This window comes from Paractinoplanes atraurantiacus, from assembly GCF_900215205.1.
Lineage (GTDB): Bacteria > Actinomycetota > Actinomycetes > Mycobacteriales > Micromonosporaceae > Actinoplanes > Actinoplanes atraurantiacus.
Genome location: NZ_OBDY01000017.1, coordinates 1 through 56,296 on the forward strand (window position 1 = coordinate 1; position 56,296 = coordinate 56,296).

Below are 56,296 nucleotides of genomic sequence, written 5' to 3' on the forward strand. Positions count from 1 at the left end.
CGATCTTCACCACCGAGAACACGCTCGGGATCGACCGTGAGGAGGTCATGTACTCGGAGCCTGGGCGCCTGATCTTCGCGTACGCCATGGGCGGGCCGGCCCGAGTCGGAATGATCTTCGCGTCAGAAACGGGCGAAGGCGGTAAAAAGGCGGTCGCCGAGGCGTTCCGGGGCGGCGGCTGGCGGACCGCGGAGCTCGTCGCCGCCATGCAGAAAGCGGACGACCTCTACTTCGACTCGCTGAGCCAGGTCGAGGCGCCGCGCTGGTCCTCCGGGCGCGTCGTGCTGCTCGGCGACGCCGCGCACTGCCCGTCACCCGCCTCCGGGCAGGGCACCAGCCTGGCCCTGGTCGGCGCGCACGTGCTCGCCGAGTCCCTGGCCGGCGGCGGCGACCACGCGGCCGCCTTCGCCGCGTACGAGAGCCGGATGCGCCCGTACGTCGCCAAGAACATGGAGTTCGGCCGCCGGATGATCAAAGACATGGTTCCCGGCGGCCGCTTCACCATCGCGTTCCGCAACTACGGCATGCGCACCCTCAAGTTCCACCCGCGCAAGGAGCAGGTGATCGAGAAGGTGCTCGCGCCCCTGCACGAGGCGGCGAATGCGATTGCTATTTAGAGCTGTGGTCTTTCCGTACGCCCTCGGCCAGGTGGGCGGGCATCGGCTCGTGGCGGACGTACGTGCGGGTGAAGGTGCCCGAGCCGGACGACAGCGCGCGCAGCTCGACCGCGTAGCGGACCAGCTCGGTGGCCGGCACCTCGGCCCGGACCAAGCTGTGGTCGCCGTCGTTGTCGGTGCCGAGCGGGCGGCCGCGGCGGCCGGAGAGGTCGCTCATCACCGAGCCGACGTAGGTGTCGGGCACCCGCACGACGATCTCGTCGATCGGCTCGAGCAAGGTCACCTGTCCGGCGCCGGCCGCCTCGCGCAGGGCCAGCGCGCCCGCCGTCTGGAACGCGGCGTCGGACGAGTCGACGCTGTGCGCCTTGCCGTCGTGCAGCGTGACCCGCAGGTCGACCACCGGATAGCCGGCGACCAGCCCGCGTTCGAGCTGGGCCCGCACGCCCTTCTCGACCGAGGGGATGTAGTTGTGCGGCACCGCGCCGCCCACCACCTTGTCGACGAACTCGAAACCGGAGCCGCGCGGCAGCGGCTCGACCGTGATGTCGCAGACCGCGTACTGCCCGTGACCGCCGGACTGCTTCACGTGCCGGCCGTGTCCCTTGGCCTGGCAGCCGAAGGTCTCGCGCAGCGGCACCTTCACCGGCTCGGTGTCGAGCTCGACGCCGCCGGAGCGCAGCCGGTCGAGCACCACGTCGGCGTGTGACTCGCCCATCGTCCACAGCACCAGCTGGTGGGTGTCGGCGTTGCGCTCGAGGCGCATGGTCGGGTCGCCCGCGACCAGCCGGGCCAGGTTTTTGGCCAGGGCGTCCTCGTCGGAGCGGGACTTAGCGACCACGGCGATCGGCAGCAGCGGCTCGGGCATCGACCACGGCTCCATGAGCAGGGGCTGCTCCTTGCCGCTGAGCGTGTCACCGGTCTCGGCGCTGCCCGATTTCGTGATCGCGCAGATGTCGCCGGCGATGGCGTACGGGACCTCGCGCAGCTGGGCGCCGAGCGGCGAGTAGACGTGGGCGACCCGCTCGTCGGCGTCGTGGTCGGGGTGGCCGCGCTCGGACAGGCCGTGCCCGGAGACGTGCAGGACCTGCTCGGGGCGCAGCGTGCCGGAGAAGACCCGGACCAGTGAGACGCGGCCCACGTGGCGGTCGATCGTGGTCTTGACCACCTCGGCCACCAGCGGGCCGCCGGGGTCGCAGGTGAGCGGCGGCCGGGGGGAGCCGTCGACCCCGGTGATCACCGGCAGCTCGTGCTCCAGCGGCGACGGGGCGCCGGTGACCAGGCCGTCGAGCAGCGCGTCGAGCCCGACGCCGGTGCCCGCGCAGACCGGGATGACCGGGTAGAAGTTGCCCCGGGCGACCGCCTTCTCCAGGTCCGGCACGAGGGTGGCGGTGCTGATCAGCTCGCCGCCGAGGTAGCGGTCCATGAGGGTCTCGTCCTCGCTCTCGGCGATGATGCCCTCGATCAGCGCGTTCCGGTCGTCGGAGATCGGGTTGAGGTGCTCGCGCTCGGCCTCGCGCTCGCGCGGCGGATAGCCCTCGGAGTAGTCGAGCACCCGGAGCGTGACCAGCCCGATCAGGCCCACGACGGACTGGCCGTCGTCACCGAGCATGGGCTGGTAGATCGGCATCACGTTCTCGCCGAACTTGTCCTGGCAGTCCTCGAGCGTCTGCTCGTAGTCGGCCCGCGGGTGGTCGAGCCGGGTGATCGCCACGGCGCGGGGCATGCCGACGGCGGCGCACTCCTCCCACAGGGCGGCGGTGGCCTCGTCGACGCCGTCGACGGCCGAGACGACGAAGAGCGCGGCGTCCGCGGCCCGCAGGCCGGCGCGCAGCTCCCCGACGAAGTCGGCGTAGCCGGGCGTGTCCAGGAGGTTGATCTTGGTGTCGTGGTAGCTGAGCGGCGCGCAGGACAGCGACACCGAGCGCTGCTGGCGGATCGCGGCCGGATCGTGGTCGGACACCGTGGTGCCCTCGGTCACCGAGCCGGCCCGCGAGATCGTGCCGGTGGCCGCGAGCAGGGCCTCGACCAGGGTCGTCTTCCCCGAGCCGGAGTGTCCCACCAGCACCACGTTGCGTACTCTGCCGGGCTCGGTCACCACCGGCGCCGTGGCGCCGTTGAGCCCCTTCTCCGAGGAGGTCTTCTGCGCCATTGCGGCCGCTCCCGTCGTTTCTTGACTGTTACGAGCGTGTTGGTAAATCCCACACCCAGCGGTATGGGGCTGGCAACCCTTTGTAATTGGCAAACGGCGCAGATAGAACGATACGGCCACGGTCGCTTGCCGAGGCGCCAGGACCCCTGGCTCGCCGATAAGGTGGTCAGGCCATGGCAAAGATCGTCCAAGTCTCCGCGCGCGCCGTAGTCGCCTACGGCGTCAACCCCACCGCACGCTTCCTGCTGCGCGTCGGGGTCACGCCCAACGCCGTCACCATCGCCGGCACCGTCGGTGTGCTGATCGGCTCCTACTTCGGCGCGATGGGTCACCTGTTCTGGGCGACCTGGATCGTCACCGCCTGCGCGCTGACCGACGTGCTCGACGGCACGATGGCCCGCATGCGCGGCGGCGGCGGCAAGTTCGGCGCCCTGCTCGACTCGTCGATGGACCGGATCGCCGACGCCGCCGTCTTCGGCGCTGTCGCGTTCTATCTGGCCGGCGAGGGCAACCCGTACGGCGGCATGGTCGCGGCCCTGGTGAGCCTGGCCGCGGGCCAGGTCGTGTCGTACGTGAAGGCGCGCGCCCAGAGCCTCGGGCTGAACGCCGACGTCGGCATCGCCGAGCGCCTCGAGCGGCTGGTCATCGTCGGCATCGGCGGCCTGCTCGGCAGCGCCGGGCTCGAGTGGGGCCTGCCGGCCGCGCTCTGGGTGCTGGCCGCCCTGTCGATCGTCACGATCTTCCAGCGGATGATCGCGGCGAGCCGCTCCGACCTGCCCGCCGGCGCGCACACCGAGCCGACCGTGGCCGACTCGCCGGTCGCGGTCCCGCCGAAGGATCCGACTGCGTGAAGGACGGTCTGATCGAGTTCGGCTACATGGCCGGGTGGCGGCTGGTGCGCGCCCTGCCGCTGCCGGTCGCCCGCCGCTTGTTCCGGGCCGCGGCCGACCAGGCGTACAAGAAGAACGGTCCTGGCACTCAGCGGCTGCGGCGCAACCTTCAGCAGGTTGTGCCCGACCTGCCGGACACGCTGGTCCGGGACGGCCTGCGCTCGTACGCGCGGTACTGGATGGAGGCCTTCCGGCTACCGACGCTGAGCAGGCAGCAGGTCGTCGACGGCTTCCACATCTCGCCCGAGCACTACGACTGGCTGAAGACGGCCATGGCCGACGGCAAGGGCGTGGTCCTGGCCCTGCCGCACACCGGCAACTGGGACGCGGCCGCGGCCTGGGTCGTCTCCAACGGCTGGCCCATGGTCACCGTGGCCGAGCGGCTCAAGCCCGAGGGCGTCTACCGCCAGTTCATGGCGTACCGCGAGAAGCTCGGCATGGAGGTGGTCCCGCTCACCGGCGGTCGGCGGGCGCCGCTCGACGTGCTGGCGGAACGACTCCAGCAGGGCTACGCGGTCTGCCTGCTCAGCGACCGCGACCTGTCCCGCAGCGGCGTCGAGGTCGAATTCTTCGGCGGCCGTACGAAGATGCCGGCCGGCCCGGCCATCCTGGCCATCCGCACCGGCGCGCCCCTCTACGGCGTCAACCTGTCATTCACCGACACCCAGACGGTCGCCGTGCTGCGGCGGGTCATTCCGCCGGCCGAGGGACCTTTGGACGTACGGGTCAAGCAGACCACCCAAATGCTGGCCGATGCTTACGCCGAGGGCATCGCCGAGCACCCGCAGGACTGGCACATGCTGCAGAAACTGTGGCTGTAGGGGGAGTGCCATGCGGATCGGGATCGTCTCGCCCTACTCGTTCGACGTGCCCGGCGGCGTGCAGAACCACATCATGGACCTCTCCGAGGCCCTGATCGGTCTCGGGCACGAGGTGTCGGTGCTGGCGCCCGCCGACGAAGACGCGGACCTCCCGCCGTACGTGGTGCCGGCCGGCCGCGCGCTGCCGCTGCCCTACAACGGCTCGGTGGCCCGGATCGCCTTCGGCCCGGTATCCACGGCCCGGGTGCGGCGCTGGCTCAACCGGGGCCGGTTCGACGTGCTGCACGTGCACGAGCCGATGACGCTCAGCCTGTCGCTGCTGGCCGTGCTGTCGGCCCGCGGCCCGGTGGTGGCGACGTTCCACACGGCGATGACCCGCTCCCGCGCCCTGTCGGCCGCGCAGGGCCTGCTCCAGCTGGTCGTCGAGAAGATCACGGCCCGGATCGCGGTCAGCGAGCTCGCCCGCAAGGTGCAGGTCGAGCACCTGGGCGGGGGAGCGGTGGAGATCCCGAACGGGGTCGCGGTGGCCAAGTTCGCCGACGCCAAGCCGATGGACGGCTGGCCCGGCGAGGGCGGCACGCTGGGCTTCCTGGGCCGCTTCACCGAGCCCCGCAAGGGCTTCGGCCTGCTGCGCTCGGCCTACGTGACGCTCGCCCGGCAACGTCCGGGCCTGCGCCTGCTGGTCGCGGGGCCCGGGGACCGGGACGACCTGTACGGCGAGATCCCGGCCGACCTGCACGACCGCGTGACCTTCCTCGGCCTGGTGTCGGAGGCCGACAAGGCGCGCATGCTGCGCAGCGTCGACGTCTACGTGGCCCCGAACACCGGCGGCGAGAGCTTCGGCATGATCCTCACCGAGGCGATGGCGGCCGGCACCGCGATCGCGGCCAGCGACCTGGACGCCTTCCGCCGGGTGCTGGACGGCGGCCGGGCCGGCGCGCTGTTCCCGACCGGCGACTCGTCGGCCCTGTGCGTCCTGCTCGACACGCTGCTGGACGACCCGAAGCGCCGGGCGGACCTGTCGGCGGCGGCTCGCTCCGCCGTCGCCGTCTTCGACTGGCCGAGCGTGGCCCAGCGGGTGCTGGAGGTGTACGCGACGGCCATCGAGGCCACCGACGGCCGTGTGATGGACGACGAGCCGTTCACATCCTGAGTTCCGGCTGTGACGGGCCGGACATGCCCTAACATGCGCGAGCGCCGGGGCACTACCATTCCCGCCATGTGGTGGGTCCTGGCTGTCGTCGCGGTGGCGGCACTGCTGACGGCATATCTGGGCTGGACCGCCCACCGCGTCGAGCGGGTCCACGTCCGCGCCCAGTCGGCCGAGCGCGCCCTCGACGCTCACCTGATGCGCCGCGCGGCCGCGGCCGCGGTGGTGGCCGAGCACGGCGACCACGTGGAGCTGTACGCGGCCGCCCGCCTGGCCCTCGACGCGGCTCCCGGCGACCGCGAGTCGGCCGAGAACGACCTGACCCGCCAGCTGAACGCGGTGACCCTGACCGAGACCGACCCGGCCGGCCGCACCCTGACCGCCACAAGCCGCCGCGTGATCCTGGCCCGCCAGGTCCACACAGACACGGTCCGCGACGCTTTGACGGCCCGCCGCCGCCCCCTGGTCCGAGCCTTGCGCCTGGCCCGCCGCTACCCACGCCCGCAGTACTTCGACATCGAAGACCCGGCCCTCCCGACCACGGTGGTCCCCGCTCCCACGGCCCCACCAGTCCCCCTCGAAACGGTCTGACCCTCCACCCCGCCACGCCCTTCCGGCGCGCGGCCCACGTTCCGCCGCGCCAGGCCCGTCCGGTGCGCGGGCGCTTTCCGCCGCGCCGGGCCCTTCCGGCGGGGAGATGCGGTTGGCTCTCCTGCGGGAACGCGCGCTGGCCCGTCCGGCGCGGCCCACTCTCCGCCGCGCCACGCCCTTCCCTCACCGGCCACACCCTTCTTGCACGGTGGCGCGGTTCGCTCTCCCATAGGGACGCGAGCCGGCCCTTCCAGCGCGGCCCGGGTCACGTCCGCTGGCGTGGTGTAAGAGTCGGCCATCGCTGATCCGTGTGAGTTGATGTTATGCGGCGATCTCGGCGGGTTGGTCGGCTTCGTCGTCTTGGCTGGTGGTGACTGGGATGAGGCGGGCTTTGCGGAGCAGGTCCAGGCCCATGTAGCGGCGTCCTTCGACCCATTCATCGGTCTGCTCGGCCAGCACGGCGCCGACCAGGCGGATGATCGCGGCCCGGTTCGGGAAGATCCCGACGACGTCGGTGCGCCGCCGGATTTCCTTGTTCAAGCGTTCCTGCGGGTTGTTCGACCAGATCTGGCGCCAGAGCTCGCGCGGGAACGCGGTGAACGCGAGGAGGTCAGCTTGGGCGTCATCGAGGTGTTCGGCCGCGTCGGGAAACTTCTCGGCGATGGTGTCCAGCACGCGAGCGAACTGGGCTTTGACCTCGTCGGTGTCGGGCTGGTCGAAGACGGTGCGGACCATGGTGGCCACCCATGGCTGCGCCGATTTGGGAACTTTGGCCAGCAGGTTGCGCAGGTAGTGGGTGCGGCAGCGCTGCCAGCCGGCGCCGGGCAGCGCGGCGCCGATCGCGGACACCAGGCCGCGGTGGGCGTCGGAGACCACGAGGCGGACACCGGCCAGGCCGCGGGCGGTCAAACTGCGCAAGAAGGCCAGCCAGCCGGCCCCGTCCTCGTCTGAGCTGATGTCCAGGCCGAGGACTTCGCGGCCGCCGTCGGCGTTGACCCCGACCGCGATCAGCGCGTGCACGTTGATCGTGCGGCCGTGCTCGCGGACCTTGATGACCAGGGCGTCGACCCAGACGAAGGTGTAAGGGCCGGCGTCCAAGGGCCGGTTGCGGAACGCTTCGACCTGGGCGTCCAGATGGCGGGCCATCTCGCTGACCTGGCTCTTGGACAGCTGCTTGATCCCGAGTTGCTCGACCAGCTTTTCGACGCGCCGGGTGGAGACACCCAGCAGATAGCTGGTTGCCACGACGCAGACAAGGGCTTGTTCGGCGCGGCGGCGATGTTGCAGCAGCCAGTCCGGAAAGTACGAACCTTGCCGCAGCTTCGAGATGGCCAGCTCGACGGTGCCGGCCCGGGTGTCCCAGTCACGATGCCGGTAGCCGTTACGCGAGTTGGTCCGTTCCTCGCTGCGTTCGCCGTACTCGGCCCCGCACACGGCGTCGGCCTCGGCGGACATCAGCACGTCGGCGAAGGTTTTCACCATCGCGCGCAGTAGATCAGGGCTCGCCGATTGAAGATGCTCGCGCAACAGCTGCGCGACGTTCAGACTCGGTTCTGCGGCCATCGCAGGCTTTCTCCTTCGTGATCTTCAAGCAATCCGAAGGATCTGCGATGGCCGCCTGTGTTCACCGGAAAAGACCAGTTCATACACCACTTCGGTGGACGCGACCGCGGCCCGCTCTCCGCCCCGGCACCCTTCTCGCATGGGTGGCGCGGCTCGCTCGCCCACAGAAAGGCGCGCCGGTCCTTTCCGCGCGGCGCGCTTTCCGCTGGAGCGCCCAGCCTGTTCTCTCTACGGAGCCGGCGCGGCCTGCTCTTCTCTGTGAGGCGTGCGGCCTGCTCTTCTCGGTGAGGCGCCGGCTGCTCTTCTCTGAGGGCGCGCGGCCCGCCCTTCCGTGTGGCCTGCGCCTCGATCCTCTCCCTCAAGCACGACCGCGGGAGGAATCCGATTTATCCGTATCTGGGGATTTTTCGGGGGCGAGTCTGGCAAGGCTGTTTGGCCATGGTCGGTCGGGCATGCCCGTTTGAGGGAGGCCGCTCGAGGCAAGCCGGTTGGGCGGGGTGGGCAGGACCAGTCGGAGGTGATGAAGTCGGGGGCCTGAGGCCGATGGCGGCAGGGCCAGTCGGGGTTGAGGCCGGTTGGGGCGCGGCCAGTCGGGGATGGGGCCGGTTGCGGGCAGGGCGAGTCGGGGGTGGCGCTGGTTGTGGTGGGGCCAGCCGTGAGAGGGGCTAGTTGTGCTGTCCAGGGAAGTTGGGGTGGGGCCGGTTGGGGGCGGGCTGGTCGGGTTGCCTGCCGAACCGGCCGTAGGTCGGTGAGGAGGGTGAGTTGCAGCTAGCCGGTCGCTGCGGCGGGGGCGGGGAGGGTTTGGCGGTGCGGTGTCGTTCCCGTACCGCTGAAAGAGCCTGAAAGCCCCGGTTTCCTCGGCGAGAGGGGAAAACCGGGGCTGACGGACGTACGGTTACCAGCCGCGCTCGGCCAGGCGGTGTGCTACGGGGACGTCGTCGACGTTGATGCCTACCATGGCCTCGCCCAGGCCTCGGGAGACCTTGGCCAGCACGTCCGGGTCGTCGTGGAATGTGGTCGCCTTGACGATGGCGGCGGCGCGCTGGGCGGGGTTGCCCGACTTGAAGATGCCGGAGCCGACGAAGACGCCCTCGGCGCCCAGCTGCATCATCATGGCGGCGTCGGCGGGGGTGGCGATGCCGCCGGCGGTGAACAGGACGACGGGGAGCTTGCCCAGCTCGGCGACCTCCTTGACCAGGTCGTACGGGGCCTGGAGCTCCTTCGCCGCGACGAACAGCTCGTCCTCGGGGAGGGTCTGCAGGCGGCGGATCTCCTGGCGGATCTTGCGCATGTGGGTGGTGGCGTTCGAGACGTCGCCGGTGCCGGCCTCGCCCTTCGAGCGGATCATGGCCGCGCCCTCGGTGATGCGGCGCAGGGCCTCGCCCAGGTTGGTGGCGCCGCAGACGAACGGGGCCGTGAAGTTCCACTTGTCGATGTGGTTGGCGTAGTCGGCGGGAGTCAGCACCTCGGACTCGTCGATGTAGTCGACGCCGAGCGACTGGAGGATCTGCGCCTCGACGAAGTGGCCGATGCGGGCCTTGGCCATCACCGGGATGGAGACGGCGTTGATGATGCCGTCGACCATGTCGGGGTCGGACATGCGGGACACGCCGCCCTGGGCGCGGATGTCGGCCGGCACGCGCTCGAGGGCCATGACCGCTACCGCGCCGGCGTCCTCGGCGATCTTCGCCTGCTCCGGGGTGACGACGTCCATGATCACGCCGCCCTTGAGCATCTCGGCCATGCCGCGCTTGACGCGGGCGGTCCCGATGGCGGGCTTGTTGTCGGACATGGGAATCGGCTCCTCACGCAGGGATGTCGGTGCCGAGAAGCGTAGGCAGCGGCGGGGCACCAGACGATGGCCAATCGACCCCCAGGTGGCCCTTAAGCGAGCAGCTGCGGGATCCGGGCGAAGAGCTGCTCGGTGTACGTGATCATCTCGTGCAGCATCCAGTTGCCCGAGAACAGCAGGGCGGCGCCCACGGCGGCCGCCTTCGGGACGAAGGAGAGCGTCGCCTCCTGGATCTGGGTCACCGACTGGAACAGCGAGATGGCGAAGCCGACGACCAGCGCGGTGATCAGCGTCGGCGCGCACATCTTGGCCGCGATGGTCATCGCCTGCAGGCCCAGCTCCACGATCATCGTGTCGGTCATACCCTGCTGTTCGGGCCTTTCGGGAGCCTGTCGAGTGCGAGACGGTTGCGAAACGGTTAGAACCCTCAGGTCCGCGGCTCGACGAGCACCAGCCAGTTGCCGCTGTTGTCGCGCATGACGGCCTCGACGCCGTACGGCCGCTCGGAAGGCTCTTGAAGAAAGACCACGCCTGCGGCGCTGAGTTCGGCGTACGTCTTCTGGCAGTCGTCCACACGCAGGCCGAAGCCACCGATCTGGCCCGACTCGAGCTGCTTGCGCACGAGATCGGCGGCCTCGGGGGACAGGGGTGGGCCGGGAACCATGAGGGTGACCTCGAGCTCGGGCTGGTTCGGATGCGCGATGGTCACCCAGCGGAACTCGCCCAGCCGGGTGTCGACGCGCGGCTCGAAGCCGAGGTGCTCGACGTAGAAGTCGCGGGTGGCGTCCTGGTCGAGGCAGTAGACGGTGGTCAGCGAGATGTTGAGAATCATGGGCCGACGCTATGCCCGTCTCGGCCGGCCGCGCTTCTCCCCGATTGCGGTATGACGCCGCGCATGAACAGGTAGCAGCCGGGGATGTGGGGCTGGCCGTCGGCGAAGCGGCGCTGATAGGCGGCCGGGCTCTCGCCGACCAGCTCGCTGAAGCGCGACGAGAAGGAGCCCAGCGACGAGAAGCCGACGGCCATGCAGACCTCGGTGACCGTCAGGTTGGCGTGCCGGAGCAGGTCCTGGGCGTGCGCTATGCGGCGGCGGGACAGGTAGTGGATGGGCGTGTCGCCGTACGCCGCCCGAAACGCCCGTACCAAATGAAACCGCGACATGCCCGCTAAGAGCGACAAATCGCTCAGCGTGATCGGACCGGCGGAATGCCGGTCGATGTGGTCGCGCACCCGGCGCAGGGCGAACACACAACGAGCCTAAGCTGGCCCGGTGAACATCGGAGTGCTGGCCCTGCAGGGCGACGTGCGCGAACACCTGGCCGCGCTGGCCGAGAGCGACGTCCTGGCCCGTCCGGTCCGGCGGCCCGAGGAGCTGGCCGACGTCGAAGCCCTGGTCATCCCGGGCGGCGAGTCGACAGCGATCAGCAACCTGGCCGTGTCGTTCGGCCTGCTCGACCCGATCCGCAAGCGCATCGCCGACGGCATGCCCGTCTACGGCTCCTGCGCGGGCATGATCATGCTGGCCTCCACGGTGCTCGACGGACGGCCCGACCAGGAGTCCTTCCAGGGCATCGACATGACCGTGCGGCGCAACGCATTCGGCCGGCAGGTCGACTCGTTCGAGGCCCCGGTGCACATCGACGACATCGCCGGCGACGATTTTCACGCCGTTTTCATCCGCGCGCCATGGGTCGAGGAGGTCGGCGGCGACGTGCGGGTGTTGGGCCGCGTGAGCGACGGACCCGCCGCCGGTAGGATTGTCGCCGTTCGGCAGGGCAACCTGCTCGCCACGGCTTTCCACCCGGAGCTCACCGGCGATCTTCGCGTCCACCGGTACTTCGTCGAGATGGTCCGCCAGGCCGCCTGACACCACGGAGGTTTTGCATGTCCGGCCACTCCAAGTGGGCGACGACCAAGCACAAGAAGGCCGTCATCGACGCCAAGCGCGGCAAGATGTTCGCCAAGCTCATCAAGAACATCGAGGTCGCGGCCCGCACCGGCGGTGGGGACCCGGCGGGCAACCCGACGCTCTACGACGCCATCCAGAAGGCGAAGAAGAGCTCGGTCCCCAACAACAACATCGACAACGCGGTCAAGCGGGGCTCCGGCCTCGAGGCCGGCGGCGCCGACTGGCAGACGATCATGTACGAGGGCTACGGCCCCAACGGCGTGGCGCTGCTCATCGAGTGCCTGACCGACAACCGCAACCGCGCGGCGACCGAGGTGCGCACGGCCCTGACCCGCAACGGCGGCACGTTCGCCGACGCCGGCAGCGTGTCGTACCTGTTCAACCGCAAGGGCATCGTGATCGTGCCGAAGGCGGGCCTGAGCGAGGACGACCTCATGATGGCCGTCCTCGACGCGGGCGCCGAGGAGATCAACGACCTGGGCGAGTCCTTCGAGGTGGTCAGCGAGCCGACCGACATGGTCGCGGTCCGCACGGCCGTGGTCGACGCCGGCATCGAGTACGACTCGGCCGAGTCCTCCCTGGTCCCGACCATGACGGTGCCGGTCGACGAGGAGGCCGCCCGCAAGGTCTTCAAGCTGATCGACGCCCTCGAGGACTGCGACGACGTCCAGAACATCTTCGCCAACTTCGACGTCAGCGACGAGGTCATGGCGGCGATCGACGCCTAGTCCCGCGCCTAGTAGTCTGGCGGGGCCGGTCGCATCAGCGACCGGCCCCGTTTCTGTGTCTCCAGGAGGCACCGATGATCGACGACGGCGATCGGCTGGGCCCGGATTCCCCGTACGAGATGCACGACGGCAAGGTCGTCGCTCTCCGGTTGACCACTTTCCGGGAGAAGGAGCTGACGAGGCGGCTTGTGAGCGCCCTGCATGCCGTCGGCCTCGAGGCTTTCCAGCGTCCCGGCATCCACGGCGACCGGCCGGAGGACTGGCGCCTGCCCGACGTCGGCGTCGTCATGGAGCTGCCGCCCGATCCCGCAGGCTGCACGTCTCTGCCCGGTGAGGCCTTCAGGCTGGTGGCCGAGGTGGTCGCCGAGGGCGAGGAATGCGGCGAGCGAATGGACTGGTACGCCCGCCGCGGCATCCCGGAGTGCTGGGTCGTCGTGATGCCCCGGGGCGGTGATGGCGAGGCCGTCGTCGAGATTCATCGGCGAGTGCTCCGCGGTGAGCGTCCTCGGTACGAGCTGCGGCGTCGCGCCTCGCTTTCGCAAATCGAGAATGATCTTTCAAGTTGGCACATCGGTCTAGCGACTAGTAGTCCCGTGACCACTATCTTGATGGAGGGCGGGACGAACGAAGGAGAAGATCCGGTGACAGAACTCGCAATCAGGCCGCCTGTCGAGGTGGCGGAAGACGGCGTGGCCCTCGACCAGGACCTGCTTGAGGAGGCCCAGCGCCAGATCCAGGCCACTTCGCCCACCGCGGCGATGAACGAGGCTCTCCGGCGGCTGGTCGAAACCGAGCGCGCGAAGCGCCGCGCGGCAGGGGAGCGGCTGCGGCAGATGGTGGCGGAGGGGGCGTTCAACTTTCCCGACGATGACGAGGTCGACTGATGAGATACCTCGTCGATGCGAGCGCGCTGATTCGCATCCTCAGGAGTCAGGTGGATCCCGCCTGGGAGGAGTTGGCCGACCGGGGGCTGATCTCGATCTGTGAGCCGGCTCTGGCGGAGTCACTGAAGACGGCGGAAGCCCAGCGATACGCCCAAGCCGAGGAGGAGGTTGCGCGGAAGTACCCTCCGGTGACCGTGCCCGAGGACATCTGGGAGCAACTTGCCGAAACCCGCCGGGAACTCGCGCGGCATGCGGTTCATGGTGGGCCGTCGGTGGTGGACATAGTGATCGCCCTGACCGCGATGCGGCTCAAGTTGACGGTGCTGCACCAGGATCGTGACTTCGAGACGATCGGGAAGGTGGTTCCCGAGCTGCGGCAGCGGTCGATCAGGACGGCGCCCGACTAAAGGGTAATGGCCGTGATCGATGGCAAAGGGGTCGCTGCGTTGTGGGGCGGCCCCTTGTCAGTAGTCGGTGGAGATGGACGTCATGAATTGGATCATTGCGGCTATCAGGAGGATGCCGCCGACTATCAGGCGGCCCGCTCGGTGCCAGAGCTGGCGGCGGTAGGCCTGGACCCACGCTATTCCCGCGTCGGCGGTGGCCTCCACGCCTGAGCGGTGGGTGTCGGGGAGCAGGCCGGCCTTGCGCAGGGCCAGGGACGCTCGGGGGCCGGAGCGGCTGTAGTAGGAAGCGGGTGGGGGCAGCACCCGTACGTCAATCTCGTAGATCTGCTCGTCTCGCCACTGCTTTGTCCTCGTGGCCAAGCGGTGGGTCATGTAGTCGGCGGCCGCGTGAGGGTGACCCAGCAGGCGGCGGCGCCAGATCAGGCGGCGCCAGTGGCAGGCCACGTCGGCCAGCACGTCCATGTAGAGGTGGGCGGCCTCGTGGTCGCCGCCGACGAGGCGGAGCGTCTCACGGCGCAGGTCGTTGACGTGCAGGGCGACGAACGTGACGTAGTCCGGTGGCGGCTCGTCGTCCATGGGCGGCACGAGATACATGGGCTCACCCCCTCCCGGACATCGTCGGGGCGTGTCGCTGCGGGGCGCAAGAGGGGCGCGTACTAGGGTGTCGAACACACGTACGTGAGGCAGGGGAGGTCCATGGTGCGCGTGCTCGGCATCGACCCGGGCCTCACACGCTGCGGAGTCGGTGTCGTCGAGGGCATGCCGGGCCGTCCGTGCAAGCTGGTCGCCTACTACGTGGTCTACTCCGAGCCCGACGACGACATCGCCCTGCGGCTGCTGCATCTCGACAAGTCGCTCGGTGAGCTCGTCGCCGAGCACCAGCCCGAGAGTGTGGCCGTCGAGCGGGTGTTCTCGCAGCACAACGCCCGGACCGTGATGGGCACCGCGCAGGCCAGCGGCGTCGCCATCCTGTCCGGAGCGCGGGCCGGGCTGCCCGTCGAGACCTACACGCCCAGTGAGGTCAAGGCCGCCATCACCGGGTCCGGCACGGCCGGCAAGGCGCAGATGACCGCGATGGTGACCCGGCTGCTCCAGCTCGACGCGCCGCCGAAGCCGGCCGACGCGGCCGACGCGCTCGCCATCGCCATCTGCCACATCTGGCGCGGTGGCACCCGCGCCCGCATCCAGGCGGCGGCCGTCGCCGCGGCCACCAAGGTGGCCGCCCAGCGCGCCGCGGCACAGAAACTCAAGGGGGGAACCCGCAGATGATCGCCAGTGTGCGGGGGGTCGTGACCGCGATCGCGGCGGACAGCGCCGTCATCGAGGTCGGCGGGGTCGGCCTGCAACTGCAGTGCGCGCCGGGGACCCTGGCCGGGCTCAAGTCGGGCACCGAGGCGCGGCTCGCCGCCAGCATGGTGGTGCGGGAGGACTCGCTGACTCTGTACGGGTTCGCCGACGACGACGAGAAGCACCTGTTCGAGCTGCTGCAGACCGCCAGCGGTGTCGGGCCCCGGCTGGCTCAGGCCGTGCTCGCCGTGCACTCGCCCGAGACCGTCCGCCGTGCCCTCGCCGGCGGCGACCTGGCCACCCTGACCCGGGTGCCGGGCATCGGTAAGAAGGGCGCCGAGCGCATGGTGCTCGAGCTGCGCGACAAGATCGGGCCCATGGCGATGGCCGGCGACACCACGGGCATGCTCAACGGGGCCTGGCAGGAGCAGGTGCGCCAGGGCGTCCTGGCGCTCGGCTGGTCGGCCGCCCAGGCCGATCAGGCCGTGGCCGCGCTGGCCGAGACGATCGACGGTGAGGTCCCGCCCGTTCCGCAGCTGCTGCGCCAGGCGATCAGGCTGCTGGGCAAGACCCGATGAGCGATCTCGTCTCGGCCGACGCGGGCGACGAGGACCTCGACGCCGAAGCCAGCGTCCGGCCGCGCCGGCTGGCCGAGTTCATCGCCCAGCACCGCGTCCGCGACCAGCTCGACCTGCTGCTCAAGGGCGCGATGGGCCGCGGCGCCCCGCCCGACCACATTCTCCTGTCGGGCCCGCCCGGCCTCGGCAAGCCGGTACAGGTGGATGCGCTCGTCCTGATGGTCGATGGGTCCCGTCGGCGGTTGGGTGACGTCGTCGTCGGTGATCAGGTGATCACCCGGACTGGTGAGCCGGCAGAGGTGCTCGCCGTTCACGAACAGGGTGAACTCGACTCGGTGCGCATTCGCACGGCCTCGGGCCGTGAGGTCGTCGCCGCGCCCGACCACCCGTTCTGGACGACCGAGGGCTGGGTCAAGGCCGGCGACCTGACGCCGGCGGACGTGGTCGCGAATGTGCTGGAACCGGAGACGGTCGCCGACGGGACTGAGCAGACGGACGAGTTCCGTCTGGCCGGTTACATGATCGGGGACGGGTGTACGAGCAACCAGGTCACCTTCACCGGCTCGGACCCGGCGGTGATGGACGACTTCCGTGCCGTTTGCGATCGGCTCGGTCACGCGCACAACACCCGCCCGAACTCCGCACGGAGCGAGTTGATCCGCGTCTCCGGGCTGATGCCGTGGTTGCGGCAGCACGGTCTGATCGACAAGACGGCTTGGACGAAGAGGGTTCCCGAGTTCGTCTTCCTGGGCGACACCTGGCAGATCAGCGCTTTCCTCGCCGCCTATTTCGCGTGCGACGGCACAGTGAGCCGGCGGGGGCGGGATCGCTACGACCTGGTCATCGAGTACTACAGCGTCTCCCGCGGCCTGCTCGAGGACACGCAGCACCTGCTGCTCCGCCTTGGCATCCAGTCGCGCCTGAAGCTGAAGAGGGGCCGCTACCAGGGGCGGCCGCACGAGTCGTGGCGGTTGTCGATCACCAGCCAGGACGATGCCGCCCGGTTCGCCGAGCGCGTCACCCCCATCGGGTCGCGCGGCGAGAGACTCCGTGAGTGGGCGCCGCGCCGTGACCGGTTCGATGAGCGTCTGGCGCCCGACCGGGTCACCTCGGTCGAGCCGGCGGGCCTGGCCGAATGCCGGTGCCTCACCGTCGCCGGCGATCACACTTTCACGGTCAACGACCTGGTCGTCCACAACACGACGCTGGCCAACATCGTCGCGGCCGAGTTGGGCACGAGCATCCGCACGACCAGCGGGCCGGTGATCGAGCGCAGCGGCGACCTGGCCGCGATCCTCACCAGCCTCGCGCCCGGTGACGTGCTGTTCATCGACGAGATCCACCGCATCGCCAAGCCGGCCGAGGAGCTGCTCTACAGCGCGATGGAGGACTTCCGGGTCGACGTCGTGGTCGGCAAGGGGCCGGGCGCCACCGCGATCCCGCTCGACGTCGAGCCGTTCACCCTGGTCGGCGCGACCACCCGGGCCGGCCTGCTGTCCGGCCCGATGCGCGACCGGTTCGGTTTCGTGGCCCACCTCGACTTCTACTCACCGGCCGATCTGGACGCCCTGCTGCACCGCTCGGCCCGCATCCTCGGCGTGCCGATCACCGACGAGGGCGCGGCCGAGATCGCCGGGCGCTCGCGGGGGACGCCGCGTATCGCAAACCGTCTCCTTCGGCGCGTACGGGACTTCGCCGAGGTGCGTGCCGACGGTGTGGTGACCGAATCCACAGCCCGTGCGGCCCTCAAGGTGTACGACGTGGATGAGCTGGGCCTGGACCGTCTCGACCGGGCCGTGCTGCGCGCGCTCATCGAGTCTTTCCGCGGCGGGCCGGTCGGTTTGTCCACCTTGGCGGTAGCGGTCGGCGAGCAGTCTGACACCGTTGAGGAGGTGTGCGAGCCTTTCCTGGTGCGGGCCGGGCTCCTGGCCCGCACGCCGAGGGGCCGGGTGGCCACCGAGGCGGGTTGGGTGCACCTGGGAAAGACGCCGCCGTCGGGCGTGATCCAAGGGGATTTGTTCGCACGGGACGCGTGAAATCCCCTCGTAATGCGAACGTGATGTGTGCCGCATTCGGACTTCCCAGGTTGACCGATTAGACTCGCCGCCGTTCCAACCCGGGATGTGTTTATCGCCCCGGTCACGCGCGCGGGCGCGTCGCCGGCGGCCTACGGAAGGCTTTTTTGGTGATTCAGGCAGCCGAGGCATCGGGTGGTGGCAGCTTCACGCCGCTGCTTCTCATCGTCCTCCTCTTCGCCGTCATGTACTTCCTGATGATCCGGCCGCAGCAGAAGCGCCGCCGTGAGGCTCAGCAGATGCAGAACGCGCTGGGGCCGGGCGACCGGATCGTGACGATCGGTGGCCTGCACGGCACCGTGGTCGCCGTCGACGACGACGTCGTCAACCTGGAGATCGCCGACGGGGTCGAGGTGCAGTTCGCGCGGCCGGCCATCGCCCGCGTCGTCTCGCAGGCCGGCGCGGTCGACGAGACCGTCGCGGCCGAGGAGATCGCCGAGCCCGCCGTCGAGGAGCCGGTCGTCGACCCGGTCGTCGACACGCGTAAAAAGGACTGACAGTTAGACCCCGGCGGGCCGGTCCAGACGGGCCGGTCCGTCAGGCCGCGCGCGGCCACCAGAATCGGACATCAGGCACGTAAGACACAGGGAGACCGAAAGCCGTGGCACGACCACCACAGGGGCAGATGCATCCCGGACGGCAGCTCGCCGTGCTCGGCTTCATCTTCGTCGTTCTGTATCTGCTGGTCTTCTTCGCGGGCGGGGCGAGTGGCAGCTTCACCGACCGGTTGCACCCGAAACTGGGTCTCGACCTGGTCGGTGGCACGCAGGCCACCTACATCGCCTCCGTCCAGGGCGGCCAGGTGCCGTCCAAGGAGAGCATGGAGCAGGCCCGCGACATCATCGACCAGCGGGTCAACGCGCTCGGCGTCTCCGAGGCCGAGGTGGTCATCCAGGGTGACCGCAACATCGTGGTCTCCCTCGCCGGTAAGGCCGACGACCAGCTCAAGGACCTGTCGCAGGCCGCGCAGATGCGCTTCCGCCTGGTGATCGGCGCGACCGGCGACGTCTCGACGGTGGCGCTCAACCCGCCGACCGCGACGCCCTCGGCGGCCGCGTCCGGCAGCGCCAAGCCGTCGACGTCCGCCAAGCCTTCGACCGGCGCGAGCGCCCCGGCCGTGTCGAGCAGCGCCTCGACCGGTGGCCAGGGCGGCGGCGAGGTCGTGAAGGCCCCGACGCCGACCCCGACGCCGTCCGCTTCGGCGAGCGCGAGCGCCCCCGCGGCGCCTCCGGCCTCGGCCGACGAGAAGGCCCTGCTGGCCGAGGTCCAGAAGAAGGTCGGCACGGCCGCCTGGGCCGCCGCGAGCAAGCTGACCGCGCCGGTCGACCTGAGCACCGACCCGACCGCCGGCAAGCCGTACGCCCCGTTCGCGAAGCTCAGCGGCGACGAGGTCAACGTCCTCACCCCGCAGATGCAGATGTACGTGCCGACCATCGGCTGCACCCAGCTCGACGCCCGCCCCAACGGCGCCATCGACGCCGTGGGCAAGCAGGTCGTCGCCTGCTACAACGGCGGCAAGATCCTGATGGACCAGGCCAAGGTCGTCGGTGACGACATCTCCAAGGCCAGCCCGCAGCTCGACCAGCAGAACGGCCAGTGGGTCGTCTCGCTGGACTTCAAGAGCGAGGGCTCGACCAAGTGGGCCGCGCTGACCCGGCAGGCCTTCGAGGCCACCTCGGACGCGCCCTGCTACACCGCCGCCACGGCGATGTACGGCTCGATCGAGCACTGCGCCGTCGCGGTCGTCCTCGACAAGTCGGTCATCTCGGCCCCGCAGATCCAGGGCGTGCTCACCGGCACCTCGCAGATCACCGGCCAGTTCAACGCGAGCAGCTCCAAGGAGCTCGCCGACCAGCTGAACTTCGGCGCGCTGCCGGTCACCTTCAGCTCGGGCCCGGCCCAGACGGTCTCGGCCACCCTGGGCACCCAGCAGCTGCAGGCCGGTCTGATCGCGGCCGCGATCGGCATGGGCCTGGTCGCCATCTACGCGTTCTTCTACTACCGTCTGCTCGGCTCGGTCATCTTCCTGAGCCTGCTGCTGTCGGGTCTGCTCACCTTCGGCGCCCTGGTCTTCCTGGGCCGCACGGTCGGCTTCACCCTGACCCTGGCCGGCATCGCCGGTTTCATCGTGTCACTGGGTGTCGCCGCCGACTCGTTCGTCATCTACTTCGAACGATTGAAGGACGAGATCCACGAGGGCCGCAGCCCGCGCAGTGCGGTGCCACGGGCCTGGGCCCGCGCCCGGCGCACGATCATCTCGGCCAACACGATCACGATCCTCGCCGCCGTGGTGCTGTACATCGTCTCGGTCGGCGCGGTGCAGGGCTTCGCCTTCGCACTGGGCGTCGCGACGGTGCTCGACCTGGTCGTGGTGTTCCTCTTCCGTCACCCGATCATGACGATGTTCGCCAGCACCAAGGCGTTCCTCTCGCCGCGCGTGAGTGGTCTCGGCCGCGTGCTGCGCCGCGCTCCGACCGACGTCAAGGAGGCCTGACATGGCCAGCCAAGGTCTTGCCGCCCGGCTCTACGCGGGCGAGGCCAATGTCAACATCATCGGCCGCCGGAAGCTCTGGTTCGCCATCGCGGCCGTGCTCGTGGTGATCTCCATCGCCAGCATCGCGATCCGCGGCTTCCACCTGGGCATCGAGTTCGCCGGTGGCACGTCGTTCAGCGTGCCGGCCACGACCGGCAGCACGACCTACACCCAGGACGAGGTGTCCGACGCGGTCGAGCGGGCGATCAAGTCGGTCGACCCGAACGCCGAGGTCGTCTCCTCGCAGACGCTCGGCAGCACCGGCGGCGGCGGCGACACCTACACGGTCCGTGCCTCCACGCTGACGGCGGCGCAGGCCGAGCAGGCCAAGACCGCGCTGGTCACCGACCTCAAGCTCGACGCCACCAAGGTCAGTGACGACCAGGTCTCCGCGGCCTGGGGTGGGCAGGTGACCAGGCAGGCCCTGCTCGGTCTGATCATCTTCCTGATCGTCGTCATGATCTATCTGATCATCCGGTTCGAGTGGCGCATGGCGGCGGCGGCCGTCTCCTCGCTCCTGCTCGACCTGATCTTCACGGCCGGCGTGTACTCGCTGGTCGGCTTCGAGGTGACGCCCTCGACGGTGGTCGGCTTCCTGACGATTCTGGGTTATTCGCTGTACGACGTGGTGGTCGTCTTCGACAAGGTGCAGGAGAACACGCGCGGTATCACCGCGAGCAGCATCCGCACCTACAACGAGGCGACCAACCTGGCCGTCAACCAGACCCTGATGCGTTCGATCAACACCGGCCTGGTGGCGCTGCTGCCCGTCGGCGGCCTGCTGTTCATCGGCGCCGGCCTGCTCGGCGCGGGCACGCTGAAGGACCTCGGCCTGGTGCTGTTCGTGGGCATGGGCTTCGGCGTCCTCGCCTCGATCATGTTCGCGGCCCCGCTGCTGACCGTGTTCAAGGACCGCGAGCCGAAGATCAAGGCGCACACCGCCCGGGTCCTGGCCCGGCGCGCCTCGGCCAAGTCCGGTGACGTGGCCCGCGGCGAGCGCACCGGTGGCCGCTCGTCGAACATGGCCGAGTCGGACGAGGCTCCGGCCCTGGCCTCCTCGGCCCCACGGCCGGGCGCCCGGCCCACGGCCAAGCGGACCAGCGGCGGCAGCAACACCAACCGCGGACCGGGCAACCGGCCGGGTGGCAAGCGCCGCTGAGATCAGAAACGCGAAAAGGGGCGGCCCGGTCGGGCCGCCCCTTTCGTTATGGAAAGCTTGCGCCCGTGACAGACCAGCACACCGACCTGGCCGCGATCGTCGAGAGCGGCACCGTGGACGTGCCCGACTTCCCCAAGCCGGGCGTCGTCTTCAAGGACCTCATGCCGCTGTTCGCGGACGGGCCGGCGTTCCGCCAGGTGATCGACGGGATCATCGCGCACCACGGCGAGGGCAGTTTCGACGTCGTGGCCGGCGTCGAGGCCCGCGGGTTCGTCGTGGCCGCCGCCATCGCCTACGCCACCGGCACCGGCGTGGTGCCGGTGCGCAAGGCGGGGAAGCTGCCACGCAAGGCTCTGTCGGCCTCGTACGAGCTCGAATACGGCGAAGCCGCCCTCGAGGTGCACGAGGATGCTTTCATCGCCGGACAGCGCGTCCTGGTGGTCGACGACGTGCTCGCCACCGGCGGCACGGCGGCCGCGGCGCTGGAGCTGGTCGAGCGGGCCGGCGGCACGGTCGCCGGCTTCACGGTGCTGATGGAGCTGGCGTTCCTGAAGGGCCGGGAGCGGCTCAGCCCCCGTACGGTGCACGCGCTCTTGACCGTCTGATTCTTTTCTCGGCGTTCAGCCGGGTTATCGGGGAAGAGCGTGCGGGTAGGATGGCGTTCCTAACCAGGTGAACCAACCCACAATCGACGAGGGTGTGAGGAGGCCGGTGTCCAGCGACGTCGCCCCTCCGGCGGAGGGCACGGTGCAGCCGACCGAGAACACACGGACCGGTGCGGACGCTACGGCGCCCGCGGCTGAGACGCGGCCTGAGGGTCCCCGGCCGGCCGTTCCCGCGGCCGACGCCGACGACACGCAGCCGCTGCCTACCGGTGAGGAAAGGTTCGGCCTGGCCAGCGCGCCCACGGGGCGCCGCGTCCGGGCCCGCCTGGCGCGCTTCAACGCGCCGTGGCAGAGCACCCAGGTCAGCGAGGTGCTCGAGCCGCTGATCGCGACCCACCGGGCCAGCCATCCCAAGGCCGACGGGCGCATGCTCCAGCGCGCCTTCGACGTGGCCGCCCGCTGGCACTCGGGTCAGTACCGCAAGTCCGGCGACCCCTACATCACCCATCCGCTCGCCGTGGCCACGATCCTGGCCAACCTCGGCATGGACACGACCACACTGGTCGCGGCCCTGCTGCACGACACGATCGAGGACACCGACTACTCGCTCGAGCAGATGAAGTCCGACTTCGGCGCCGAGGTGGCGCTGCTGGTCGACGGCGTCACCAAGCTCGACCGGGTGAAACTGGGCGACGCGGCCAAGGCCGAGACGATCCGCAAGATGGTCGTGGCCATGGCCAAAGACCCGCGGGTGCTGGTCATCAAGCTGGCCGACCGGCTGCACAACATGCGCACCCTGACCTTCCTGCCCCGCCCCAAGCAGGAGCAGAAGGCCAAGGAGACGCTCGAGATCCTGGCCCCGCTGGCCCACCGCCTCGGTATGAACACGATCAAGTGGGAGCTCGAGGACCTCGCCTTCGGCACGCTGTTCCCCAAGCGGTTCGAGGAGATCAACCGTCTCATCGGCGAGCACCAGCCGCAGCGTGAGGCGCTGCTGCGCCAGGTGACCAACAGGGTCTCGCTCGACCTGAAATCCGCGAAGATCAAGGCGGAGACGACCGGCCGCCCCAAGCACCTCTACTCGATCTATCAGAAGATGATCGTGCGGGGCCGCGACTTCAACGACATCTACGACCTGGTCGGCGTGCGCATCCTGGTCGACACGGTCCGCGACTGCTACGCCGCGCTGGGCGTCATCCACGCGAACTGGCAGCCGGTGCCGGGCCGGTTCAAGGACTACATCGCGATGCCGAAATTCAACATGTACCAGTCGTTGCACACGACGGTCATCGGCCCGACCGGCAAGCCGGTCGAGATGCAGATCCGCACCTTCGCGATGCACCGCACGGCCGAGTTCGGCATCGCCGCCCACTGGAAGTACAAGGAGCAGAAGGGCGCGACGATCGTCGGCCCGCCGGCCCACATCGACGAGATGACCTGGCTGCGGCAGCTGCTCGACTGGCAGCGCGAGGCCAGCGACCCGAGCGAGTTCCTCGACGCGCTGCGGTTCGACCTGTCGAGCCAGGAGGTGTACGTCTTCACCCCCAAGGGCGACGTCATCCCGCTGCCGACGGGCTCGACCCCGGTCGACTTCGCCTACGCGGTGCACACCGAGGTCGGGCACAAGTGCATCGGGGCCCGGGTCAACGGCAAGCTCGTCCCGCTCGAGTCCACACTGTCCAACGGCGACGTCATCGAGATCTTCACGTCGAAATCGTCGAACGCCGGCCCGACGCAGGACTGGCTGGGCTTCGTCAAGAGCCCCCGGGCCCGCACGAAGATCCGGCAGTACTTCAACAAGGAGCGCCGCGAGGAAGCGATCGAGGTCGGCAAGGAGGCGATCGTCAAGGCGATGCGCAAGCAGGGCCTGCCCCTGCAGCGCATGCTGACGAACGAGAACCTGACGACCATCGCCCGCGACCTGCACCTGCCCGACGTGGCCTCGCTGTACGCGGCGATCGGGGAGAACACGGTCTCCGCGCAGTCCGTCGTGCAGAAACTCGTCGCCGGCTTCGGCGGCGAGGAGGGCGCGGTCGAGGACATCGCCGAGACCGCCGTCGCGACCCGCCCGCCGCGCAACCGCAGCACGGCTCAGGACCCGGGCGTGGTGGTCAAGGGCGTCAGCGACGTGTGGGTCAAGCTGGCCCGCTGCTGCACCCCGGTGCCGGGCGACGCAGTCTTCGGCTTCGTCACCCGCTCCGGCGGCGTCAGCGTCCACCGGGAAGACTGCGCCAACGCGGAGGACCTGCGCGAGCAGGAGGAGCGCGTGGTCGAGGTGACCTGGAAACCGACCAGCGCGTCGACGTTCCTGGTCGCCATCCAGGTCGAGGCGCTCGACCGGCACAAGCTGCTGGCCGACGTGACCCGGGTGCTGTCCGAGGAGCGGGTGAACATCCTGTCGGCGACGGTCACCACGACCCGCGACCGGGTGGCGGTCAGCCGCTTCACGTTCGAGATGGCCGACCCGAAACACCTCGGGCATCTGGTCGCCGCCGTCCGCAAGGTCGACGGGGTCTTCGACGCTTACCGCGTCACGTCAGGCGCATAGAAAAAGGGCCCCCGAGGGGGCCCTTTTTCTTGGTCAGGAAGATCAGGCCGCGGCCATCGTCATCGACTCGATGTTGATCTCCTTCTTGGGGTGACCGCCGCCGGCCGACTCCTTGAAGGCGCCGTCGTCACCGGCCTTGACCACGCCCTTGACCACGTCGAGGCCCGAGGTGATCTTGCCCAGCAGCGTGTAGTTCGCCGACAGCTGGGTGTCCTCGGAGCAGATGAAGAACTGGCTGCCCGTGCTGCCCGGCTGGCCGGTGTTGGCCATCGCGATCGAGCCCGCGGGGTACGGGTTCTTGGTGTCGGTCGGGAGGTTCTCCTCGGCCATGGTGTAGCTCGGGCCGCCCTGGCCGTCGGTCTCGCGGTAGCCCTTGCCGGTGGCGAACGGGTCGCCGCACTGGAGCACGCGGAACTTGTCCTCGTTGACCAGACGGTGGCACTTGGTGTTGTCCCAGAACTTCTTGGACGCGAGGAACTCGAAGCTGGCCGCGGTGCAGGGCACCTTGGACTTGTCCACGTCGGCCTTGATCGTGCCGAGGTTGGTCTCGATCGTCAGCACGTCCTTGCCCGTGTTGGGCGCGGTCGCGGCCGGGGTGCCGACGTCCTTGGTCTTGCCGCCGCCGGCGTCCGGCGTCCATGTGCAGGCGACCTGGCCCGCGGGGACGCCGGCCGCGTTGCTGGTGCTCTTCTTGTCGTCCTTGTTGAGCTGGGTGACGATGAGCACCCCGGCGCCGGCGATCAGCACGACCGCGATCGCCGAGCCGATGATGGCCTGACGCTGCCGGCGCTTGCGGGCTGCCGCGGCACGCTCGGACATCTCCTTCTCGAGCCGGGCCCGCGCCGCCGCGCGCTGCCGGTCCTTGATCGACGACACGGTGTTCCTCCTGCTGTGATCGGCCTAGGGGATTAAGACTGGGTGCTCGCCGACGGCGCCGCGGGCGTGGCCGCAGCCGCGTCGCCGACAGTCAGGCTCTTGATGGTGATCTTCGATTTCGGCTTCACCTTGTCGCCGGCCGCGTTCGCCACGGTCGCGATCTTGCTCATCTTCGTCACGGTGTCGAGGCCGCCCGCCACGGTGCCGACGATCGAGAACTCCGGCGTGGCCGGACTGTAGTCCTTGGCGAAGATGAGGAACTGGCTGCCGTTGGTGCCCGGCGGGTCGCCGATCAGGGCGACGGTGCCCTTCGGGTAGAGCGGCGTCTTCGCCGCCGTGCCGGTGGAGGCCGACGGGGCGGGCTCCGGCGCGGTCGGCACGTTCTCGTTGTAGACGCTGTACGTCGGGCCGCCCTGCCCGGTGCCGCTCGGGTCGCCGCAGCGGATCGCCCCGTACGAGGTGATCTCGTGGCAGTCGGTGTTGTCGTAGAACTTCTTGCCGGCCAGGAACGCCAGGCTCTCCGAGCCGCAGGGCGAGAGCGTGTTGTCGAGACTGACCGTGATCGGGTCACCCTGGTTGGTGGCGATCGTCATGGTCCGGGTGCCGGAGGTCGGTATGCCCGTGGTGGGCGGGGTGCCGACCTCTTTGAGGTTGGTGTTGGCGGTCGCGCTCTGCGGCGTCCACGCGCAAATGTCCTCGGCCGCCGCGGTCTCGGTGTCGTCGGAGTCGAACGCCCCGCCGGCCCAGGCGATGCCGGCGACGATGAGCAGGACCGCGGCGCCGGCCCCGACGCCCGCGAGCATGCGGCGACGGCGGCGCTCCTTCACGGCTCGCCGGGCCATCTGCCGATCGAGCTTCGCCCGCGCCAGCTTGCGCTGGCGGTCCCTGCTGGATGCCACCGAAACCTGTCCTTCCTACGACCCTTGTCACACGCCCGCAAGAGTGTACGGGTACCTCCTGAGAAAGTGGTGTGCGACCGCCGGGCTACTCTCGTTACGATTTCGCTCTAATCTGTGAGAGAGGGGCCGTTGTGCTCGTCACCGGCTTTCCGGCCGATGCCTTCGGCACCAACTGCTACGTCGTGGCCGCCGGCCCCGGCGAGCAATGCCTGATCGTCGATCCCGGCATCGGTGTGCTCGACCGCCTCGACGAGGTGCTGGCCGAGCACCGGCTGCACCCGGCCGCGGTGCTGCTCACCCACGGCCACCTCGACCACACCTTCTCCGTCGCCCCGGTGTGCGGCGCGCGCGGCATCACGGCGTATGTGCACCCGGCCGACCGGGAGATGCTGGCCGACCCCTCCAAGGGCCTCAGCATGGACCTCAACCAGCTGTTCGGCGGCCGCATCGAGTACTCGGAGCCCGAGGACGTGGCCGAGCTGACCGACGGCGCCACGCTGTCGCTGGCCGGCCTCGAGGTGACCGTCGACCATGCGCCGGGCCATACCGGCGGGTCGGTGCTCTTCCGCCTGCCCGGAGCGGGCTCCACGTGGGACGCGGACCAGGTCTGCCTCTCCGGGGACGTCCTCTTCCAGGGTTCGATCGGGCGCACCGACCTGCCGGGCGGCAGCACCGAGACGATGCTGGCCAGCCTGCGGGACAAGATCCTGCCGCTGGCCGACGACACCGTCGTCCTGCCCGGCCACGGACCGGCCACGACCATCGGCCGCGAGCGCGCGCAGAACCCGTACCTGCGGGAACTGATCGCAGCGCCGCACCGTGGTCTCTGAGACTTTTTCCTAGGAGATTTTGAGAATGCCCATTTCCGGTTTTCCCGAATGGATGCCGCCGCAGCGCATGATCGAGCAGCGGGTGATCGACCGCGCGCGGGCCACGTTCGAGCTGTACGGCTACGCCCCGCTGGAGACCCGCTCGGTCGAGCCGCTGGACACCCTGCTGAGCAAGGGGGAGACCTCCAAGGAGGTCTACCTGCTCAGCCGCCTGCAGGCCGAGGAAGGCCAGAAGAGCGACGACCAGCTCGGGCTGCACTTCGACCTGACCGTGCCGTTCGCCCGCTTCGTCACCGAGAACGCGGGCAAGCTCCAGTTCCCGTTCAAGCGCTACCAGATCCAGAAGGTCTGGCGCGGCGAGCGGCCGCAGGAGGGCCGCTACCGCGAGTTCCTCCAGGCCGACATCGACGTGGTCAACCGGGGGACGCTGCCGTTCCACTACGACACCGAGATGCCGCTGGTCATCGGTGACGTGCTGTCCGGGCTGCCGCTGCCCAAGGCCCGCATCCAGGTCAACAACCGCAAGGTGTGTGAGGGCTTCTACCGGGGCCTGGGCCTGGAGGACACCGCCCAGGTGCTGCGCGTCGTCGACAAACTGGACAAAATCGGCGCCCAAAAGGTCATCGACCAGTTGATCGAGACGGCCGGCGCATCGCAGAAGCAGGCCGAGGCGTGTCTCCAGCTAGCGGAGATCTCCTCCGAGGACGGTTCTTTCGCCGACGCGGTGCGCAAACTGGGCGTACAGGACCCGCTTCTCGATGAAGGTCTTGACGAGCTTCTCCAGGTGGTCGAGACGGCCCGTGAGCTCAACCCCGGCCTCGTCGTGGCCGAGCTGAAGATCGCGCGCGGCCTCGACTACTACACGGGCACGGTCTATGAGACGCAGCTCGAGGGCTACGAGCGGTTCGGCTCGGTCTGCTCGGGCGGCCGCTACGAAAACCTGGCCACCGTCGGCAACGAGAAGTTCCCCGGTGTCGGCATCTCGATCGGCGTCTCCCGCATGCTCGGCGTCCTGTTCGGGCAGAACGCGCTGGGCGTCTCCCGCTCGGTGCCGACCTGCGTGGTGGTCGCGCTGCCGAACGAGGAGCTGCGCCGCACCTGCGACCGGACGGCGGCCGCGCTCCGCAGGCGCGGCATCCCGGCCGAGGTGGCGCCGACCGCCGCCAAGTTCGGCAAGCAGATCCAGTACGCCGACAAGCGCGGCATCCCGTACGTCTGGTTCCCCGGCCGTGAGGGTGAGCCCGACACCGTGAAGGACATCCGCTCGGGGGAGCAGGTCGAGGCCGACGCCACCACGTGGGAGGCGCCGGCCGCCGACCTGTACCCGGTGATCAGCGGGTCCTGAACGGCTCCACGTAGGACGTCCTGAGACTGACGGCCTGGTCACCGCAGAGCGCGGTGACCAGGAAGTCGATCACCGCCACGTCGATCGGGTGCGGCTCGGTCGGCGAGGTCTGATAGAACGACATGCTCTGCGCGTAGGTCACCTGGCGCACCCCGTCCGGGCTGTGCCAGGAGACCGTGACGTGCCCGATGGTGCCGCCGTCGTGGCCCCAGACCCGGCCGCACGGCAGATCCACGTAGTAGAGGCCGAGCCCGTAGCCGTCCACACCGGTCGTGGTCTGCATCTGGGCCAGCAGGGACGGCTTCAGCAGCCGGCCGGTCAGCAGCGCCCGGTAGAACACGTTCAGGTCGTTCGCGGTCGACACGATCTCGCCCGCGGCCCAGCCCCACGACATGTTGCAGCGGGTGAAGTCGCGCAGCTCGCCCTCGTACCAGGGCACGTAGGCGTTCATGTGCGGCCCGCGGATCAGCGGGTCGGTCCCCTCGAAGTACGTGTCGCGCAGCCCGAGCGGTTTCAGGATCCGCCGGCCGATCTCCGCACGGTAGCTGTGCCCGGTGACCTTCTCGACGATCAGCCCGGCCAGCACGTAGTTGGTGTTGGAGTACGAGTAGACGCCGGGCTCGGTGGGCGCGGCGGCCAGCCCGATCCGGGCCAGCTGCTCGGGCCGGTAGGTCGTCTCGCACAGCGTGACGATGTCCTCCGCGGTCTTGATCAGCTCGGTGTCGTAGTCGCCGATCCCGCTGGTGTGGTTGAGCAGCGTCCGCAGGGTCACCCGCCGCCCCACGTCGGCCGGGACGAGCCGGGGCAGGTAGCGCCCGATCGGCGCGTCCAGGTCGAGCCGGCGCTCCCCGGAGAGCTGGAGCACGGTGGTGGCCAGGAACGTCTTCGAGATGCTGCCGACGCGGTGGCGCAGGCCGTTGCGGACCGGTTCGCCGGTGGTCACGTCGCTGACCCCGGTGGCCAGCCGTACGGTCTTCTTCCCGTCGCGGACCTCGGCGAACGCGCCCGGCATGCCCGCCGCGTGCACCGCGTCCAATTTGTCCTGCAGAACCGATTTGTCAGCCGCGGCCGCCGGGACCGCCGGCGCGATCAACCCGGCCGTGGCGATCAGAGCGATGAGCGCACGTCGAAACAAGACTGCCTCCTCGATGGTCGGTCGGAGCCATCCATCTTCGTCGACGCGTGCCAGCGCCCCGTCCGTTGACAGGCCGGGGGAGTAACCTACGGTTGCGTAACCGTAGGGAGTGCTGGGCTGCAGGAGGTATGGGGTATGGATCAGACAGCACTGCTCATCGAGCTCGAGCCCGTCGTCGCGACGAACCTCGACCGGCATCTGTCGCTGGCCAAGGAGTGGTTCCCGCACGAGTACGTGCCGTGGAGCGACGGCCGCACCTTCGACGGCCTGCTCGGCGGCGACCCGTGGCTCGAGGACGACTCGAAGATCCCCGACGTGGCCCGGACCGCGCTGATCGTCAACCTGCTCACCGAGGACAACCTGCCCTCGTACCACCACGAGATCGCCACGCTGTTCGGCCGCGACGGCGCCTGGGGCACCTGGGTGCACCGCTGGACCGCCGAGGAGGGCCGGCACGGCATCGCCCTGCGCGACTACCTGACCGTCTCTCGCGCCGTCGACCCGACCGAGCTCGAACGCGCCCGCATGTCACACATGCAGTCGGGTTACAGCAACGACCACCCCGACGAGATCCTGCACTCGATCGCGTACGTCGCCTTCCAGGAGCTGGCCACCCGCATCTCGCACCGCAACACCGGCAAGGCCACCGGCGACCCGATCGCCGAGCAGTTGCTGGCCCGCGTCGCCGCCGACGAGAACCTGCACATGGTCTTCTACCGCAACCTGCTGGCCGCCGCCTTCGACCTCGACCCCAACCACGCCATGCGCGCGGTGACCGACGTGGTCAGCGGCTTCGAGATGCCCGGCGCCAACATCGAGGGCTTCGGCCGCAAGGCGCTGTCGATCGCCCTGGCCGGCATCTACGACCTGCGCCAGCACCGCGACGAGGTCCTCCAGCCGGTGATCCGCCAGTGGAACGTCTTCAACCGCACCGACCTGACCGGCGACGGCGAGAAGGCCCGCGAGGAGCTGGCCGCCCACATGGCCGACCTCGAGTCCCAGGCCGCCCGCTTCGAGGAGAAGCGCGAGGCCCGCCGCCAGCGTCTCTTGAAGAAAAACTCTTAGATATACGGAGGGGCCGACAGGCCCCCGCCGCAGGGACCAGCATCGTCGTGGTCCGGGCCGTTCCCGGCTTCCGGGCTGTCCTGCAACGCCCGCGCCTGGCGGCGCTGACTCACCCCGAAGTTCCTGCCGTCCAGTGGTGTTCCTGGATGGGGCCGAAGACTTCCTCGTCTCGGGGGCGGTCGTTCGAGTGCCACGTGTCGTAGCCGTCGGAGGCGGCCATGCGCAGGCGCTCGAAGGTCATCGGGTCGAAGAAGAGGCGACCGCCGTAGCGCAGGCGGAACTCGGCGCAGCGGACCAGGGCCGAGCCGGGGGCCGGGTCGGGGGCGCGCGTGCCGTGGCGGGCCGTCGTCACGTAGCGGACCTCGGTGATGGCCGGGGCCGTGCTCGTGTCGAAGAACAGGGAGCCGATCGAGGCGGTGGCGAACTCCTCGTCCTCGCCGGCCATGTAGTCCGATGTGGTGGGCTTGGTGGCGAAGCTCAAGGTCAGGGCGCCCTCGTAGGCGGCGCCGTCCAGGTGGAGCAGGCGGTCGCCCAGGTCGAGGTAGGCGCGGCCCATCAGCTGGACGAAGCGGGGCGGGCCGTCGTCGGTGTCCAGATATCCCGGGAGCAGGATGTCGTGCAGGCGGGCGCCGTCGAGGGCGGCCAGCAGGTGCTTCACTGGCCGGGCAATGGGAAGATCATGCAGCTCGACATGGCCTGGGCTACGAGGCGGCCTCCGGCGTCGGTGAGGCGGGCCTCGGCCAGCGCGGTGCGGCGGCCGCTCTGCAGGACGCTGCCGGTGCAGGTCAGGCGGCCGGAGGCCAGGGTCACCGGACGGAGGAACTTCACGTTGAGGTCGAGGCTGGTGTAGCCGACGCCGGCCGGCAGGGTGCTGTGGACGGAGCAGGCGGCGGCCGTGTCGAGCAGCGTGGAGATGACGCCGCCGTGCATGGTGCCGAGGGGGTTGTAGTGGAACTCCTGTGGGTCGAGGAAGACGGTGACCGAGCCGTGCTCGACCTGCATGCCGGCCGAGTCGATCAGGTGCATGATCGGTGGGGCGGGCAGGTCGCCCGAGGCCATGGCCCGCAGGAGCTCGAGGCCGGTCTGGCGGCCGATCAGGTCCGCGTGGAGGGCGGGGTCGGTCCAGCTGAAGGTCCGGGTGCGTACGTCCTGCTGGGTCTGGGTCATGGACGCAGCCTGGCAGCCGTTTGCTGGGTCTGTCCAGTGGACTTAGCCTGGTGTCATGAATTCCACTGAGCCCGAGGCGCTGGCCTGGTCGGTCGACTCCTGCACGATCGAGCGGTCGATGGCCATCCTCGGCGAGAAGTGGACCGTGGTGGTGTTGCGGGAGATCTTCAGCGGCATCCGGCGCTTCGACGACATGCGGGTACGGACCCACATTCCGCGCCAGGTGCTGACGAATCGGCTGGCCATGCTGGTGGAGAACGGGGTGCTGCGCCGCGAGCCCTACCAGGAGCCGGGGGCGCGGGTCCGGCACGAATATCGGCTGACGCCGAAGGGGTTCGACCTCTATCCGGTGCTGATCGCGGTGGCCGCGTGGGGTGATCGCCATCTGGCCGATCCGGAGGGGCCGCCGCTGCGGTACGAGCACCGGGACTGCGGCGACGAGGTGAGCGTGCGGGTCGTGTGCGAGGGTGACCACGAGATCGGGGACTACCGCGAGGTGCTGCCCCGTCCGGGGCCGGGAGCGCGGCGCCGGTAGATTTTCGCGGTGAGTCCATGGTCGCCGCTGCGGGAGCGGGTCTTCCGCAATCTCTGGATCGCCGTGCTGGCCGGCAACGTCGGCACCTGGATGCAGACGGTCGGTGCGCAGTGGCTGGTGGTGGGCGAGCCGAGCGCGGCCACCTGGGTGTCGCTGGTGCAGACGGTGACGATGTTGCCGGTGCTGCTGCTGGCCCTGCCGTCGGGGGCGCTGGCCGACGCCGTCGATCGGCGGAAGCTGCTGCTGGCGGTGCAGATCGGGCTGTTCGCGGTGGCCGGCGTGCTGACCGTGCTGACCATCCTCGATCTGATGCCGCCGGCGTTGCTGCTGGTCTTCACGTTCCTGCTGGGGGTGGGGCAGGCGCTGACCCTGCCGACGTGGCAGGCGGTGATCCCGGAGGTGGTGCCGCGGGACGAGCTGCCGGCGGCGTCGGCGCTGGGGGCGGTCAACACGAACCTGGCGCGGTCGGCGGGTCCGGCCGTGGCCGGTCTGCTCGTCGCGCAGACCGGGTCGGCCACCGTTTTCGCGATCAATGCTTTGTCGTACGGGGTTTTCGCGCTCGCCCTGTTCCTGTGGCGGCGGCCCGCACGTCGGCGGTCGCATCCGGAACACTTCGGACCGGCGCTCCGAGCGGGCGCCCGATACGTCCGGTATTCGCCGGTCGTGCTGCGGATCCTGGCGCGCGTTGTCCTTTTCGTGGTGCCGGGTGCGGTCGTCTGGGGGCTCCTGCCGCTGGTCGCGCATCAAGAGCTGCACATGGGCGCGAGCGGCTACGGCATCCTGCTGGCCGCCCTGGGCGTGGGCGCGATCGCCGGCGCGCTGCTGATGCCCCGCATCCGGCAGCGGCTGTCGCCGAACCGGCTGATTGTGCTGGCGGGGATCGTCTACGGCGGGGCGCTGGTGGTCACGGCCCTGGTGCCGAACGAGGTCGCGGTGACGGCGGTGCTGGTGCTGGCCGGGCTGGCCTGGATGACACTGGTCTCGCGGATGAACGCGACCCTCCAGCTCTTCCTGCCGAACTGGGTGCGTGCCCGCGGCTTCGGCGTCTACCAGGTGGTCTTCGCCGGGTCGCAGGCGCTCGGGGCGCTGCTCTGGGGTCAGGTCGCCGCGCTGTTCGGCCTGGACACGGCCTTCCTGGCCGCCGCGGTGGCGCTGCTGGCGGGCACGGTGACGATCCGCTGGTGGCCGGTGCGCGAGCAGGACGGCGCCGACCGGAGCCCGGCCATCTTCTGGGCCGAGCCGCACATCATGCTCGAGCCGCACCTGGACGAGGGGCCGATCCTGGTCACCGTCGTCTACCAGGTCCCGGACACCAAGGCCGGCGACTTCATCGAGGCCATGGAGGCGGTACGGGGTTCGCGGCAGCGCACGGGAGCGTCGAGGTGGGGCCTCTTCCGGGACGGCGAGGACCCGGGCCGGTACGTCGAGGTCTATCAGGTGCCGACCTGGGAGGAGCATCTGCGCCAGCACGAGGGCCGGATGACCGGCAGCGACGAGCAGGCCGAGCAGCGGGCGCTCGCCCTGGCCGACGGCCCGCCCGAGGTCACGCACCTCCTGCCCGCCCATAACGACGATTAGCCGGATGTTTCGGTTTTGTTCCGATTAGCCTCCTAGTGAAGGGGGCGCGTCGCATGAAGATCGAATCCTTGCGCCGGCTGCGCGGGCCGAACGTGTACCTCTCCCGGCCCGCCGTGGTCGCCCGGCTGCGGCTGGACGAGCTGACCGGCGTGGAGACCTCGGACGTGACCGGCTTCGCCGAGCGGCTCCTGCGGGCGCTGCCGGGCCTGGCCGAGCACCACTGCGCCGCGGGCGCGCCGGGCGGGTTCGTGAGCCGGCTGCGCGGCGGCACGTACTTCGGGCACGTCACCGAGCACGCGTGCATCGAGCTGTCCCAGATGATCGGGCGGGACGTGAGCTTCGGCCGTACGGTGTCGGCGGGTGTCCCCGGTCTGTATGACCTGATCGTCGAGTGTCCCATTGACGAATCGCCCGACTCGTCCCTGCCGGGGGAGCTGCTCCAGGCCGCCGTCGATCTGGTGGCGGGGGTTCACGCCGGTCTCGATTTCGGGCACTTCCGGCTCGATGCGCTGGCCGCGCTCGCGGAAAGGGAAGCGGCCGGCCCGAGCACGCGGGCGATCATCACGGCGGCCCGGCGGCGCGGGATCCCGGTCGAGCGCTTCGACGACCTCAGCCTGCTGCGGCTCGGCTGGGGCGTGCGGCGCCGGCTGGCCTGGGCCGCGATGACCGACCGGACCAGCGGGGTGGGCGTCGACATCGCCGGCGACAAGCAGGTGACCCGCCGTCTGCTGGCCGAGGCGGGAGTGCCGATCGCCGAGGGCGGCCCCGCCCGTACGGCGTCACAAGCGGTTGATCTTCTGGTTCGTCTCGGCGGGCCGGTCGTGGTCAAGCCGCGTCAGGGACGGCACGGCGACCACGTGACGCTCGGCGTGAGCACCGCGGCCCAGGTCGAGCGGGCCTTCCGCGCGGCCGGTGAGGACGTGATCGTGGAGCGGCAGCTCGGCGGGCGCGACTACCGCGTGCTCGTGGTGGCGGGCGAGGTGGTGGCCGCGGCCGAGCGGATCGCCGCGCACGTGACCGGCGACGGGCGGGCCACGATCGCCGAGCTGATCGAGCGGGTCAACGCCGACCCGCGCCGCGGCACCGGGCACTCCCGGGTGCTGACCCGGGTGGACGCCGACGAGGAGTTGCTCGAGCGCCAGGGCTGGGCGCTCACGGGCGTACCCCCGAATGGGCTTGAAGTGTGGCTGGCCGCGACGGCGAATCTCTCGACCGGTGCCACCAGCCACGACGTGACCGAGCGGGTGCACCCCGACGTGGCCCGGCTCTGCCTGCGGGTGGCCGCGCTGCTCGGTCTCGACATCGCCGGCATCGACCTGCGGCTGCCCGACATCGCCGAGCCGGTGCCGGCGCTGGTCGACGGGGGCGAGGTCACCGGCGGCGTCCTCGAGGTCAACGCGGTGCCGGGGCTGCGCATGCACCTGGCTCCCGTGCGCGGGCGGGCCCGCGACGTCGGCGACGCGATCGTGCGGGCGATGTTCCCCGGCGGCTCCGACGGGCGCATCCCGACCGCCGCGGTCACCGGCACCAACGGCAAGACCACGGTGGCCCGGCTGGCCGCGCATCTTCTGGCTTCCGGTGGTACGCGGGTGGGCCTGACCACCACTGACGATGTTCGGGTGGACGGGCGGGTGATCTACCGGGCCGACGCCACCGGGCCGCTCTCGGCCCAGATGGTCCTGGGCGATCCGAGCGTGCAGGTGGCCGTCCTGGAGACCGCGCGCGGCGGGCTGATCCGCCGCGGCCTGGGCTACGACTGGTCGGACGTCGGCGTGATCACCAACATCACGGCCGACCATCTCGGCCAGGACGGCCTGGAGACGATCGAGGACCTCGCGCACGTCAAGGCGCTGGTCGCCGAGCGGGTCCGCGAGGGCGGCACGCTGGTGCTCAACGCCGACGACCCATGGGTGCGCAACCTGGTCGAGCGGCCGCGGGTGCGGGCCGACCGCAAACGGGTCGTCTGGTTCGGCCTGGACGCGCGCCAGCCGGTGGTGGTCGAGCACCTGGCCAAGGGCGCCACCGCCTATCTGCTCCAGGACGGCTGGCTGACGCAGGCCACCGGCGCCCGCCGCACGCCGCTGATGCGGATGGCCGAGCTGCCCGGCGCGTACGGGGGAGCGGCGCCGCACGTGGTGGCCAACGCCCTGGCGGCGATCGCCGCGGCCCGGGCTCTCGGCGCCGGCCAGGAGGACGTGGTGCGCCGCCTGACCGAGTTCGACTGGGTGGTCGACAACCCGGGGCGGGCCACACTGCTGCGCCTCGGCGACGTGTCGGTCTTCGTGGACTACGCGCACAACCCGGCCGCGCTGGCGGCGACGCTGCGGACCCTGCACAAGCTGTGGGGGCCGGACCGCTGCGTGGTGGCGCTGACCCTGCCCGGCGACCGGCGCGACGACCTGCTGGCGGCCAGCGCCCAGGTGGTGGCCGACGGGGTCACCCGGGCCGTGCTCTACGAGGACGAGGACCCGGGCCCCCGGGCCCGGGGCGAAGTGTCCAAGCTGGTGGAGAGGGAGATGCGGGCCCGGCGGCCGAAGCTGACGGCGGTGCCGGCGCAGGGCTACGAGGAGGCGGTGCCGGCGGCGCTGCGGCTGGCCCGCTCGGGCGACGTGGTGCTGGTCATCTACGAGAAGCTCGACCCGGTGCTGGAGCTGTTGGCCCAGCTGGGAGCGCTGCCGGTGGGGGAGGCGCCGGTTCCGGTGCGGCTCGCGCCGCCCAAGCGGCCGTCGCCGGCGTCGGTGCTGTTCGGCAACGTTGCCACCGGCCGACACGCCGCGTACTCAGGTTGGCACGAGAAATAAGCTGATCAGCGGAGCTTGTCACCCGATCAGCGGGGGTTGCTCAGGTCAAGGCTTCAACAATTGCCCTACGTTAAGTAATCGCCGATGATCGTTGTCTTCGGCGGTCCGTTACGCGTCAGCGACCGTCAGTTAATCGACTCTTAAGAGACGGCGGGATTCTCGTTCCTGCCGTCACTTCCGATGAAGCGGGCATTCCCCGGCTTATCCGCATATGACAGCCTGCCCTGAGTCGGAGATCCGACTTTCGGAGGGTTCCCGAAAGCGCGCCACGGCTGGGATCCGTCGCGAAACGGACGGTAACGAACCGCAGGTAGACCGGCAGACGCGGGATTCTGATACAGCCGATCATCGGCTAGCATCCGAGCCGTCGATGGGGAACCTTTCCCCCGGCGCCGAGGAGCATGGCGGTGCGACTCGGCGTTTCTCACGAGGCGCGCATGTGGGGGCACATGAGCCAGCCGGACCTGCCCGGTTCGAGTCTGCTGGCCGGTCGATATCGACTGGTCGAGCGGCTCGGCGCCGGCGGGATGTCAGTGGTGTGGCGAGGGTTCGACGAGGTCCTCGGGCGCCAGGTCGCGGTGAAGGTGCTGCCGCCGTCGACCAGCGCGGACCCGGCGTTCCGGCGCCGTCTGCGCGCGGAGGCCCAGGCGGCCGCCCGCCTCAGCCACCCGAACATCACCAACGTCTACGACTACGGCGAGGCCACCACAGTCGACGGTGAGCCGGTGCCGTACGTGGTCATGGAGCTGATCGACGGCGAGTCGCTCGCCGCCGTGCTTGCCCGCGCGCGCAAGCTGCCCTGGCAGCACGCCGTGCGGATCACCGCCGAGGTCGCCGCGGCCCTGGCCGCCGCTCACGCGCGGGGCATCGTGCACCGCGACGTCACCCCGGCCAACGTCATGCTCACGCCGACCGGGGCCAAGGTCGTCGACTTCGGCATCTCGGCCCTGATCGGCGAGAACGACATCGACCCCGACGGCAGCCTGCTGGGCACGCCGGCCTACCTCGCGCCCGAGCGGCTCGAGGGCGGCCAGGTCAGCCCGGCCACCGACGTGTACGCGGTGGGCCTGCTGATCTACCGCACGCTCATCGGCCAGCTGCCGTGGGACGTGGGCACCACCACGGCCCTGCTCCGCGCCCACCAATATGTCGAGCCCGACCCGCTGCCGCCCGTCGAGGGCCTGCCGGCCGAGGTGGACGCCCTGGTCGGGCGGTGTCTCGAGAAGCGGCCGGCCGACCGGCCGTCCAGCGCCGAGCTGGCACAGATCCTGGCCGCGCTGTCGGCGGGCGCGCCCGCGGTGGCCCGCGGTTACGTGCCCGAGTGGGCGGACGACGTGGAGAACACGACGATCCTGCCGACGGCGAACGAATACATGACCGAGGCCGCGGCGGCCGCGGCCGCCGCGGCGGCTCCCCAGTCGCCCGCGCCCACGTCGGGCGACCCGGCCGCGCCGGCCCGCAACAGCCGGTTCGCCGGGCTCGAGTCGGTGCCGATCGAGGCCGGTCAGCAGCTGCGCCCGGCCTACGGCAACCAGGCGTCGCCGTCCGAGGGCCAGCGGGGCCCGGGCAACAAGACCCGGCGGATCCTGGTCATCGCGGCCGGTGTGCTGTTGCTGGCCATCGGCACGTACGGCTGGAGCGCCAGCGGCAGCAGCCCCAAGGACAAGGCGGCGATCGTCGGGCCGCAGGTGGTGGCGCCGACGGGCGAGTGCGTCGTCAACTACGCGGTCGTCTCCGACAGCAAGGGCCGGTTCAGCGCCCAGGTCACGGTGGCCAACAAGGACGAGACCCCGGTCACCGACTGGAAGCTCTGGTTCCTCATGCCGGGCGACCAGACGATCTCGGGCAACGGCAAGACCACGCTGACCCAGACCGGCCAGAGCGTCGAGGTCAGCTCGCCCACGGCCGCCGCGATCAACGCGAAATCGACGGTGAGCGTGCCGATCACCGGGCGCTACACGGCGACCAACATCGCGCCGCTGACGTTCACGCTCAACGGCGCCACGTGCGAGACGTTCGTGTCGACCAAGCCGGGCGGCCCGGCGCAGAAGGTGGAGCAGCTCAGCGACGGCAGCTCGCGGCTGGTGCCGACGACGACCGACCCGGGCTACAGCATCGCCCCCGACGGCACCGTCACGATCACCCCGACCGTGAAGCCGACAAACGGCACCAAGCCCGCCACCACCGCGCCCAAGCCGGGGGTCACGACGACCACGTCGCCCAAGCCGGGCACCACGACGGGCACCCCGCCCACGACGCCGACGGGCTCCCCGCCCACGACGCCGTCGGCGACCACGACCACCACGACCGGTGGCGGCGCGGTCGAGCCCGAGCCGCCGGACGACACCGACGTGCCGACGGCCACGACGCCGCCGCCGACCACCCCGGCCGGCGTCGACGATCCGCCGCCGCCCCTTCCCAGCGAGTGCGACCCGGGGGAGCCCGGGTCCTGCCCGGCGGAGACCGAGTAGACCACCTCGTGCGCAAGGCCGGCCCGGCTCCCGGGCCGGCCTTGCCGCGTTCCGGCGCCTTCCCGCTGAAAAAGCAGACGACGGGGTCCCGGGTACGGAGCTAGTGTGAAGGGGATGGCGCATGCATTTTCTCCCGATTCGCCCGGCGTGTTGGCCGGGGCGGGAGGGGCGCGCGAGGAAGATGAGGTTTGCTCTTTCCGCTCCGATCGGTTGCAACCCTCGCCGACCAGGGCATTAAGGGCAGCGCACAGCTAGTTGTCGTACATCGGGGAGTTCGACATGATCAGCATTGTCAAGGATCTGGCGGCGGAGGCCCTCTTCGTCTCGGATCTGCAGCCGTCCCAGTGCCCCAGCCAAGCGGCTGTCGAGCGGGCGGTGACCGCCATGCTTCTGCTGCACGGCACCGACGGGTGCGCGGCCGAGGTGGCCCTGGAGTTCGGTGACCACCCGGACATCGCCGTGACCCGCATGCACTGGGTGCACGAGGAGCTGACCGGGGTTCTGGAGAACCGCCGCGTCGCCGCCTTCCACTAAACCTGAGCTTTTCTCGCGAAAAGCACCCTATTAGCAACCGAGTTCGGCCGCCTTCGCACCTTTCGTTCGTAAAAGTTCTTCTCGTCAGCCGGTTTTCACTCAACCGGTCGAATAGCGAGGAGGACCACGTGAGCGACACGACCGAACTCCCCGCCACCATCGGCACGACCCACGACGCGCCGTCCGCGCGTGACATCGAGGACCTCGTCCGCGAACACATGCCGATGGTTGGCCACTTGGTCCGGGAACTCCTGAACCGGGTACCCGGCCACGTCCACGCGGACGACCTTTCCTCCGCCGGATTCGCCGCCCTGCTCGGCGCGGCCCGGTCCTTCGACGTCACCCGCGGCATCCCGTTCCACCGCTTCGCCGCGGTACGCATCCGCGGCGCGCTCCTGGACGAGCTCCGCGGCCAGGACTGGGCCAGCCGCTCGGTGCGGGCCCGGGCCCGGCGCACCGCCGCCGCCCGGCAGGAGCTCACCGCCGCGCTCGGCCGCACACCCACCGATGCCGAGGTGGCCGAGATGCTCGGCATCGGGGTGCAGGAGCTGGCGACGGTCGAGGACGACGTGCAGAAGGCGGCGCTGCTCAGCCTCCAGGGCTTCCCCACCGGGGCGGCCGAGGAGATGGTGCCCGAGCTGTCCGAGGGCCCCGAGGACCTGCTGCTCAAAAGGGAGCGCCTCGGCTATCTGCACCAGGCGATCCAGGCCCTGCCCGAACGGCTGCGCCTGGTCGTCACGGAGTCGTTCCTGCAGGAGCAGCCGCTGAGCGACGTGGCGGCCCGCCTGGGCGTCACCGAGTCGCGCATCTCCCAGCTGCGCACGGAGGCGTTGCAGCTGCTGCGCGAGGGCCTGAACAGCTCGCTGGCCCCGGAACTGCTGACGGTGGCGGCGGGCGGACCGAGGACACGCAAGGGCTGCATGCAGAGGCGCCGGAGCGAGTACTTCGCTCGCGTCGCCCAACAGGGCAACCTGCACACGAGGCTGGCCCTGACGGACGCACACGGCGTACCGATCGCGGTAGCGGCCTGACTCAGCCGGCGGGGGTGGCCACGGCCACCCTCGCCGCGCACAGCGGATCCAGCGCCGCTCGCACCTGCCGGATGTCGGCGCCCACCGCGATGCCCACCATTCCCGGCCCGGCGAGCGGCATGAGCACGGCGTCGCCGCCCAGCACAGCCGGACCGTCCTCGGTGGTCATGACGACCGTGCCGAGCGCGCGGCCGCCGCCCAGGACGGCCGCTCCGGACCAGCCGGGAGCGGCCGGGCCGACCGCCAGGTCGTGGCGATAGAGGGTCCGGCCGGCGTAGCGGACGGTGGTCTCGGTCCGTACGTCGCCGGGGTCCTCGCCGTGCCGTCCGCAGACCAGGTCGTCGCGCCAGAGCAGGTGGCCGCCGTCGGCGACGTCGACGTGCGTGACGGTGACGTGGTCGCAGCCGGCGGCGGCGATCAGCGGTTCGGGCAGCCAGCGGAGCTCGCCGCCCTCGGCCACCGAGGCGGAGATCTCGTAGCGGGACGCGGGCAGGTGCGAGCGCCCGGGGAGCGCGAGCTGGGCCGCCACGCTGAGGACCTCCAGGGTTGCTCCGGGGCCCACGGCGATCTCCAGGCGGAGCTCGTCGCCGCGCAGCGGGCCGGCGGCGCCGCCCACGAGATGGACCCGGTGCGCTCCGGTGCGCCGAGGCAGCAGCGGAGACTCCCCGCGCAGCTCGGCCAGCCGGGTGCCGCCGCGCCCGTCGGACTCGGCGGCGACCCGGGCGAAAGCCTTCACCGTCGCCGGCCGGCGCGCTTCATCGGGCGGCCTTCATCGGGCGGCCTTCATCGGGCGGCTGGGACGCGGGCGGCGACCAGCGAGCGGATCCAGTCGGCGACCGGGGTGGCGGCGCGATCCTCGACCAAGGACAGGAAGACCGTGGGGAGCTCGCCCCGGCGGGCCTTGGCGTCGCGGTCCATCACCGAGAGGTCGGCGCTGACCAGCGGGGCCAGATCGGTCTTGTTGATGACCAGCAGGTCGGCGGTGGTGACGCCGGGGCCGCCCTTGCGGGGGACCTTGTCGCCGCCGGCCACGTCGACCACGAAGATCTGCTGGTCGATCAGGCCCTTGCTGAAGGTCGCGGTCAGGTTGTCGCCGCCGCTCTCGACCAGGACCAGGTCGAGCGGGCCCAGGGCGTCCTCCAGATCCTCGACGGCGTCCAGGTTGGCGGAGATGTCGTCGCGGATGGCCGTGTGCGGGCAGCAGCCGGTCTCGACGGCGCGGATCCGCTCGACCGGGAGGACGCCGTTGCGCTTGAGGAAGTCGGCGTCCTCGGTCGTGTAGATGTCGTTGGTGACGACGGCGAGCCGCAACTCGTCGCCGAGCGCCCGGCAGAGGGCGGCGACCAGCGCGGTCTTGCCCGACCCGACCGGCCCGCCGATGCCGATCCGCAGCGCCCGCGGCGCGTCGGGGAGCGGCAGATGCGGGTCGACGCCCGGCTCCGGGTGCGTGTGCGGCACCTCGTCGGCTTCATGCGCGTGTGTGTGCTGATCAGGATGCAAAGAGACGCACCTCCCAGGTGGCGTGGAGCTCGGCGCCGATGTCGAGCAGGGGAGCGCCCGCGGCCGGCAGTTCGTCGACCGGGTCGCCGGCCCGGGCCGCGGCCGACGCCGCCACCCGGTCACAGTCGGGGGCGAGCCGGGCCAGGAGCCCGTGCACCGCGTACGGATCGAGGCCCAGCAACCGCACCCCGGCACTGGCCGACCCGGTCACCGTGCCGTGCGCTGCGGCGACGGCGGCTTCGAGCGGCCCCAACCCGGCAGCCCGGGCCAGCACGCCGAGCGCGACCGGCTGGTGCGGTTCCCGCCCGATCTCGGGAATGGCCCACATCGCCCGCCCCGCCCGCAGCAGCGCCCGCCCCTGAGCCCGCGACGCCTTGCGGAGGGCAGGCGACGGAGTACGAGCATCGAGCCCTTGGTCCAAGTCCGAAATGTCCGGCACGAAGTAGAGGGGTGGCGTCTGGTCACCGCGCGCGGGGTGGGCTGGTTGTGGGGTGGCGCGCGGGGGGTGGGCTGGTGGGGTGGCGCGCGCGAGGTGGGCCGGTGGCGAGGTGCCGAGCGTGCGGTGGCAGGCCGCGGCGGCGAAGGCCGCGGCGACCAGGCCCGAGGTGGCCAGCTTGCCGCGGAGGAAGCCGGCCAGGCCGTCGAGGTCGCCCACCCGGCCCGCCGAGACCTGGGCCTCGAGGCCGCCGGAGTGGGCGTGGCCGCCGGAGGGCAGGCGCCCGTCGGCCAGCAGGAGCAGCGTCGCGAGGCTCACCCCACACCACCGTGGAGCTTAAATCGGGAATGCCGGATTTGGTGCGAGGGGTCTGAAGCAGCGCGCGGGGGCGGGGTGTGGGCTGGAGGCATGGTCAGAAGAGGAAGTAGCGCTGGGCCATCGGCAGCTCGGTCACCGGGTCGGGGTCGATGATGTCGCCGTCCACGCGGACCTCGAACGTGTCGGCGTCCACCTCGATGCGGGGGAGGGCGTCGTTCAGCGGCATGTCGGCCTTCGTGACCCGGCGCGTGTCGGCCACGGGGGCGAAGGCGCGCTTCACGCCCACGCGGTCGGTCAGCATCGCGTCGATGGCCGCGGGGGCCACGAAAGCCAACGACGTCTGGGCCGGGACCACGCCGTACGAGCCGAACATCGGTCGTGGCAGCATCGGCTGAGGTGTGGGAATCGAGGCGTTCGCGTCGCCCATCTGGGCGTAGGCGATCATGCCGCCCTTGATGACCAGCGCCGGCCGTACGCCGAAGAACGCGGGGTCCCAGAGGACCAGGTCGGCCAGCTTTCCCGGCTCGACCGAGCCGACCTGCTCGGCCATGCCGTGGGCGATCGCCGGGCAGATCGTGTATTTCGCGACGTAGCGGCGGGCGCGGTTGTTGTCGGCGGCCCCGTCGCCGGGAAGGGCGCCGCGGCGGGCCTTCATCACGTGGGCGGTCTGCCAGGTGCGCATGATGACCTCGCCGACGCGGCCCATGGCCTGCGAGTCGGAGCCGATCATCGAGATGGCGCCCAGGTCGTGCAGCAGGTCCTCGGCGGCCATGGTGGACGGGCGGATGCGGCTCTCGGCGAACGCCAGGTCCTCGGGCACGGCCGAGTTCAGGTGGTGGCAGACCATCAGCATGTCGAGGTGCTCGCTGAGGGTGTTGCGGGTGTACGGCCGGGTCGGGTTGGTCGACGACGGCAGGATGTTGGGCTGCCCGGCGACCGTGATGATGTCGGGCGCGTGGCCGCCGCCGGCGCCCTCGGTGTGATAGGCGTGGATCGACCGGCCGCCGATGGCGCGCAGCGTCTCCTCGACGAAGCCGGCCTCGTTCAGGGTGTCGGTGTGGATCGCCGCCTGCACGCCCGAGGCGTCGCAGACCTTCAGGCAGGCGTCGATCACCGCGGGCGTGGTGCCCCAGTCCTCGTGGAGCTTGAAACCGCCGGCGCCACCGCGCAGCTGCTCCCACATCGATTCGGCCGACGTGGTGTTGCCCTTCCCCAGGAGCAGGACATTGATGGGGTACGTGTCGATGGCCTCGAGCATGCGGGCCAGGTACCAGGCGTTCGGGGTGACCGTCGTGGCTTTGGTGCCCTCGGCCGGTCCGGTGCCACCACCGATGATCGAGGTGATGCCGGAGGCGATGGCGGTGTCCAGGACGGTCGGGCTGATCAGGTGGACGTGGCTGTCGATCGCGCCCGCCGTGAGGATCTTGCCGTTGCCGGCGATGATCTCGGTGCCGGGCCCGATGACCAGGTCGGGGTGGACGCCGTCCATGGTGTCCGGGTTGCCGGCCTTGCCGAGGGCGACGATCCGCCCGTCCCGGATGCCGATGTCGGCCTTGACGACACCCCAGTGATCGAGCACGACCGCACCGGTGATCACCGTGTCGGGTGACCCTTCGGCGCGGGTGGCCCGGGACTGCCCCATCGACTCGCGGATGACCTTGCCGCCACCGAAGACGACCTCGTCCCCGGGGTGGGGCCCGGCGCTGCGGTCCTCTTCGACCTCGATGAGCAGATTGGTGTCGGCGAGCCGGATCCGATCCCCGACGGTCGGCCCGTAGAGCGCCGCATACCGCCCACGATCGAGGCTGCTCGGCCCGTGTCCCGTCGACGCGGCGCTGGTCATCGCGAGCTCCCGTTCTCGTGCTCGCCCGACGAAGGCGATAAGTCGGGAATGTCGGAGAAGGCGGGCGGAGGGGGAGGCGCGGGCGAGGTCGCGGCGCCCTGAGGGCCGGCGGCCGCGGATCCGGTGGCGGGTGGGCCGTCGTCCAGCGGGCCGGCGGCCAGGCCTCGCAGGCCGGGGACTATGCGGGCGCCGGCCAAGGGGACCAGCGTGACGTCTCGGGGCATGCCTGGTTCGAAGCGGACCGACGTGCCGGCCGGGACGGCCAGGCGGTGGCCCCAGGCCGCTGTGCGGTCGAAGTGCAGGGCCTCGTTGGACTCGGCGAAGTGGAAGTGGGAACCGACCTGCACGGGGCGGTCGCCGGTGTTGCGGACGGTCAGGGCCAGGGGCGTACGGCCGGAATTGATCGGGATGTCGCCGTCGCCGTGGAGGATCTCGCCGGGGATCATGCGATGGGCCCGTGGACGGTGACCAGCTTCGTGCCGTCCGGGAAGGTCGCCTCGACCTGGACCTCGGGCAGCATCTCGGGCACGCCCGGCATCACGTCGTCGCGGGTGAGGACCCGCCGTCCCGCGTCCATCAGGTCGGCCACCGTGCGGCCGTCGCGGGCTCCTTCGAGCAGGAACGCCGTGATGATGGCCGTGGCCTCGGGATGGTTCAGCTTCAGGCCACGCTCGCGGCGTTTCCGCGCGACGTCCGCCGCGACGTGGATGAGCAGCCGTTCCTGCTCGTGCTGGCTGAGGAACAAGGGACCTCCCCGGTTAGCGCTCCGCGAGCTTCGCAGCCCGACGTTTCGCTCGTGTTACCCGTTCGTGGCGCGAGCCTCCATGGTGATCAAACCAGGCCCGCGCCCACGAAGTCGGTAAACGCGCTCAGGCCCCGATGTAGAGAACCGCGTCGATCTCGATGTCGAAGCCGACCAGCGGCACCGGCAGGGTGGTCCGCACCGGCGGGTTCGGGCCGGTGACGTACTCCTTGTAGATCTCGTTCATCTCGGCGAAGTCGTCGAAGTCGCGCAGGTAGACGCCGAGCCGGACGGCCTGGTCGAGGCTGCCGCCGGCCGCCTCGGCCACCGTGGCCAGGTTGCGGAACGCCGCGTGGGCCTGCTCGGCGAAACTGCCGGTGACCCGGGTGCCGTCGGCCAGCGACGGGATCGCCCCAGCCAGGTAGATGAAGTCGCCGGCGACGATCGCCTGCGAGTACGGCCCGCCGACCGGGCCCGCCTTGTCGGTGTTGACGGCGCGCTTGGGCATCAGAGGTCCCCCTCGGTGGTTCGCGGAAACTGCTCGGCCAGCCCGTCCACACCGACCAGCGGCGCGGCGAGCATCTCACGAAGATCTTGCTCCCGCCGGTCGAGGGCCGCGCGCTGGGCTCCGGTCAGCGGGACCCACGGGGCCGGTGGGTCCGGCAGTCGCGGTCGCAGCAGCCGTCCGGCCACGTAGGTCGCCGTGTTCACCAGGCGCATCGGCGCCCGCCGAACCTGGCGGTGCGAGTCGACGACCTCGTGCTCCTCATGGCGTACGTCGAAAACCGCGAGATCAGCCGGTGAGCCCGGCGTGAGAGTGCCGCCCGGCAGGCCCAGAATCTCGGCCGGCCGGGTGGTCGCCATCGCGAGCACGTCGGGCAGGGCCATGCCGACCGCGAGCATCTTGGCCATCGTGGTCGGCAGGTCGAAGACGGGCCCGTGCAGCGACCGGCAGTGCAGGTCGGTCGAGACGGTGTCGGGGATGATGCCGGCGTCGAGCTGCCGTTCCAGCACGTCGAAGGCGAACCCGCCCGAGCCGTGCCCGATGTCGAACCGGACCTCCCGCGCGAAGGCCGCCTTGACCGCCGGCCCGAGCGGCTCGGCGATCCCGCTGGAGCAGTGGGTCACGATGTCGCCCGGCCGCAGCAGGTCGAGCACGTCGTCCAGCCGCGGCGGTGTGGTCCCGATGTGGACCATGACCGGCACTTTGCACCGCTCACCGACGGCCAGCGCCCGCCGCAACGGCTCGACCCCGTTGTCGCCCACGGTGTCGCGGTCGACGCGCACCTTGACGCCGCGGATGACCTCGCGGTGCGCCTGCACCGTGTCGACGGCCAGTTCGACGTCGCAGTTGTCCAGGTCACGACCTTCGCCCGTACGCCCGGAGAGCCCCACCGCCGAGATGTTCAGGAGCGCGGGGACACGTACGTCCCGAACCTTGGTCGTCAGATCGGCCAATGTGTAGGCGCCCGCCGATCCCGCGTCGACCCACGTCGTCACACCCGTGTACCAGGCCACCGCGTCCGGGGAGATCCCCCAATATCCGGGCCCGGAATGGGTGTGCATATCGATCAGTCCCGGCGTGACCAGCTTGCCTCCGACGTCCACAATCGTGCGGGCATGGCGCGGCAGGTTGGTGCCCACCGCCGCGATCACCCCGTTGGTCACCGCCACATCGAACGGCTCGCCCCCGCTCAGGAGCAGGTCGTACGTCACTCGCATACTGTAATAAGCGATGATTCCGCAGCCGGTGTCTATCACCCGTAACGACGGCTTCTTCCACCTAAATCCGGCCGTTCCGCTGGACGCCGATCCGGGTTCGGAGGGCGTGGCCACCTGGCTTCGCAACGCTCTGCGCTGCCCACTCCCTCCTGGGCGGGGCGGTGTCACGCTGCGCGTCGACCCTTCAAAGCCGATTGAGGGGTACGCCCTGACGTGCGCCCCGGCCTCATTGGAGATCACCGGCGGATCGGCGGCGGGCGTGTTCCGGGGCGCGCAGACCCTGCGGCAGTTGCTTCCGCCGGCGGCACTGCGCCGGGCCGGCGCCGTGGACTGGAACGTTCCAGCGGTGACCATCACCGACCAGCCGAGGTTCGCGTGGCGGGGCGTGATGCTCGACGTGGCCCGCCACTTCATGCCGGTGGCGGACGTGCTGCGCTTCCTCGACCTGGCCGCGTTCCACAAGCTGAACGTCCTGCACCTGCACCTGACCGACGACCAGGGCTGGCGTGTCGAGATCCCCGGCTGGCCCCGCCTCACGTCGGTCGGCGCCTGGCGCCCGTCGTCGATGCTGGGCGCCCGGGTCCACGCCCGCGACGACGGCCGCCCGCACGGCGGCTTCTACACGACGGACGACCTGCGCGAGATCGTGGCCTACGCGGCGTCGCTGCACATGACGGTCGTCCCCGAGGTCGACATGCCCGGCCACATGCAGGCCGCCGTGGCCGCGTACCCCGAGCTGGGAAACGGTTTCCGGGGAGGCGTCCGCACCACGTGGGGCATCTCCTCCCACGTGCTGAACCTGGGCGACGAGGCGATGGCCTTCTGCCGCGCCGTCCTGGACCACGTGTGCGACGTCTTCCCGTCCGAGCTGATCGGCATAGGCGGCGACGAGTGCCCACCGGACGAGTGGGAGGGCCTGGGCTTGTCCGGCGCCCAGCCGTGGTTCACCGCCCAGATGGCCGAGCATCTGGCATCCCGCGGCCGGCGCCTCTACGGCTGGGACGAGATCCTCACCGGCGGCGCCCCACCGGGCGCGGTGGTGGCGGCTTGGCGCGGCCCGCGGCCGACCACGGTCGCGGCCCGGCTGGGCCACGACGTCGTCTCCTGCCCCGACATCGCGGTCTACCTGGACTACCGCCAGTCCGACGACCCGGGCGAGCCGACCCCGGTCGGCACGTTGCTGACGCTGGAGGACGTCTACCGCTTCCAGCCGGTCCCGCCAGGCCTGACACCCGAGGAGGCCGCCCACGTCCTGGGCGGCCAGGCCAACGTCTGGACGGAACACATGGAGAACGCCCGGCGGGTGGACTACATGACGTATCCCCGCCTGTGTGCCCTGGCCGAGGCGGTCTGGGATCCACCGGGCCGCTCGTACGAGTCCTTCATGACCCGCCTGCCCGAGCATTTGTCCCGCTTGGACGCCTTGGGCGTCAACTATCGCCCCCTCACCGGCCCACGGCCGTGGGACGCCCGCCCCGACGCCCCCGGCAACCCGCAAACCCTCCCCGGCCGCCTGGCCCAACTGGCCGAGATGACGGCCAACCTCCCGAAGACTGACTGACACGCGTTCCGTTTCCACCACTCGGCGAGAGCCGCGCGCCCTCCTGAACCCTCAACAGTCCCGCCGCGCCGGTCTGGCGAAGCTGGTGGTGCCGCTCTATAGTTGAACGCGTTCAACAAAATGGGAGGCCGTTGTGTGGGCCCTGGTCAACGCACTTATCACGATCGGCATGCTGATCGTCGTGCCGGTAGGCCTTCGCCTCGTCGGCCTGGGCGGCGCGGTCACGCGGTTCTGGCCCATCGCGGCCCTGGCCGGCGCATCGAGTCTGTGGCTGCCGCGCGGGGCGGCGGCGACGGGACTTGCGGTCGTCTACGCGCTCGCGGCGTCAGCGCTCGCTCTTCAGGCCATCCGACCGCAGCCGGCGCGCCGGGAACGGACGCGGCGTGGGTGGGCAGAACCGATAGCCCGGGCGCGGCCGGCATGGGGAGAGCCGACGGCCCGGGTGCGGCTTGCCTTGGCGAAGTCGACTGCCTGGATGGGACCCGGGTTGGGGGATGCGGCTGTCCGGGCGCGGTTCGGATGGCGGGAGCGGATTGCTCTGGGGACCGCGCTGGCCGGGCCGGTGATCGCGGGTGGGGCGCTGGTGGCCGAGCGGGGCGGATATCGGCTGTTCGGTTTTGAGCTTGGGGTGTTGACGCTGACCGTGGCGCACTTCCACTTCGCCGGGTTCGCCGCCGCGCTGATCGCCGGGCTGCACCGGCGGCTGGCGCCCGGGCGGCTCGCCGATGCGGCCGTGCTCACCGTTCCGGCCGGCACGCTGCTGGTGTTGGCCGGCTATTTCACCAGCGAGTTCGTCGAGCTTGCGGGTGCTCTCGTCCTCACCGCCGGCATGTGGGCCATGGGCTGGTCCACCTGGCGCCACGCTCGTACCCAGGTGGCCGACCGCCTCACCGCCGGGCTGCTGGCCACCTCCGCCCTGGTCCTGGCCGTTTCGATGGTGCTTGCCGTGAGCTGGGCCCTGGGCGAAGCCACCGGCCTGCCTCACCCGTCCCTGGCCTGGATGGCCGCCACCCACGGCGTGGCCAACGCCCTCGGCTTCGCCGTCTGCGGCCTCGCCGCCTACACCCGCCTGCGCCTGGCGGCCGGCCCGGACGGCGTCCCTCCGCGAATGCTCGCCCGCAGCTGACTCCGCAGAGGGCAACGCGCAGCAAGTGGGACATCGGCACGCGGGGTGAGGGCGGGGGTGGTGAAGGGAGGCACGCGGGTCGGGGAGGAGCGGTCAAGGAAGCGCCGCAAGCAAAGGAGGTGCGGCCCGGGAAGGCGAGGGAAGGAGGCGCAGCCGGGAGGGCGTGAGGGGAGGGTGCGGCCCGGGGGCGAGGGACGGGGCGCAACGGAGAGGGCGCGAGGGAACGGTGCGGCCAAGGGAGTGCGGATGACGAGGGGCTCGGCCGAGGAGGAGCGCGGGTGAGGAAGAGCCTGGGCGAGAGGGCGGGCCCCGTCAAGGGATCGGCGGGGTGAGCGGGTGGAGCCGGCCTGGGAAAAGCGCCGGTGAATAAGGGCGAGCGGGTAGCTACAGGCTCATCCAGCAGAAGAGGGAGTCGCCTGAGTTGCGGGCTCGGGTGGCCAAGGCGGACAAATCAGTGATGAGCTGGGCGAAGTAGTGCTGGTCGGTGTTCGGGTGGAGTTCTTCGATGGTGGAACCACCGGGCGGCCAGGGAAGGGACTCGGGCGGGGTCGAGCGAGGCCAGGGTGTCCCGGGTTTCGTTGTCGAGGATCGTCGTCCAAGGGCCCTCGTGGGACGTGTCCTGTTCGCCGCCCTCGGGCCAGATCAGACGGTCGTCGACGATGCGCGGGTGCCAGGGCTCGTCGCGGATGAAGCCGATGAGCTGGCCGAGGACGACTGTGGGATCGATGCCCTTGGCCTCGACGGTGTCGTAGACGGTCGTGAGCGGTCCGCCCTCGTCCATCGTCAGCTCCTGCTGGACAGCGGCGGCTGAGGGGGCGCGGAAGTAGTCGGTCAGAACACCCATGCCGAGAGCACACCACACGGGTGTGACAAGAATCGTTGGTAGGGTGAGGGCAGCGTCGCGGTGCGCCCGGCAAAGAGACCGCCGTGGGCATGGAGGCGCCGGACCATGGGATCAACCTCCGTGGACAATGTGGACTCCTTGAAGGCGTACGGCAATCGGCTCATCGCCTGTCATCACCACCTGCTCGAGATGATCGACGACTTGCGCGAGGGCGGGGGCGACGGCCTTGCCTTCTGCGCCGCTCTCACGCGGCATCACACCGGCGAGGACGCGACCGTCTTTCCGTTGCTCGCCGCGAAGTATGCCTCGGAGCATCCGGATCTTCGGGGATTCCTCGACAGCCTGGCGCGTGATCACGAGATCATCGCGGGGATGCTGAAGGACGACATGACGCGCGAGGAGCTGGACGGGCTCACCGCCGTACTGGAAACGCATTTCATCGGGGAGGAGAAGCGCCTGGTCGCCCTGTTGAACGCGCTCGCGCCGACCCCACGACTGGACGGGGGTTTCGGTGAGGGTTCCTGAGGTCACGGTCGACTGGCGCAGCAAGGGCTTCTGGCTGCCGGACGGGGCGCGGAGCGCGGCCGGCATCGCGCGGGAGCGGCCGGGGCTGTTCGACGGGCTGCTCACCTGGCCGGTCCTGGTGCTGCGCCGGGCGGCGGCCGAGGCCAACATCGCGACCATGGCCGCCTACTGCCGGCGGCACGGCTGGGATTTCGCGCCGCACGCCAAGACGACCATGGCGCCGGGGCTGCTCAAAGCCCAGCTCGACGCCGGGGCCTGGGGCATGACGGTGGCCACCGCCAACCAGGCCCTCGTGCTGCGGCGGCTCGGTGTCCAGCGGATTCTCATCGCCAACGAGGTGCTCGACCCGGTCGCCCTGCGGTGGCTGGCCGGCGAGCCGGACATCTATTTCCAGGTCGACTCCCTGGAAGGGGTCCGGGCCGCGAAGGGCAAGGTTCTGGTCGAGCTGGGTCACGCACACGGCCGTACGGGGGTGAGGTCGCTCGACGAGCTCGAGGCGGTCGCCCGCGCCGCCGTGGCCGCGGACGGCCTCGAGCTGGTGGGCGTGACCGCGTACGAGGGTCAGCTGAAAGCCCAGCAGGAGGTGGACGACTTCCTCGACCTGCTCGTCGCCGGGGTCGACCGGCTGGCGAAGGAAGGCCTGCTACCGGCCGAGCCGATCGTGTCGGCCGGTGGCAGCGCCTGGTTCGACCGCGTGATCGACCGGCTGGCCGGCGTCAAAAACACCCGCCTCGTGCTGCGCAGCGGCGCCTCGGTCACCCACGACGACGGCTTCTACCGGGAGCGCACCCCGTTCCTGCGCGTGCCCGCCGAGGGGCCGCTCGCGGCCGCCCTGGAGATCTGGGCCCAGGTCACCTCCACCCCGGAGCCGGGGCTGGCCCTGGTCGGCATGGGCAAGCGGGATGCCCCGTTCGACGAAGGGCTGCCGGTACCGATGGAGATCCGACGGGTGGACGGGTCGTACGCCGCCACGACCGGTATCGAGGTCACGAAGCTCAATGACCACCACACTTATATGGCCGCGGAAAATCTAGTGCCCGGCGATCTCATCCGGTTCGGGATTTCCCATCCCTGCACGGCTTTCGACAAATGGCGGCACATCCCGGTCATCGACGAGGATCGACGAGTGGTGGACGTCCTGGAGACCTATTTTTAGCGGAATGAAGACTTCGGACGGGCAAGGCGGCTACCGGGTTCGGTTCGACTGGGGGCCGGTGGGCGCGGACGCCGTGGCGCCCGACGTGGCGTTCGTGGCGGTGGTCGACGTGCTGTCGTTCACGACGACGCTGACCGTGGCGGTGGAGCAGGGCATCAGCGTGCTGCCCTACCGCTGGCGGGACGACTCGGCGGTGGCGGTGGCCCGGCGCAACGGTGCGGCGCTGGCCGTCTTCCGGTCGCAGGCGGGCCCGGGGCAGATCACGTTGTCGCCGGAGAGCATCCTGCGGACCGACCTGAAGGCAGCCAAGATCGACCGGCTGGTGCTGCCGTCGCCCAACGGGTCGGCCATCTCGGCGCGGATGGCCGACGCCGGCGCGACGGTGATCGGCGTCTGCCTGCGCAACGCGGCCGCGGCCGCCGAGTGGGTGCGGCTGCGCTGCGGTGACCGGCCGGTGGCGGTGGTGGCGGCGGGGGAGCGGTGGCCGGACGGGTCGCTGCGCCCGGCGGTCGAGGACCTGTGGGGTGCCGGGGCGTTCCTCGACGGTCTCAAGCAGGAGGGCCTGTCGCCCGAGGCGGCCACCGCCGTGGCCGCCTACCGCGGGGTGGCCGACCGGCTGGGCGAGGAGCTGCACGAGTCGGTGAGCGGACGGGAGTTGCGCAACAACGGCTTCGAGGGTGATGTGACGGTGGCGGCGTCCGTCGGGGCCAGCAAGGTCGTGCCGGTTTTGCGCGAAGGCTGGTTCGTCGACGGAGGATCTGACCTGGAAGCCGACGGGTAAAGAAGGAAAGCGGCGGCAAACCCCGTCTGAGGCGGGGAAAAGTAAATGAGCGGGTCACCGTTGGGGGGACGAAAGGAACCCCTGTAATGCGTAAATGGTGGCCCCTGGTGACCGTCTGCCTCGGCACCTTCATGCTGCTCATCGACGTGACCATCGTGAACGTGGCCCTGCCCCGGATGGCCGCCGACCTGCACTCCACGTTCGGCAACCTCCAGTGGGTGATCGACGGCTACGCGCTGGCGCTGGCCGTCCTGCTGCTCGGCGCCGGCGCCCTGGCCGACCGGATCGGGCACCGCCGGCTCTACGCGGCCGGCCTGGCCGTGTTCGCCCTGTCCTCGCTCGCCTGCGGCCTGGCCACCAGCGACGGCTTCCTGATCGCGGCCCGGGTCGTGCAGGGCGCCGGCGCGGCGGCCATGTTCACCACCACGTTCGCCCTGCTCAACAGCGCCTACCAGGGCCGGGAGCGCGGCGTCGCGTACGGCGTCTGGGGTGGCGTCTCGGGCGCCGCCGCGGCCATCGGCCCGGTGCTCGGCGGCCTGCTCACCGACGCCCTGAACTGGCGCTGGATCTTCCTGGTGAACCTGCCGATCAGCATCGCCGCGCTGCTGCTGTGCAGGTTCGTGCTCCGCCCCGACGGCGCCGGCCGCCAGGGCCGCTTCGACTTCGCCGGCACCGCCGCCTTCACGGTCGCCGCGACCGCGCTGACCCTGACGGTGATCCGGGCCAACGAGCACGGCTGGTCGTGGTGGCTGTTCGCGGTGGCCGTGGTCGCCCTGGCCGGCTTCGTGGCGATCGAGCTGCGCAGCCCGCACGCCATGTTCGACCTGCGGCTGCTGCGCAACCGGTCGTTCGCCGGCATCCTGATCGCCGCCCTGCTGGTCAACTTCGCCGGGTTCGCGATCCTCACGTACACCTCGATCTGGCTCCAGTCGCTGGTCGGGCTGACGCCGTTGCAGGCCGGCCTGACCGCCCTGCCGATGGGCCTTCTGTCGCTGGTGGTCTCCGGCGTCGCCGGGGCCAAGCTGCACGGCCGTTCGCCGCGCGTGCTGATCGGCACCGGCATGCTGCTGATCGCGGCCGGGGCCGCCCTGGGCGCCATCCTGCTCGACCAGGGCTCGAGCTGGCCGGCCCTGCTGCCCGGTTACGCGCTGGTCGGCCTGGGCGTGGGCCTGGTCATGCCCAACCTGGCCGAGTCGGGCATGGCCGCCGTTCCCCCGCACCGGGGTGGCATGGCGGCCGGCGCGCTCAACACGGCGCGGCAGCTCGGTTACGCGATCGGTGTGGCCGCGGTGGGCGCCATCTTCCTGTCCCGCGCCACGTCCTCGCTCGGCGGTGACTCGGCCGCCGCGCACGCTCTGGCGTCGGGCCGCGGCGGCTCCCCCGCGGCCGCCGCGGCCGGTCTGGACGCCGGCTTCTGGCTTTCGGCCGGGGTCGGGCTGGTCGGTGCGCTCGCGGTCTTCTTGCTCGTACGGCCGGTGAAGCGCACCCAGGCGCAGCGGCCCGAACCGGCGTCCGTGTCTTAGCCCAGCGTGCGGTTGCTGCCGGCCAGGACGTCGTACGGATAAGGCAAGGGGCTCGTCTCGGTGACCGCCGTGAGCCGGCCGGTGAGGGCGGGATCGAGATCCCACCCGGCGGCGCCGAGATTGGCCTCCAGCTGCTCCAGGTCGCGGGCCCCGATGATGGGCGCCGTGACCGTGGGCCGCTGGAGCAGCCAGTTCAGCGCGACCTGAGCCTGGGTCCTCCCGGCGTCACGGGCCACCGCGGCCAGCTCGTCGAGGACCCGCCACGTGCGGTCGTTGTCGTAGACGGCCCAGCGCTCGCCCCAGTTCTCGGTCTCGGCCTGGCCCAGCCTGCTGCCTTTCTCAAACGTGCCGCCGCGCACATATCGCCCGGTCAGCCAGCCGCCGCGCAGCGGGCTCCACGGCAGCACGCCGAGCCCCTCCGCGGCGGCCTGCGGCCCGAGCTCCCACTCGAACTCGCGGTCGAGCAGGTTGTACCGGGGCTGGACGGCCACGAACGGCTCCCAGCCGCGCTTGTCGGCCACCCCGAGCGCCTTCTGGATCTGCCAGGCGGCCCAGTTGCTGACCGCCAGATAGCGCACCTTGCCGCTGGTCACCAGCAGGTCGAGGGTGCGCACGGTCTCCTCGACCGGCGCCGCCGGGTCCCAGCCGTGCACGTGGTAGAGGTCGATGTGGTCGGTGTCGAGCCGCCGCAGGCTGCCGTCGACGGCGTCCAGGATGTGCTTGCGGCCGAGGCCCTCGCGGTTGCCGCCGGGACCCCACCGCACCTTGGTGGAGATCACCCAGTCGGCCCGGTCCTGGCCCTTGAGCCAGCGGCCGACGATCTCCTCCGACCGCCCGGCCGAGTAGGCGTCGGAGGTGTCGAGGAACGTGCCGCCGGCCTCGGCGAACCGGTCGAGCATGCGGACGCTGAGCTCCTCGCTGCTCTCGCGGCCGAAGGTCATGGCGCCGAGGCAGAGCTCACTGACGGCCAGCGACGTGCGGCCCAGGAATCGATAACGCATGATGGCGACCCTACGCGCGGATCGGTCTGCCCGTACGATCCGATTCGATGGCCGAATCCCGTACCAATTTCGCCTGGGAAACGCTCCTCGACCTCTCGCGCCCGGGCCCGAGGCATGTCGCGCTGGCCGGGGCGCTGCGCGAGGCGATCCGGTCCGGCCGCATCGGCACCGGCGCCGCGCTGCCGCCGAGCCGCGTGCTGGCCACCTCGCTCGGCTGTTCGCGCTGGGTCGTCACGCAGGCTTACGCGCAGCTCACGACCGAGGGTTATCTGCACGGTCGCACCGGCTCGGCCACGCGGGTGCGATGGTCTCCCGGCGGTTCGCCGCCGGCCTCCGCGTCGATGAGCGCGTTTTCGCAACCCCGCTTCGATCTTGCGCCCGGTTTGCCGGATCTGCGGTTCTTTCCGCGCCGTCAGTGGGCGGATGCCCTGTCGCGCGCGGCGGCCGCGACTGAACTGGGCTTTCCGCCGCCGGCCGGGGTGCAGATCTTGCGGTCCGTCCTGGCCGACTATCTGACCCGGGCCCGAGGTGCCGTGGCCACCACCGACTCGGTGATCGTCTGCGGCGGCATCCGGGACGCCGTCGGCCGCTTTTGCCGCGCTCTCGCCGCCGAGGGCCATCGCGCGATAGCGGTCGAGGATCCGGGCTGGGGCGCGTTGCGCGAG

Annotated in this window: 55 protein-coding genes and 2 pseudogenes (1 of these 57 cut by a window edge); 35 read left to right on the plus strand and 22 right to left on the minus strand. The window is 70.6% G+C overall.

Annotation, left to right across the window (positions count from 1 at the left end; translation table 11 throughout):
- A partial coding sequence (locus CRP55_RS30795) for an FAD-dependent monooxygenase (protein ID WP_179855399.1) occupies positions 1–617 on the plus strand: 617 nt, incomplete at its 5' end.
- On the opposite strand, the gene CRP55_RS30800 is transcribed toward CRP55_RS30795, so the two are convergent.
- Entirely contained in the window at positions 610–2,766 is a 2,157-nt protein-coding gene (locus tag CRP55_RS30800) for an elongation factor G-like protein EF-G2 (protein ID WP_097324381.1), read from the minus strand. The genes CRP55_RS30795 and CRP55_RS30800 overlap by 8 nt on opposite strands.
- A gap of 173 nt (positions 2,767–2,939) precedes the next feature.
- Here CRP55_RS30800 and pgsA point away from each other — a divergent pair, with 173 nt between their 5' ends.
- The 4 genes from pgsA to CRP55_RS30820 all read left to right on the plus strand — a co-directional run bounded on the left by pgsA (position 2,940) and on the right by CRP55_RS30820 (position 6,218).
- Entirely contained in the window at positions 2,940–3,617 is a 678-nt protein-coding gene (gene pgsA, locus CRP55_RS30805) for a phosphatidylinositol phosphate synthase (RefSeq protein ID WP_097324384.1), read from the plus strand.
- A gap of 26 nt (positions 3,618–3,643) precedes the next feature.
- Positions 3,644–4,477, plus strand: a complete 834-nt coding sequence (locus tag CRP55_RS30810; RefSeq protein ID WP_438865829.1) for a phosphatidylinositol mannoside acyltransferase — start codon at positions 3,644–3,646, stop codon at positions 4,475–4,477.
- Positions 4,478–4,487: 10 nt separating this feature from the next.
- The gene (locus CRP55_RS30815) at positions 4,488–5,630 is read left to right on the plus strand and encodes a glycosyltransferase family 4 protein (RefSeq protein WP_097324388.1); all 1,143 of its coding nucleotides are present in this window, start codon (positions 4,488–4,490) and stop codon (positions 5,628–5,630) included.
- A 66-nt stretch (positions 5,631–5,696) separates the two neighbouring features.
- Positions 5,697–6,218, plus strand: a complete 522-nt coding sequence (locus CRP55_RS30820; RefSeq protein WP_179855400.1) for a hypothetical protein — start codon at positions 5,697–5,699, stop codon at positions 6,216–6,218.
- A gap of 321 nt (positions 6,219–6,539) precedes the next feature.
- On the opposite strand, the gene CRP55_RS30825 is transcribed toward CRP55_RS30820, so the two are convergent.
- The 5 genes from CRP55_RS30825 to CRP55_RS30845 form a co-directional block, all read right to left on the minus strand.
- The gene (locus tag CRP55_RS30825) at positions 6,540–7,781 is read right to left on the minus strand and encodes an IS256 family transposase (protein ID WP_097324391.1); all 1,242 of its coding nucleotides are present in this window, start codon (positions 7,779–7,781) and stop codon (positions 6,540–6,542) included.
- An 895-nt stretch (positions 7,782–8,676) separates the two neighbouring features.
- Complete coding sequence (pdxS, locus tag CRP55_RS30830) at positions 8,677–9,573, minus strand: pyridoxal 5'-phosphate synthase lyase subunit PdxS (protein ID WP_097324394.1); 897 nt, start codon at positions 9,571–9,573, stop codon at positions 8,677–8,679.
- Between the two features lie 92 nt (positions 9,574–9,665).
- Complete coding sequence (gene fliQ / locus CRP55_RS30835; RefSeq protein ID WP_097324397.1) at positions 9,666–9,935, minus strand: flagellar biosynthesis protein FliQ; 270 nt, start codon at positions 9,933–9,935, stop codon at positions 9,666–9,668.
- Positions 9,936–10,000: 65 nt separating this feature from the next.
- Positions 10,001–10,405: a VOC family protein gene (locus CRP55_RS30840; RefSeq protein ID WP_097324399.1), complete on the minus strand. Its 405-nt coding sequence runs from the start codon at positions 10,403–10,405 to the stop codon at positions 10,001–10,003.
- Positions 10,402–10,821 (minus strand): helix-turn-helix transcriptional regulator, encoded by a 420-nt coding sequence (locus tag CRP55_RS30845; RefSeq protein ID WP_143235016.1) that lies wholly within the window; start codon positions 10,819–10,821, stop codon positions 10,402–10,404. The genes CRP55_RS30840 and CRP55_RS30845 overlap by 4 nt, the downstream gene beginning before the upstream one ends.
- Positions 10,822–10,843: 22 nt before the next feature.
- On the opposite strand from CRP55_RS30845, the gene pdxT reads away from it, so the two are divergent.
- From pdxT to CRP55_RS30865, 4 genes are all read left to right on the plus strand, one after another.
- On the plus strand, positions 10,844–11,440 hold the full coding sequence (pdxT, locus tag CRP55_RS30850; protein ID WP_097324401.1) for a pyridoxal 5'-phosphate synthase glutaminase subunit PdxT: 597 nt from the start codon (positions 10,844–10,846) through the stop codon (positions 11,438–11,440).
- Between the two features lie 17 nt (positions 11,441–11,457).
- Positions 11,458–12,210: a YebC/PmpR family DNA-binding transcriptional regulator gene (locus CRP55_RS30855; protein WP_097324404.1), complete on the plus strand. Its 753-nt coding sequence runs from the start codon at positions 11,458–11,460 to the stop codon at positions 12,208–12,210.
- 74 nt (positions 12,211–12,284) lie between these two features.
- The gene (locus CRP55_RS30860) at positions 12,285–13,094 is read left to right on the plus strand and encodes a Uma2 family endonuclease (protein WP_097324406.1); all 810 of its coding nucleotides are present in this window, start codon (positions 12,285–12,287) and stop codon (positions 13,092–13,094) included.
- Positions 13,094–13,501: a PIN domain-containing protein gene (locus tag CRP55_RS30865; protein WP_097324409.1), complete on the plus strand. Its 408-nt coding sequence runs from the start codon at positions 13,094–13,096 to the stop codon at positions 13,499–13,501. The genes CRP55_RS30860 and CRP55_RS30865 overlap by 1 nt, the downstream gene beginning before the upstream one ends.
- Positions 13,502–13,558: 57 nt before the next feature.
- Here CRP55_RS30865 and CRP55_RS30870 read toward each other — a convergent pair whose 3' ends face one another.
- Positions 13,559–14,095 (minus strand): hypothetical protein, encoded by a 537-nt coding sequence (locus tag CRP55_RS30870; protein WP_097324413.1) that lies wholly within the window; start codon positions 14,093–14,095, stop codon positions 13,559–13,561.
- 105 nt (positions 14,096–14,200) lie between these two features.
- On the opposite strand from CRP55_RS30870, the gene ruvC reads away from it, so the two are divergent.
- The 10 genes and pseudogenes from ruvC to CRP55_RS30915 all read left to right on the plus strand — a co-directional run bounded on the left by ruvC (position 14,201) and on the right by CRP55_RS30915 (position 24,286).
- Positions 14,201–14,770: a crossover junction endodeoxyribonuclease RuvC gene (ruvC, locus tag CRP55_RS30875; RefSeq protein ID WP_097324827.1), complete on the plus strand. Its 570-nt coding sequence runs from the start codon at positions 14,201–14,203 to the stop codon at positions 14,768–14,770.
- Entirely contained in the window at positions 14,767–15,366 is a 600-nt protein-coding gene (gene ruvA, locus CRP55_RS30880) for a Holliday junction branch migration protein RuvA (RefSeq protein ID WP_097324416.1), read from the plus strand. Before ruvC ends, ruvA begins: the two co-directional genes overlap by 4 nt.
- A pseudogene (locus CRP55_RS30885) lies at positions 15,363–15,561 on the plus strand (Holliday junction branch migration DNA helicase RuvB); the annotation flags it as partial. The gene ruvA and the pseudogene CRP55_RS30885, both read left to right, overlap by 4 nt.
- 23 nt (positions 15,562–15,584) lie before the next feature.
- Positions 15,585–16,373 (plus strand): annotated as a pseudogene (locus tag CRP55_RS56080) (LAGLIDADG family homing endonuclease); the annotation flags it as partial.
- A gap of 120 nt (positions 16,374–16,493) precedes the next feature.
- Positions 16,494–17,402 carry a Holliday junction branch migration DNA helicase RuvB gene (ruvB, locus tag CRP55_RS55055; RefSeq protein ID WP_281260822.1) on the plus strand — a complete coding sequence of 303 codons (909 nt, stop codon included), beginning with the start codon at positions 16,494–16,496 and terminating at the stop codon, positions 17,400–17,402.
- 149 nt (positions 17,403–17,551) lie between these two features.
- Positions 17,552–17,938: a preprotein translocase subunit YajC gene (gene yajC, locus CRP55_RS30895; protein WP_097324419.1), complete on the plus strand. Its 387-nt coding sequence runs from the start codon at positions 17,552–17,554 to the stop codon at positions 17,936–17,938.
- Positions 17,939–18,066: 128 nt separating this feature from the next.
- A complete protein-coding gene (secD, locus tag CRP55_RS30900) occupies positions 18,067–19,935 on the plus strand; it encodes a protein translocase subunit SecD (protein ID WP_097324421.1) in 1,869 nt (622 codons plus the stop codon).
- Position 19,936: 1 nt separating this feature from the next.
- Complete coding sequence (gene secF, locus CRP55_RS30905; RefSeq protein WP_097324424.1) at positions 19,937–21,133, plus strand: protein translocase subunit SecF; 1,197 nt, start codon at positions 19,937–19,939, stop codon at positions 21,131–21,133.
- Between the two features lie 65 nt (positions 21,134–21,198).
- On the plus strand, positions 21,199–21,738 hold the full coding sequence (locus CRP55_RS30910; RefSeq protein ID WP_097324427.1) for an adenine phosphoribosyltransferase: 540 nt from the start codon (positions 21,199–21,201) through the stop codon (positions 21,736–21,738).
- A gap of 106 nt (positions 21,739–21,844) precedes the next feature.
- Positions 21,845–24,286, plus strand: coding sequence for a RelA/SpoT family protein (locus CRP55_RS30915; protein ID WP_097324430.1), 2,442 nt, complete (start codon positions 21,845–21,847; stop codon positions 24,284–24,286).
- Positions 24,287–24,328: 42 nt separating this feature from the next.
- Here CRP55_RS30915 and CRP55_RS30920 read toward each other — a convergent pair whose 3' ends face one another.
- A complete protein-coding gene (locus tag CRP55_RS30920; protein ID WP_097324434.1) occupies positions 24,329–25,162 on the minus strand; it encodes a peptidylprolyl isomerase in 834 nt (277 codons plus the stop codon).
- A gap of 32 nt (positions 25,163–25,194) precedes the next feature.
- Positions 25,195–26,061, minus strand: a complete 867-nt coding sequence (locus CRP55_RS30925) for a peptidylprolyl isomerase (RefSeq protein WP_097324436.1) — start codon at positions 26,059–26,061, stop codon at positions 25,195–25,197.
- 131 nt (positions 26,062–26,192) lie between these two features.
- Between CRP55_RS30925 and CRP55_RS30930 the strand changes: the two genes are divergently transcribed.
- Positions 26,193–26,891, plus strand: a complete 699-nt coding sequence (locus CRP55_RS30930) for an MBL fold metallo-hydrolase (RefSeq protein WP_097324438.1) — start codon at positions 26,193–26,195, stop codon at positions 26,889–26,891.
- 25 nt (positions 26,892–26,916) lie between these two features.
- The gene (gene hisS / locus CRP55_RS30935) at positions 26,917–28,236 is read left to right on the plus strand and encodes a histidine--tRNA ligase (protein WP_097324441.1); all 1,320 of its coding nucleotides are present in this window, start codon (positions 26,917–26,919) and stop codon (positions 28,234–28,236) included.
- On the opposite strand, the gene CRP55_RS30940 is transcribed toward hisS, so the two are convergent.
- Complete coding sequence (locus tag CRP55_RS30940) at positions 28,223–29,371, minus strand: serine hydrolase domain-containing protein (RefSeq protein ID WP_245923495.1); 1,149 nt, start codon at positions 29,369–29,371, stop codon at positions 28,223–28,225. The genes hisS and CRP55_RS30940 overlap by 14 nt on opposite strands.
- A 135-nt stretch (positions 29,372–29,506) precedes the next feature.
- Between CRP55_RS30940 and CRP55_RS30945 the strand changes: the two genes are divergently transcribed.
- Positions 29,507–30,436 (plus strand): acyl-ACP desaturase, encoded by a 930-nt coding sequence (locus CRP55_RS30945; RefSeq protein WP_097324444.1) that lies wholly within the window; start codon positions 29,507–29,509, stop codon positions 30,434–30,436.
- A 109-nt stretch (positions 30,437–30,545) separates the two neighbouring features.
- Here CRP55_RS30945 and CRP55_RS30950 read toward each other — a convergent pair whose 3' ends face one another.
- Entirely contained in the window at positions 30,546–31,094 is a 549-nt protein-coding gene (locus CRP55_RS30950) for a hypothetical protein (RefSeq protein WP_097324447.1), read from the minus strand.
- Positions 31,091–31,603 carry a PaaI family thioesterase gene (locus CRP55_RS30955; RefSeq protein WP_097324450.1) on the minus strand — a complete coding sequence of 171 codons (513 nt, stop codon included), beginning with the start codon at positions 31,601–31,603 and terminating at the stop codon, positions 31,091–31,093. Before CRP55_RS30955 ends, CRP55_RS30950 begins: the two co-directional genes overlap by 4 nt.
- Positions 31,604–31,658: 55 nt before the next feature.
- Here CRP55_RS30955 and CRP55_RS30960 point away from each other — a divergent pair, with 55 nt between their 5' ends.
- The 6 genes from CRP55_RS30960 to CRP55_RS30985 all read left to right on the plus strand — a co-directional run bounded on the left by CRP55_RS30960 (position 31,659) and on the right by CRP55_RS30985 (position 40,553).
- Positions 31,659–32,138, plus strand: coding sequence for a winged helix-turn-helix transcriptional regulator (locus CRP55_RS30960; RefSeq protein WP_097324452.1), 480 nt, complete (start codon positions 31,659–31,661; stop codon positions 32,136–32,138).
- A 9-nt stretch (positions 32,139–32,147) separates the two neighbouring features.
- Positions 32,148–33,716 carry an MFS transporter gene (locus CRP55_RS30965; RefSeq protein WP_245923496.1) on the plus strand — a complete coding sequence of 523 codons (1,569 nt, stop codon included), beginning with the start codon at positions 32,148–32,150 and terminating at the stop codon, positions 33,714–33,716.
- A 53-nt stretch (positions 33,717–33,769) separates the two neighbouring features.
- Positions 33,770–36,517, plus strand: a complete 2,748-nt coding sequence (gene cphA, locus CRP55_RS30970) for a cyanophycin synthetase (RefSeq protein WP_097324458.1) — start codon at positions 33,770–33,772, stop codon at positions 36,515–36,517.
- 449 nt (positions 36,518–36,966) lie between these two features.
- Entirely contained in the window at positions 36,967–38,988 is a 2,022-nt protein-coding gene (locus tag CRP55_RS30975) for a serine/threonine-protein kinase (RefSeq protein WP_097324460.1), read from the plus strand.
- A 279-nt stretch (positions 38,989–39,267) separates the two neighbouring features.
- Positions 39,268–39,522, plus strand: coding sequence for a hypothetical protein (locus CRP55_RS30980; RefSeq protein ID WP_097324833.1), 255 nt, complete (start codon positions 39,268–39,270; stop codon positions 39,520–39,522).
- Between the two features lie 128 nt (positions 39,523–39,650).
- Positions 39,651–40,553: a sigma-70 family RNA polymerase sigma factor gene (locus tag CRP55_RS30985; protein WP_097324464.1), complete on the plus strand. Its 903-nt coding sequence runs from the start codon at positions 39,651–39,653 to the stop codon at positions 40,551–40,553.
- Between the two features lies 1 nt (position 40,554).
- Here CRP55_RS30985 and CRP55_RS30990 read toward each other — a convergent pair whose 3' ends face one another.
- The 8 genes from CRP55_RS30990 to CRP55_RS31025 form a co-directional block, all read right to left on the minus strand.
- Positions 40,555–41,289 carry an urease accessory protein UreD gene (locus CRP55_RS30990; protein ID WP_097324467.1) on the minus strand — a complete coding sequence of 245 codons (735 nt, stop codon included), beginning with the start codon at positions 41,287–41,289 and terminating at the stop codon, positions 40,555–40,557.
- A 47-nt stretch (positions 41,290–41,336) separates the two neighbouring features.
- Positions 41,337–42,011, minus strand: coding sequence for an urease accessory protein UreG (ureG, locus tag CRP55_RS30995; protein WP_281260819.1), 675 nt, complete (start codon positions 42,009–42,011; stop codon positions 41,337–41,339).
- Positions 42,012–42,042: 31 nt separating this feature from the next.
- Positions 42,043–42,807, minus strand: coding sequence for an urease accessory protein UreF (locus CRP55_RS31000; protein WP_097324472.1), 765 nt, complete (start codon positions 42,805–42,807; stop codon positions 42,043–42,045).
- Positions 42,808–42,901: 94 nt separating this feature from the next.
- Positions 42,902–44,650, minus strand: coding sequence for an urease subunit alpha (locus CRP55_RS31005; protein ID WP_097324476.1), 1,749 nt, complete (start codon positions 44,648–44,650; stop codon positions 42,902–42,904).
- Positions 44,647–45,096, minus strand: a complete 450-nt coding sequence (locus tag CRP55_RS56545; protein WP_097324479.1) for an urease subunit beta — start codon at positions 45,094–45,096, stop codon at positions 44,647–44,649. The genes CRP55_RS31005 and CRP55_RS56545 overlap by 4 nt, the downstream gene beginning before the upstream one ends.
- A complete protein-coding gene (locus CRP55_RS31015) occupies positions 45,093–45,395 on the minus strand; it encodes an urease subunit gamma (RefSeq protein WP_097324482.1) in 303 nt (100 codons plus the stop codon). Before CRP55_RS31015 ends, CRP55_RS56545 begins: the two co-directional genes overlap by 4 nt.
- A gap of 124 nt (positions 45,396–45,519) precedes the next feature.
- On the minus strand, positions 45,520–45,900 hold the full coding sequence (locus tag CRP55_RS31020) for a RidA family protein (protein WP_097324485.1): 381 nt from the start codon (positions 45,898–45,900) through the stop codon (positions 45,520–45,522).
- On the minus strand, positions 45,900–47,108 hold the full coding sequence (locus CRP55_RS31025) for an amidohydrolase family protein (protein WP_097324488.1): 1,209 nt from the start codon (positions 47,106–47,108) through the stop codon (positions 45,900–45,902). The genes CRP55_RS31020 and CRP55_RS31025 overlap by 1 nt, the downstream gene beginning before the upstream one ends.
- A 19-nt stretch (positions 47,109–47,127) precedes the next feature.
- Between CRP55_RS31025 and CRP55_RS31030 the strand changes: the two genes are divergently transcribed.
- Complete coding sequence (locus CRP55_RS31030) at positions 47,128–48,675, plus strand: beta-N-acetylhexosaminidase (protein ID WP_097324491.1); 1,548 nt, start codon at positions 47,128–47,130, stop codon at positions 48,673–48,675.
- A 133-nt stretch (positions 48,676–48,808) separates the two neighbouring features.
- Positions 48,809–49,801 (plus strand): YndJ family protein, encoded by a 993-nt coding sequence (locus CRP55_RS31035; RefSeq protein WP_281260820.1) that lies wholly within the window; start codon positions 48,809–48,811, stop codon positions 49,799–49,801.
- 451 nt (positions 49,802–50,252) lie between these two features.
- Here the strand turns inward: CRP55_RS31035 and CRP55_RS31040 are convergent, their stop codons facing one another.
- Positions 50,253–50,645 (minus strand): hypothetical protein, encoded by a 393-nt coding sequence (locus CRP55_RS31040; protein WP_097324494.1) that lies wholly within the window; start codon positions 50,643–50,645, stop codon positions 50,253–50,255.
- Positions 50,646–50,765: 120 nt separating this feature from the next.
- Here CRP55_RS31040 and CRP55_RS31045 point away from each other — a divergent pair, with 120 nt between their 5' ends.
- From CRP55_RS31045 to CRP55_RS31060, 4 genes are all read left to right on the plus strand, one after another.
- Positions 50,766–51,170, plus strand: a complete 405-nt coding sequence (locus CRP55_RS31045) for a hemerythrin domain-containing protein (RefSeq protein WP_245923498.1) — start codon at positions 50,766–50,768, stop codon at positions 51,168–51,170.
- On the plus strand, positions 51,157–52,326 hold the full coding sequence (locus tag CRP55_RS31050; protein ID WP_097324500.1) for an alanine racemase: 1,170 nt from the start codon (positions 51,157–51,159) through the stop codon (positions 52,324–52,326). The genes CRP55_RS31045 and CRP55_RS31050 overlap by 14 nt, the downstream gene beginning before the upstream one ends.
- Before the next feature lie 4 nt (positions 52,327–52,330).
- Positions 52,331–53,107: a 2-phosphosulfolactate phosphatase gene (locus tag CRP55_RS31055; protein ID WP_097324503.1), complete on the plus strand. Its 777-nt coding sequence runs from the start codon at positions 52,331–52,333 to the stop codon at positions 53,105–53,107.
- A gap of 86 nt (positions 53,108–53,193) precedes the next feature.
- Positions 53,194–54,630 (plus strand): MFS transporter, encoded by a 1,437-nt coding sequence (locus CRP55_RS31060; protein ID WP_097324506.1) that lies wholly within the window; start codon positions 53,194–53,196, stop codon positions 54,628–54,630.
- Here CRP55_RS31060 and CRP55_RS31065 read toward each other — a convergent pair.
- Positions 54,627–55,631 carry an aldo/keto reductase gene (locus CRP55_RS31065; RefSeq protein ID WP_097324509.1) on the minus strand — a complete coding sequence of 335 codons (1,005 nt, stop codon included), beginning with the start codon at positions 55,629–55,631 and terminating at the stop codon, positions 54,627–54,629. The genes CRP55_RS31060 and CRP55_RS31065 overlap by 4 nt on opposite strands.
- Before the next feature lie 47 nt (positions 55,632–55,678).
- Here CRP55_RS31065 and pdxR point away from each other — a divergent pair, with 47 nt between their 5' ends.
- A protein-coding gene (gene pdxR / locus CRP55_RS31070; RefSeq protein WP_097324512.1) for a MocR-like pyridoxine biosynthesis transcription factor PdxR crosses the window boundary here: on the plus strand, positions 55,679–56,296 show its beginning. It continues 765 nt past the right edge of the window; the window shows 618 of its 1,383 coding nt (coding positions 1–618); the start codon lies at positions 55,679–55,681; its stop codon lies beyond the right edge, outside the window.

Bases quoted from the DNA above. Each gene is read 5' to 3' on its own strand.
- CRP55_RS30800 (WP_097324381.1), bottom strand. From the start codon at position 2,766: ATGGCGCAGAAGACCTCCTCGGAGAAGGGGCTCAACGGCGCCACGGCG.
- pgsA (WP_097324384.1), top strand. From the start codon at position 2,940: ATGGCAAAGATCGTCCAAGTCTCCGCGCGCGCCGTAGTCGCCTACGGC.
- CRP55_RS30810 (WP_438865829.1), top strand. From the start codon at position 3,644: ATGGCCGGGTGGCGGCTGGTGCGCGCCCTGCCGCTGCCGGTCGCCCGC.
- CRP55_RS30815 (WP_097324388.1), top strand. From the start codon at position 4,488: ATGCGGATCGGGATCGTCTCGCCCTACTCGTTCGACGTGCCCGGCGGC.
- CRP55_RS30820 (WP_179855400.1), top strand. From the start codon at position 5,697: ATGTGGTGGGTCCTGGCTGTCGTCGCGGTGGCGGCACTGCTGACGGCA.
- CRP55_RS30825 (WP_097324391.1), bottom strand. From the start codon at position 7,781: ATGGCCGCAGAACCGAGTCTGAACGTCGCGCAGCTGTTGCGCGAGCAT.
- pdxS (WP_097324394.1), bottom strand. From the start codon at position 9,573: ATGTCCGACAACAAGCCCGCCATCGGGACCGCCCGCGTCAAGCGCGGC.
- fliQ (WP_097324397.1), bottom strand. From the start codon at position 9,935: ATGACCGACACGATGATCGTGGAGCTGGGCCTGCAGGCGATGACCATC.
- CRP55_RS30840 (WP_097324399.1), bottom strand. From the start codon at position 10,405: ATGATTCTCAACATCTCGCTGACCACCGTCTACTGCCTCGACCAGGAC.
- CRP55_RS30855 (WP_097324404.1), top strand. From the start codon at position 11,458: ATGTCCGGCCACTCCAAGTGGGCGACGACCAAGCACAAGAAGGCCGTC.
- CRP55_RS30860 (WP_097324406.1), top strand. From the start codon at position 12,285: ATGATCGACGACGGCGATCGGCTGGGCCCGGATTCCCCGTACGAGATG.
- CRP55_RS30865 (WP_097324409.1), top strand. From the start codon at position 13,094: ATGAGATACCTCGTCGATGCGAGCGCGCTGATTCGCATCCTCAGGAGT.
- CRP55_RS30870 (WP_097324413.1), bottom strand. From the start codon at position 14,095: ATGTATCTCGTGCCGCCCATGGACGACGAGCCGCCACCGGACTACGTC.
- ruvA (WP_097324416.1), top strand. From the start codon at position 14,767: ATGATCGCCAGTGTGCGGGGGGTCGTGACCGCGATCGCGGCGGACAGC.
- secD (WP_097324421.1), top strand. From the start codon at position 18,067: ATGCATCCCGGACGGCAGCTCGCCGTGCTCGGCTTCATCTTCGTCGTT.
- secF (WP_097324424.1), top strand. From the start codon at position 19,937: ATGGCCAGCCAAGGTCTTGCCGCCCGGCTCTACGCGGGCGAGGCCAAT.
- hisS (WP_097324441.1), top strand. From the start codon at position 26,917: ATGCCCATTTCCGGTTTTCCCGAATGGATGCCGCCGCAGCGCATGATC.
- CRP55_RS30945 (WP_097324444.1), top strand. From the start codon at position 29,507: ATGGATCAGACAGCACTGCTCATCGAGCTCGAGCCCGTCGTCGCGACG.
- CRP55_RS30955 (WP_097324450.1), bottom strand. From the start codon at position 31,603: ATGACCCAGACCCAGCAGGACGTACGCACCCGGACCTTCAGCTGGACC.
- CRP55_RS30960 (WP_097324452.1), top strand. From the start codon at position 31,659: ATGAATTCCACTGAGCCCGAGGCGCTGGCCTGGTCGGTCGACTCCTGC.
- cphA (WP_097324458.1), top strand. From the start codon at position 33,770: ATGAAGATCGAATCCTTGCGCCGGCTGCGCGGGCCGAACGTGTACCTC.
- CRP55_RS30975 (WP_097324460.1), top strand. From the start codon at position 36,967: ATGAGCCAGCCGGACCTGCCCGGTTCGAGTCTGCTGGCCGGTCGATAT.
- CRP55_RS30980 (WP_097324833.1), top strand. From the start codon at position 39,268: ATGATCAGCATTGTCAAGGATCTGGCGGCGGAGGCCCTCTTCGTCTCG.
- CRP55_RS31005 (WP_097324476.1), bottom strand. From the start codon at position 44,650: ATGACCAGCGCCGCGTCGACGGGACACGGGCCGAGCAGCCTCGATCGT.
- CRP55_RS56545 (WP_097324479.1), bottom strand. From the start codon at position 45,096: ATGATCCCCGGCGAGATCCTCCACGGCGACGGCGACATCCCGATCAAT.
- CRP55_RS31020 (WP_097324485.1), bottom strand. From the start codon at position 45,900: ATGCCCAAGCGCGCCGTCAACACCGACAAGGCGGGCCCGGTCGGCGGG.
- CRP55_RS31030 (WP_097324491.1), top strand. From the start codon at position 47,128: ATGATTCCGCAGCCGGTGTCTATCACCCGTAACGACGGCTTCTTCCAC.
- CRP55_RS31040 (WP_097324494.1), bottom strand. From the start codon at position 50,645: ATGGGTGTTCTGACCGACTACTTCCGCGCCCCCTCAGCCGCCGCTGTC.
- CRP55_RS31055 (WP_097324503.1), top strand. From the start codon at position 52,331: ATGAAGACTTCGGACGGGCAAGGCGGCTACCGGGTTCGGTTCGACTGG.
- CRP55_RS31060 (WP_097324506.1), top strand. From the start codon at position 53,194: ATGCGTAAATGGTGGCCCCTGGTGACCGTCTGCCTCGGCACCTTCATG.
- CRP55_RS31065 (WP_097324509.1), bottom strand. From the start codon at position 55,631: ATGCGTTATCGATTCCTGGGCCGCACGTCGCTGGCCGTCAGTGAGCTC.